The organism is Modestobacter excelsi, assembly GCF_005930495.1.
Classification (GTDB): Bacteria; Actinomycetota; Actinomycetes; order Mycobacteriales; family Geodermatophilaceae; genus Modestobacter; species Modestobacter excelsi.
In genome coordinates this window covers 1-55,299 of the sequence record NZ_SJEX01000024.1, presented here as the reverse complement: position 1 = coordinate 55,299, position 55,299 = coordinate 1, and the positions used below count along the sequence as shown (strand labels likewise).

The 55,299-nt window shown below is 72.2% G+C and carries 47 protein-coding genes and 1 pseudogene; 21 read left to right on the top strand and 27 right to left on the bottom strand.

Going from position 1 to position 55,299, the window contains the following annotated elements:
* Positions 1–127 precede the first annotated feature (127 nt).
* From FHL80_RS10540 to FHL80_RS10515, 5 genes are all read right to left on the bottom strand, one after another.
* Complete coding sequence (locus FHL80_RS10540; protein ID WP_138733375.1) at positions 128–712, bottom strand: hypothetical protein; 585 nt, start codon at positions 710–712, stop codon at positions 128–130.
* 127 nt (positions 713–839) lie between these two features.
* On the bottom strand, positions 840–1,376 hold the full coding sequence (locus FHL80_RS10535; protein ID WP_216870600.1) for a class F sortase: 537 nt from the start codon (positions 1,374–1,376) through the stop codon (positions 840–842).
* 968 nt (positions 1,377–2,344) lie between these two features.
* Complete coding sequence (locus FHL80_RS10525) at positions 2,345–2,605, bottom strand: hypothetical protein (protein ID WP_138733373.1); 261 nt, start codon at positions 2,603–2,605, stop codon at positions 2,345–2,347.
* Positions 2,606–2,687: 82 nt separating this feature from the next.
* The gene (locus FHL80_RS10520) at positions 2,688–3,398 is read right to left on the bottom strand and encodes a hypothetical protein (RefSeq protein ID WP_216870599.1); all 711 of its coding nucleotides are present in this window, start codon (positions 3,396–3,398) and stop codon (positions 2,688–2,690) included.
* Positions 3,331–4,227, bottom strand: a complete 897-nt coding sequence (locus FHL80_RS10515) for a zinc metalloprotease (protein ID WP_138733371.1) — start codon at positions 4,225–4,227, stop codon at positions 3,331–3,333. Before FHL80_RS10515 ends, FHL80_RS10520 begins: the two co-directional genes overlap by 68 nt.
* 399 nt (positions 4,228–4,626) lie before the next feature.
* Between FHL80_RS10515 and FHL80_RS10510 the strand changes: the two genes are divergently transcribed.
* From FHL80_RS10510 to FHL80_RS10500, 3 genes are all read left to right on the top strand, one after another.
* On the top strand, positions 4,627–5,367 hold the full coding sequence (locus FHL80_RS10510) for a hypothetical protein (protein WP_138733370.1): 741 nt from the start codon (positions 4,627–4,629) through the stop codon (positions 5,365–5,367).
* 215 nt (positions 5,368–5,582) lie between these two features.
* Positions 5,583–7,808 carry a hypothetical protein gene (locus FHL80_RS10505; RefSeq protein ID WP_138733369.1) on the top strand — a complete coding sequence of 742 codons (2,226 nt, stop codon included), beginning with the start codon at positions 5,583–5,585 and terminating at the stop codon, positions 7,806–7,808.
* A 6-nt stretch (positions 7,809–7,814) separates the two neighbouring features.
* Positions 7,815–8,138: a hypothetical protein gene (locus FHL80_RS10500; RefSeq protein ID WP_138733368.1), complete on the top strand. Its 324-nt coding sequence runs from the start codon at positions 7,815–7,817 to the stop codon at positions 8,136–8,138.
* A 27-nt stretch (positions 8,139–8,165) separates the two neighbouring features.
* Here the strand turns inward: FHL80_RS10500 and FHL80_RS10495 are convergent, their stop codons facing one another.
* Together FHL80_RS10495 and FHL80_RS10490 are read right to left on the bottom strand one after the other, a co-directional pair.
* On the bottom strand, positions 8,166–9,917 hold the full coding sequence (locus FHL80_RS10495; RefSeq protein WP_138733367.1) for a M20/M25/M40 family metallo-hydrolase: 1,752 nt from the start codon (positions 9,915–9,917) through the stop codon (positions 8,166–8,168).
* A gap of 59 nt (positions 9,918–9,976) precedes the next feature.
* On the bottom strand, positions 9,977–11,818 hold the full coding sequence (locus FHL80_RS10490) for a ComEC/Rec2 family competence protein (protein ID WP_138733366.1): 1,842 nt from the start codon (positions 11,816–11,818) through the stop codon (positions 9,977–9,979).
* Between FHL80_RS10490 and FHL80_RS10485 the strand changes: the two genes are divergently transcribed.
* Positions 11,750–12,940: a DUF2278 family protein gene (locus tag FHL80_RS10485; RefSeq protein ID WP_342777330.1), complete on the top strand. Its 1,191-nt coding sequence runs from the start codon at positions 11,750–11,752 to the stop codon at positions 12,938–12,940. The two genes, FHL80_RS10490 and FHL80_RS10485, sit on opposite strands and share 69 nt — an antisense overlap.
* A gap of 4 nt (positions 12,941–12,944) precedes the next feature.
* Here FHL80_RS10485 and FHL80_RS10480 read toward each other — a convergent pair whose 3' ends face one another.
* The 4 genes from FHL80_RS10480 to FHL80_RS25455 all read right to left on the bottom strand — a co-directional run bounded on the left by FHL80_RS10480 (position 12,945) and on the right by FHL80_RS25455 (position 19,143).
* Positions 12,945–15,317: an alpha-amylase family glycosyl hydrolase gene (locus FHL80_RS10480; protein WP_246078597.1), complete on the bottom strand. Its 2,373-nt coding sequence runs from the start codon at positions 15,315–15,317 to the stop codon at positions 12,945–12,947.
* A 138-nt stretch (positions 15,318–15,455) separates the two neighbouring features.
* Positions 15,456–16,097, bottom strand: coding sequence for a VTT domain-containing protein (locus FHL80_RS10475; RefSeq protein ID WP_138733364.1), 642 nt, complete (start codon positions 16,095–16,097; stop codon positions 15,456–15,458).
* The gene (locus tag FHL80_RS10470; protein WP_138733363.1) at positions 16,094–17,491 is read right to left on the bottom strand and encodes a ferritin-like domain-containing protein; all 1,398 of its coding nucleotides are present in this window, start codon (positions 17,489–17,491) and stop codon (positions 16,094–16,096) included. Before FHL80_RS10470 ends, FHL80_RS10475 begins: the two co-directional genes overlap by 4 nt.
* Positions 17,488–19,143, bottom strand: a complete 1,656-nt coding sequence (locus tag FHL80_RS25455; protein WP_216870596.1) for a hypothetical protein — start codon at positions 19,141–19,143, stop codon at positions 17,488–17,490. Before FHL80_RS25455 ends, FHL80_RS10470 begins: the two co-directional genes overlap by 4 nt.
* 295 nt (positions 19,144–19,438) lie before the next feature.
* Between FHL80_RS25455 and FHL80_RS10460 the strand changes: the two genes are divergently transcribed.
* From FHL80_RS10460 to FHL80_RS10440, 5 genes are read left to right on the top strand one after another with little or no spacing between them, the layout of a single operon-like run.
* Positions 19,439–19,960, top strand: coding sequence for a hypothetical protein (locus tag FHL80_RS10460; RefSeq protein WP_138733362.1), 522 nt, complete (start codon positions 19,439–19,441; stop codon positions 19,958–19,960).
* Between the two features lie 5 nt (positions 19,961–19,965).
* Positions 19,966–21,279: a Dyp-type peroxidase gene (locus FHL80_RS10455; protein ID WP_138733361.1), complete on the top strand. Its 1,314-nt coding sequence runs from the start codon at positions 19,966–19,968 to the stop codon at positions 21,277–21,279.
* Positions 21,280–21,300: 21 nt separating this feature from the next.
* Positions 21,301–23,064, top strand: coding sequence for a cytochrome P450 (locus tag FHL80_RS10450; protein ID WP_138733360.1), 1,764 nt, complete (start codon positions 21,301–21,303; stop codon positions 23,062–23,064).
* Positions 23,061–24,080: an NAD-dependent epimerase/dehydratase family protein gene (locus tag FHL80_RS10445; protein ID WP_216870595.1), complete on the top strand. Its 1,020-nt coding sequence runs from the start codon at positions 23,061–23,063 to the stop codon at positions 24,078–24,080. Before FHL80_RS10450 ends, FHL80_RS10445 begins: the two co-directional genes overlap by 4 nt.
* Complete coding sequence (locus tag FHL80_RS10440; protein ID WP_138733358.1) at positions 24,077–25,330, top strand: SMP-30/gluconolactonase/LRE family protein; 1,254 nt, start codon at positions 24,077–24,079, stop codon at positions 25,328–25,330. The genes FHL80_RS10445 and FHL80_RS10440 overlap by 4 nt, the downstream gene beginning before the upstream one ends.
* Before the next feature lie 53 nt (positions 25,331–25,383).
* On the opposite strand, the gene FHL80_RS10435 is transcribed toward FHL80_RS10440, so the two are convergent.
* From FHL80_RS10435 to FHL80_RS26220, 6 genes are all read right to left on the bottom strand, one after another.
* Positions 25,384–26,928 carry a T6SS phospholipase effector Tle1-like catalytic domain-containing protein gene (locus FHL80_RS10435; RefSeq protein ID WP_216870594.1) on the bottom strand — a complete coding sequence of 515 codons (1,545 nt, stop codon included), beginning with the start codon at positions 26,926–26,928 and terminating at the stop codon, positions 25,384–25,386.
* A 153-nt stretch (positions 26,929–27,081) separates the two neighbouring features.
* Positions 27,082–27,321: a hypothetical protein gene (locus tag FHL80_RS10430; protein WP_138733356.1), complete on the bottom strand. Its 240-nt coding sequence runs from the start codon at positions 27,319–27,321 to the stop codon at positions 27,082–27,084.
* A gap of 201 nt (positions 27,322–27,522) precedes the next feature.
* A complete protein-coding gene (locus FHL80_RS26225) occupies positions 27,523–27,666 on the bottom strand; it encodes a hypothetical protein (protein ID WP_246078596.1) in 144 nt (47 codons plus the stop codon).
* A 664-nt stretch (positions 27,667–28,330) separates the two neighbouring features.
* Positions 28,331–29,083: an AfsR/SARP family transcriptional regulator gene (locus FHL80_RS10420; RefSeq protein WP_138733355.1), complete on the bottom strand. Its 753-nt coding sequence runs from the start codon at positions 29,081–29,083 to the stop codon at positions 28,331–28,333.
* 219 nt (positions 29,084–29,302) lie between these two features.
* Positions 29,303–29,512 carry a hypothetical protein gene (locus FHL80_RS10415; RefSeq protein ID WP_138733354.1) on the bottom strand — a complete coding sequence of 70 codons (210 nt, stop codon included), beginning with the start codon at positions 29,510–29,512 and terminating at the stop codon, positions 29,303–29,305.
* 166 nt (positions 29,513–29,678) lie between these two features.
* On the bottom strand, positions 29,679–30,185 hold the full coding sequence (locus FHL80_RS26220) for an AfsR/SARP family transcriptional regulator (protein ID WP_246078595.1): 507 nt from the start codon (positions 30,183–30,185) through the stop codon (positions 29,679–29,681).
* An 822-nt stretch (positions 30,186–31,007) separates the two neighbouring features.
* Here FHL80_RS26220 and FHL80_RS10405 point away from each other — a divergent pair.
* Positions 31,008–31,808, top strand: a complete 801-nt coding sequence (locus tag FHL80_RS10405; RefSeq protein WP_246078594.1) for a helix-turn-helix transcriptional regulator — start codon at positions 31,008–31,010, stop codon at positions 31,806–31,808.
* Positions 31,809–32,021: 213 nt separating this feature from the next.
* Here FHL80_RS10405 and FHL80_RS10400 read toward each other — a convergent pair whose 3' ends face one another.
* Entirely contained in the window at positions 32,022–33,029 is a 1,008-nt protein-coding gene (locus FHL80_RS10400) for a polysaccharide deacetylase family protein (RefSeq protein WP_246078593.1), read from the bottom strand.
* Between the two features lie 613 nt (positions 33,030–33,642).
* Between FHL80_RS10400 and FHL80_RS10395 the strand changes: the two genes are divergently transcribed.
* Entirely contained in the window at positions 33,643–35,262 is a 1,620-nt protein-coding gene (locus tag FHL80_RS10395) for an amino acid permease (protein ID WP_138733350.1), read from the top strand.
* A 35-nt stretch (positions 35,263–35,297) separates the two neighbouring features.
* Here FHL80_RS10395 and FHL80_RS10390 read toward each other — a convergent pair whose 3' ends face one another.
* Positions 35,298–36,863, bottom strand: coding sequence for an acyl--CoA ligase family protein (locus tag FHL80_RS10390; protein WP_138733349.1), 1,566 nt, complete (start codon positions 36,861–36,863; stop codon positions 35,298–35,300).
* 206 nt (positions 36,864–37,069) lie between these two features.
* Between FHL80_RS10390 and FHL80_RS10385 the strand changes: the two genes are divergently transcribed.
* Both FHL80_RS10385 and FHL80_RS10380 read left to right on the top strand, forming a co-directional pair.
* Positions 37,070–37,429, top strand: coding sequence for a carboxymuconolactone decarboxylase family protein (locus tag FHL80_RS10385; protein WP_138733348.1), 360 nt, complete (start codon positions 37,070–37,072; stop codon positions 37,427–37,429).
* A gap of 172 nt (positions 37,430–37,601) precedes the next feature.
* Positions 37,602–38,483, top strand: coding sequence for an alpha/beta fold hydrolase (locus tag FHL80_RS10380; protein WP_138733347.1), 882 nt, complete (start codon positions 37,602–37,604; stop codon positions 38,481–38,483).
* A 37-nt stretch (positions 38,484–38,520) separates the two neighbouring features.
* On the opposite strand, the gene FHL80_RS10375 is transcribed toward FHL80_RS10380, so the two are convergent.
* From FHL80_RS10375 to FHL80_RS10355, 5 genes and pseudogenes are all read right to left on the bottom strand, one after another.
* Positions 38,521–39,345 (bottom strand): sulfite exporter TauE/SafE family protein, encoded by an 825-nt coding sequence (locus tag FHL80_RS10375; protein WP_138733346.1) that lies wholly within the window; start codon positions 39,343–39,345, stop codon positions 38,521–38,523.
* 37 nt (positions 39,346–39,382) lie between these two features.
* On the bottom strand, positions 39,383–40,960 hold the full coding sequence (locus tag FHL80_RS10370; RefSeq protein WP_246078592.1) for a phospholipase D-like domain-containing protein: 1,578 nt from the start codon (positions 40,958–40,960) through the stop codon (positions 39,383–39,385).
* A gap of 49 nt (positions 40,961–41,009) precedes the next feature.
* Positions 41,010–41,384: pseudogene (locus tag FHL80_RS27065) on the bottom strand (universal stress protein); the annotation flags it as partial.
* Between the two features lie 367 nt (positions 41,385–41,751).
* Entirely contained in the window at positions 41,752–42,822 is a 1,071-nt protein-coding gene (locus FHL80_RS10360) for a hypothetical protein (RefSeq protein WP_138733345.1), read from the bottom strand.
* Positions 42,823–43,006: 184 nt separating this feature from the next.
* On the bottom strand, positions 43,007–43,303 hold the full coding sequence (locus FHL80_RS10355) for an AMIN-like domain-containing (lipo)protein (protein ID WP_216870593.1): 297 nt from the start codon (positions 43,301–43,303) through the stop codon (positions 43,007–43,009).
* Between the two features lie 499 nt (positions 43,304–43,802).
* On the opposite strand from FHL80_RS10355, the gene FHL80_RS10350 reads away from it, so the two are divergent.
* Entirely contained in the window at positions 43,803–44,186 is a 384-nt protein-coding gene (locus FHL80_RS10350; protein ID WP_138733344.1) for a VOC family protein, read from the top strand.
* 8 nt (positions 44,187–44,194) lie between these two features.
* Here the strand turns inward: FHL80_RS10350 and FHL80_RS10345 are convergent, their stop codons facing one another.
* The gene (locus FHL80_RS10345) at positions 44,195–45,718 is read right to left on the bottom strand and encodes an FAD-dependent monooxygenase (RefSeq protein ID WP_138733343.1); all 1,524 of its coding nucleotides are present in this window, start codon (positions 45,716–45,718) and stop codon (positions 44,195–44,197) included.
* 306 nt (positions 45,719–46,024) lie between these two features.
* Between FHL80_RS10345 and FHL80_RS10340 the strand changes: the two genes are divergently transcribed.
* Positions 46,025–47,452, top strand: coding sequence for a DUF2252 domain-containing protein (locus tag FHL80_RS10340; protein ID WP_138733342.1), 1,428 nt, complete (start codon positions 46,025–46,027; stop codon positions 47,450–47,452).
* A gap of 196 nt (positions 47,453–47,648) precedes the next feature.
* Here the strand turns inward: FHL80_RS10340 and FHL80_RS10335 are convergent, their stop codons facing one another.
* Positions 47,649–48,422, bottom strand: a complete 774-nt coding sequence (locus FHL80_RS10335) for an enoyl-CoA hydratase/isomerase family protein (protein ID WP_216870592.1) — start codon at positions 48,420–48,422, stop codon at positions 47,649–47,651.
* A gap of 220 nt (positions 48,423–48,642) precedes the next feature.
* On the opposite strand from FHL80_RS10335, the gene FHL80_RS10330 reads away from it, so the two are divergent.
* A complete protein-coding gene (locus FHL80_RS10330) occupies positions 48,643–49,308 on the top strand; it encodes a transmembrane-type terpene cyclase (protein ID WP_138733340.1) in 666 nt (221 codons plus the stop codon).
* A gap of 126 nt (positions 49,309–49,434) precedes the next feature.
* Here the strand turns inward: FHL80_RS10330 and FHL80_RS25450 are convergent, their stop codons facing one another.
* Positions 49,435–49,578, bottom strand: a complete 144-nt coding sequence (locus FHL80_RS25450; protein ID WP_216870591.1) for a GlgC family sugar phosphate nucleotidyltransferase — start codon at positions 49,576–49,578, stop codon at positions 49,435–49,437.
* A 98-nt stretch (positions 49,579–49,676) separates the two neighbouring features.
* On the opposite strand from FHL80_RS25450, the gene FHL80_RS10325 reads away from it, so the two are divergent.
* The 5 genes from FHL80_RS10325 to FHL80_RS10305 all read left to right on the top strand — a co-directional run.
* Positions 49,677–50,432, top strand: coding sequence for an arginase family protein (locus FHL80_RS10325; protein WP_138733339.1), 756 nt, complete (start codon positions 49,677–49,679; stop codon positions 50,430–50,432).
* Positions 50,433–50,522: 90 nt separating this feature from the next.
* The gene (locus FHL80_RS10320; protein ID WP_138733338.1) at positions 50,523–51,281 is read left to right on the top strand and encodes an alpha/beta fold hydrolase; all 759 of its coding nucleotides are present in this window, start codon (positions 50,523–50,525) and stop codon (positions 51,279–51,281) included.
* Between the two features lie 14 nt (positions 51,282–51,295).
* Positions 51,296–52,642 (top strand): cytochrome P450, encoded by a 1,347-nt coding sequence (locus FHL80_RS10315; protein WP_138733337.1) that lies wholly within the window; start codon positions 51,296–51,298, stop codon positions 52,640–52,642.
* Positions 52,643–52,741: 99 nt separating this feature from the next.
* Positions 52,742–53,704 (top strand): MBL fold metallo-hydrolase, encoded by a 963-nt coding sequence (locus FHL80_RS10310; RefSeq protein WP_138733336.1) that lies wholly within the window; start codon positions 52,742–52,744, stop codon positions 53,702–53,704.
* Positions 53,705–53,711: 7 nt separating this feature from the next.
* Positions 53,712–55,299: FAD-dependent monooxygenase (locus FHL80_RS10305; protein WP_138733335.1), on the top strand; the 1,588-nt coding region annotated here is incomplete at its 3' end.

The following is a 55,299-nucleotide window of genomic DNA, read 5'->3' as shown; positions in this document are numbered from 1 at the left end:
CCCCTGCTCCCTCCCGTCCCGTCCCGGAAGGGGCACGCTAGGAGCGACGCGTCACTGAGGCGTCACCGCGGGATCACCTCGCCCGCCGCCCCCGCCGGCTCGGTGGGTGCTCATGAGGTCATCGTGGTCAGAGGACGACTCCCCGGTCGCAGCGACACGGATCACCGCACTGGGGGACGCGGCGGATCCGCTGGCTGTTCGTGACCACGGAGTCGCGGTGGTGCGCCCTGGCCCACCGGGACCAGAGCCCGGTGTGGTCGTAGGTGAACCTGCACTGGACCCACGCGAACGTGGCGTCGTGCGGTAGGTAGGTGACGTACCGGTGGCGGAACCGCTGCCTGGGGTTGATGTAGCTCGGGTTGGCGAAGTACCGCTTCTCGCCCCCGATCCGACTGTCGATCGTCCGGGGGCAGTTGAGCTGGTAGTTGAGGGGGGCGTCGCCGTCCACCACGCCGTCCTCCCTCGTCAGGTAGCGGATGGTCAGGATGAAGTCCTGGTAGCGGTGCCGTACGAGACTCCTGTTCTCGAGGTCGGCCGTGACCTGGATGATGTGCTGCTCCGCCTGGGTGCCGATGAACTCCAGGTCCACGTCGATGTCGGTGGCAGGCTCACCCTGACGCTGGTGCAGGAACGTGAAGTACGCCCACGCCCCCCCGATGAGCAGGAGGGCGACCCCGATGTAGGCGGGCAGGATCGTCGCGACGTCGCTCATCGCCGGTCGACCTCGGGCGAGGGCTCGCGTTCCGGGGGTTCGTGCGGTGCCATGGGACCTCCGTGATCATCAGGCCGGTCGCCTGCCGGCTCGGGCGACCGGGTGGTGACGGGCGTCCGCGCCGCGGTCAACGGGCCAACCCGGCGAAGACCACCACGTTGCTGAGGTAGCTGCGGTGGACGCGGTCGAACGACCCTCCACACGTGATCAACCTCAGGACCGGTACGTCAGCCGGGCCGTAGACCAGGTCGGTGGGGAAGGAGCTCTTCGGGTAGGTCTGCACCGACTGGACGGTGAAGACGACGGTGCGGCCGTCGGCGCGATCGATCGAGACGCTGTCGCCCGGGGCGAGGGCCGAGAGCCGGGAGAACACCGCGGGTCCCTGGTAGCTGTCCACATGCCCGAGCAGGACCGCCGGTCCCGGCTCACCCGGCGACGCGAGATGGCGGTACCAGCCCGCGGGGGCGTGCGGGTCCACCGGCGGCACCATCACCGTCCCGTCCGGGTTCAGCCCCAACGGGATCACGTCGGTGTGCACGCCTATCCGCGGGATGTCCAGGTGCGTGGGGGCCGGCGCGGGGCTGAGGGCCACCGCGGGAGGGACGTAGGATTCGTGCTCAGCCAGGCCCGTCGCGTCGGGGACCTTGATGTCCACGGAGCTCACCGGGGCGGTCCCGTCCGCAGCGGCCGACGGCGACCCCCTCGGCAGCACACAGCCGAGGGCGAGCAGGACGACACCCACCCCGCCCCAGACGACACCGATCCGTCCGGTCCGCTGCTGCCGACCGGCCGAGGGCGACGGCCGAGGTCTGCGCACGGCCGCGCCCTCAACGAGCGGGGTCACCTGATCCGCTGTCGCCCGCGGGCACGTCGTCGATCCCGTCCGGCCGCTGTCGCCGCATCGCGTACACGCCCGTGATCAACGCCACGCCGATGAGCGTGCCGCCGGCTGTCATGAACAGCACCCGCGGATCTGCTGAGTCCTCCACCGCACCTCCGACTCCGGTCTGCGGAGGACCGACCGGCGTGAGGGAGGACGAGGTCCCCGCTCCTGATGTCCCTGTGCCGCCGACAGATCCCGACGGCCCGGGAGGACCACTGGATCCGGCGGGACCGGGAGGACCGGCCGGTCCGGCCGGACCGGCCGGACCGGGGGGACCCGCCGGCCCCGGCTCCCCGGCGGGTCCCGTCACGCCGGCCGGGCCCGGGTCGCCCTTGACCCCCTTCGTACCGGCGATGGCTGGGATGATCAGCGAGAGGAGCACGGCGATGAGCGAGAGGAGCAGCGCCAGCCAGGCGACCAGACGCGTGGCCTTGCCGGACCCTCGCTCCCCGTAGCTGCCCGACTGTGCAGCGGTGTCCCCTGAATGGGTCATCGGGGTACCTCCTCAGGGATGAGCGCCGTCGAGGATGGGCGATGGTCCCGCCCCGTCCGCCGGATGCCAGCAGGAACGCCGGCACGAGACCGGACTTCGATGATGAGGAGGCAGCGTCACCACGCTGTCACCCATCGCCTGCCGGTGGCCGGCAGAGCGAGCTGCCCGGGATGCCGGTTCACGGAGCGCGGGTCCGGACCGTGGTCCATCGCTGCGGCCGGGCATGCCGACCTCGTTCTCCGAGGCCCGCGACGGGTCAGCGAGGCTTGTTCGGGACGTAGTAGGTGAGGCCGGCTGCGCCACCGAAGGCGATGAGCGCGGCGATCACCGCGGTGAGCCATTGGCCGGCGGTGATCGAGTCGAACCCGGTGTCGGTACCACCCAGCGCAGTGAGGAGCGAGGAGAGAAATGCCAGGACCGCGCTGAACAGAGCCGCCGCCCAGGCCTTTGCGGCTGTGGTCCGGGTGGACTTGGCAGGGTCGTTGGCGTTCCTCGGCAGATCAGTGGGCGCTGACATGGCTGTTCCTTCCTCGAGATCTCCCGCGTAGCGAGCACCCATGTTCGTGGAGCATCGTCACCGAGCCGTCACCGCAGCACGGTCAACTCCCGCCTTCCCTCAGCTGCGTGAACCGCTCTCGCTGATCCGGTGTGAGCAGGGCCAGGAGCCGTGCATGACCGGCGTCGTCGGCCCTCATCGCGGCGGCCTGGAGCCCGGACGAGTCGCTGGTCCGTCCTGCCCCTCGCCCCCGCACCGCGCTGACCTGGGCCAGGACGCGGGCGTTCTCCTGCTCGTTCTGCTCGGCCGCCGCCGTCACCTGCCTCCGCTGGTCCTGCGTGAGACTCAGGACGTCGGCCACGTCCTCGTCCAGCAGCGCGTCACCGCCACGGACCCGCCACGACAGGCCGCGCAGGCGTGTGGTGCGACCCGCTCCGAGGAGTCGTTCGACCGCGCTTTCGACCTCCTGCCGCGCCGGCAGCGCGGCAGGGTCGACGTGCGGTGGACGCCATTCGCCGCTCGCGTAGATGCCCCGGAGGGCCTCGCGGTAGCGCCGGTCGATCTCCGACGCCCCGGCGACCTCGTCGTCCGACATCCCCAGCAGCCGGTGCACGTCCGGGCTGACGATGAGCGTCACGAGTTCACCGGCCGCGGCGTAGCCGTCGCCCTGCACCCGCAGCGGACCCTCCTGCGGGTCATCGAGGCGCAGCTCGCCGAATCGGTAGGTCATCCCGCAACGGCTCGGATCAGAAGTCGCCGGTCTCGAAGTCGATCCCCGCCCGCGCGGCGTCGGCGGCATCGGCGTGGCCGGCACCCAGCAGGTCGGGACGGTAGATCGTGACCTGCTCCTTCATCCGCGTGACCTGACCCGAGGTGAACTCCGTCATGCCGGCGTCGTCCGTGTAGTCCATGTAGTTGGTGGTCGGGTCGGTTCCGCTGTCATTCGGGCACGTGTCGCGCGTCGGGTTCGCCGGCCCGAAGTTCGGGCTCGCCTCGAACGGCGTGTCCCCGACCTCGTCTCCGGGCGGGGTGCACCCGCCCTCGAAGGTGTGGAAGAGGCCGAGCCAGTGTCCGACCTCGTGCACGGCAGTCAGGCCGAGGTCGTACGGCGCCGAGGAACCGCCAGGGAGGCTTGAGAAGAGGACGACGACGCCGTCGAGGAGAGGGTCGCCCGCGAAGTCGCTCGGGAACGTGGCCCACCCGAGCAGGCCGGCGCCGATGCCGGCGGTGTAGAGGTTCAGCGATCGATGCTGCTCCTTGCCGAGTTCCGTCTTCGCCTTCCGCTCGGCCGGACTGCCCATGGTCATCCTGAACCAGACGGGGTCGTCCCTGCGTTCCACCGACGCCCGGTGGAAGACGATGTCGTGTGCCTTGTAGGCGTCGTTCAGGACACTGAGCTGGGCGTCGAGCTCCTGGTCGGTCACGTCGCCCGTTCCGCCGTCGTGCACCACGTTGAAGTGCACCGGGATGTCGATCTGCGTCACCCCCGCGGCATCCATGCCGTTGGCCCGGGCCGTCCGGAGGTGAGCGCGGACGCGCTCCTTCTGGAAGTCGTTGAGCTGTGGCGTCCCGCAGCGCCGCCCTTCCCGGACGAACGTCTCCTGACTGTCGAACTCACGCTCCCCGAGCACCAGCTTCGCCATCTGCCTGCCTCCGTCTGGTCGTGACGTGCCCGACGGGAGCGACGGGTTCCCACATCTGGTGGGCCCCGGGTTCCTGCGTCCTGTCCCGCCCCGTGGCGAGGGAGATGTTCCCGTGCGGCCATCACGTCGGCGTCACCCTCGCGTCACCCAGCCTCCGGTGCGGCCGGGGTCATCGGTACGTCGTCACCGCGGCGCCACGGTCGACAGGCCTCACCCACCGCGGAGGTCGACTCCTGACTTCCACGACCTCCGTCCCGTCGCTCTGCCGTTGACGGCACGGTGACCGAGCGCTGACGACCGGGCCCTAGCGTCCCGGGCAGATCGCCGGTTGAACGGGCCGTCCGGCCCATCCGGGCCCGCCTGGTCCCGGCCCGGCTCCGACGAGGCAGGGGCACCGACATGCGGCTCGACCGGGTCGAGATCAAGGTGAACTCCAGCGGCGACCAGACGGAGTCGGCCGTGGCGGAACTCGGACTGCCCCCTGTGGACGAGCCTTGGCGGATCCACTTCTGCGAGGACGTCGCCCGGGGCGTCTCGGCCGGCACCCCGTTGAGGACGGCGGGCGTGGTCCTGCGTGCCCGCCACAAGCCGGACAGCACGGACGACAGCACGATCAAGCTCCGCCCCGGTCGACGGTCCCAGCTCACCGACGACTGGCTCGCGGCCGAGAAGGGGGACGACGGGGAGGTGAAGATCGAGGCCGACTGGGCCGGTCAGCGACGAGTCCTCGCGATCTCGCACACCGCCGACCGGCCCGACGACATCGTCGCTGGTGCTGGCCGCGGACAACGGTCCGCGGCGAGCCTCTTCACGAAGGCGCAGGAGACCTTCCTGCGCGATTGTTCTCCGATCCGGGTCAACCTCCGGACCCTCACCGTGCTGCCACCCATCACGGCGACGCGATGGGACGACCTCGGGGGGACGCTGGGCGATCTCGACGTCCGGGCCGAACGGTGGACGGTCGACCACCTGGACTTCCTCGAGTTGTCGACCGTCGCGAAGCTGGACGAGGCGGAGTCGAAGCAGTCGGCGCTGAACGGGTACCTGGACGACTTCGGTGTCCCCGTCGACTCCGACCCGAGGTCCAAGACCGATCGGGTGCTCGAGCACCTGGTGAAGCGGACCCTGGCCACCGACTGAGCCGTGCCCGGAGCGTCGCGACGAGAGATCGACGTGCCGCCGTCGAGCGCCACGTCGACGTGGGCAGCAGCCGTGCGGCGTGACGTCGTGGTGACGCCGCCCGTTCATGCTGGCCGGCGTCGCACGATCGCGCGGTGGGATCGCGGCCTGCACGGCCGCTGTGACTTGTGCCGTGCGTCGACCGAGCAGCGTCGTCACATCTCAGGTGAGTGCACATGACCGCTCCTTCTGCACGCTCGTCGGCCGGCCAGGTCGCCGCCTACCGCACCGGGGGCGGCCGCCTCCCGAATCCCCAGGGGCCACCCCCTCAACTGCCGAACGGCCTCCTGTTCCTGGCGCGCGACCACCGCGCCGGCCTCGGCGATGCAAGCGACAGCGGGCCGGTGACGCCGATGCGTGCGCTGCGCGGCGGCTGCTACTACGTGCGGTACACGCCCCTGCAGGCCTCGCCGACACATCCCGGGGCGATCTACTACCTGGGCACCCTTCGCGTCCAGCAACTGGGGGGCACCGCCACCATCAGCGGCGACCTGTACCTCCGTCACCTTTCCGCCACCCCACCCGCGGGCGCGGCTGGCGAACCGAACCCGGCCGACGGCATCCCGGTGTTCCCACGCGCCGACTACCGGTACTACCTGCGCGCAGTCGAGGTGTCGGACTCCCCGGGCTCGCAGGAGAGCTTCACCCTGACGCTCGAGCTGTTCCGGTTCGACGCCGCGGTCACCGCGTGGACCAACGAGGGCGCCTCGACGGTGCAGCTCTCGTGGACGACCGCGCCACCGGGCTACCCGTCCGCCGCCGACTACCTCACCGGGGAACTGAAGAACTCGGCGGGCGCGGTGACCGGGACCCTCGCACTCGGTTGGGTCTCCCCCTTCCTCCGTCGCGCCACCCTGGAGATCGATCGCGTCCCGCAGGGCGTCGTCCCGAGGACGAACGGCTCGGACGGCTACGGCTGGAACCAGGTGTTCGAGCCACTTGGTTGGGACGTGGCCGTGATCGAGAGCGATGCAGGCATCGCGGAGAAGAGCGGCGAGTCGTGGAGCGACGCCGAGATGCATGCGGCCATGCTCGAGTACCGCGAAGCCCGGCAGGACCTGCTCGACGCGGACTGGCACTACCACCTGCTGTGCGTGCGCCGCATCGACGAGACCGAGCGCGGCATCATGTACGACAGGGCCGCCGTGGACGTCGACAGCACCGCCCGGGAAGGCGTCGGGATCGCGTGCGACTGGGTCTACGACCGGGACGAGCCGAGCTGGGGTGACCTGCGCGGGACGCGCTTCGGTGATGACGAGCCGACCTACTTCCGGACCGCCGTCCACGAGCTCGGCCACGCGATGGGGCTCTACCACAACGCTTCGGACAACGGCTTCATGAACACGACGGACGTGATCGCCCGACGTGCGCACTCGGGGCGCCCCTTCCCGCAGAACATCCGCTGGGCGTTCCACACCGACGACGAGAAACGCCTCCGGCACATGCCAGACATCTGGGTGCGTCCCGGCGGCATCCAGTTCGGCGAGGACTACTCGACCGCACCCATCGCTGCCGATGACCTGATCGAGCAGCCTGGCGGTCTGCGGCTCGAGGTGTGCCCACTCGACCCGCTCCTCCCGCTGGGCGCACCTGCTCGCGTGGACTTCCGGCTGGTCAACGAGTCGGCGGCCCCGGTGCGCGTCCCGGCGACCCTGAGCCTTCGCGGGGGGGCCGTGCGCGGCAAGGTGCTCGACCCGGCCGGAACGGTCCGGACCTTCCTCCCGCTGGTGGCGTGCGTCGACAAGCAGCCCCTGCGCCTGCTCGAGCCGGACGGGCGGGTCGCCCACTCAGCGACCATCACGCACGGTCCGCAGGGCGCGCTGTTCCCTGGCCCGGGGTTGTACCGCATCATCGTCGAGGTCCAGTGGGACGACGGAGGTGCGACACGTGGGCTCACCGGCTCAGCCTCCGTGCTCGTCGCTGGGGCGACGACGGCCGGCCAGGAGCGGGCCGCGTTCGGGATCCTCTCGACCCCCGACGCCATGCTCGCCATCGCCGCCTCGGCCGACATCGGTCACGGCGTCGAGGTGATCGAGCAAGCGGCGTCGGATCCGACGCTGGGCCCGCACTACGCGTGGCTCGCTGCCAAGCGGACACTCCGGGGTCGAGCGACGACCGGCGAACCCTACCGACGCGCGCTCGAGCGCCTGGCCGAGGGCGATGTGATCATGAGTTGCGCGGAGTCCCGCCGCGCCGTCGAGACGCTCGACGACGTCCAGGCGCAGATCACGAAGCGCGAGCAGGCGCCCCGGCGGCACACCCTGACGGCCGCGCCGGACGGCGGACCGGACGGCGGACCGGACGACGGACCGGAGGACGGAACCCTGCGGGAGCTCGTCACGACGGCTCGGCAGCGTGTCACCGAGGAGGACGGCGATGATCGGCGCACATCCGAGCGCTGATCCCCCGTGAACGGCACGGACGTCACCGTCGACGCGCTGGTGGGCCGGTGGCGCAGAGTCGACGACGGCGGGTCGACGACGCCCTACCCGCAGGAGATCGAGTTCTTCCCGGACCGCACCTATCGGGCAACGACCGAGGGCACGCGACGGCCGGTGTGGGACGAGGCGGCGTTCGACGTCCTCCCCGACGGGGCGGTGCGGATCCAGACGGCACACGACCGCAAGGTGGACTACACGGCACGCCGCTCCGGGGACCTGCTCACCCTCGCCGCAGGGGACGCCAGCGTCACCTACCGGCGCATGCCGCCCGGCCCGTCGACGAACGGTTGAGGCACCCGTTGACGCCCTGCGCTCTCGTCACCGCACGGTCACCCACTGGTCCTCGCTCAGCGCCTGCACGAGGAACGACACGTTCATCCGGAGGATCTCGAGGGCGAGGACGTGGTCGAGGAACTCGATCCGGTCCCGGTCGGTGTGGACCCTGTCGTTGGCGCCGTCGGCCCCCTCGATGGTCAGGACGGCCGGGATCCCCTGATCGAGGAACGGCACGTGATCGCTGTTGAACGGGTTGAGGCTGGTCTGGACCGCCACGTCGGTCTGCTCCTGCGCTGCAGCGGCCAGTGCGTCGATGACGTCCTGCGAGACGGCGGCCCCCTCCAGCAGCACCGTCGGCGTGTCCGTGTTGCGCCCCGCGATCATGTCCATGTTGATCACGGCTCGGATGCGGCTGCGCTCCGTCGGGTCGAGCCCAGCGACGTAGTGCAGGCTGCCGAGGAGACCCTGCTCCTCTCCTCCGAACAGGATCAGCCGCAGGTCGTGGGCGATGGCCTCCTCGGCGAGCGCCCGGCCGATCGCGAGCACCCCGGCAGCGCCTGAGGCGTTGTCGTCGGCGCCTGGCGCGGCAGCCGCAGGACCACCGGCCAGGTTCACCGAGTCGAGGTGCGCGCCGACGAGCACCAGCTGGCGGTCGCTCCCGTGGCCGACCCGGTCGGCGATGAGGTTCCGGCTGGTCCCGGCGCCCACTGGGACGGTCTGTAGTTGCGTCGCACAGCCCGACGCGGTCAGCTCGCCCCGGGCCCACTCGACGGCGGCCAGGAACTCGGGGCGCGTCGAGTGCCGGGTGCCGAAACCGACGAGCGTGGCGAGGTCCGCCTCGAACGCCGCCCGCGACAGCGCGTGCTCGCGTGTGCGCAGCCGGGCCGGCGCGGCGCCGGCGGGCCGGCCCACGGTGCGCTGCTCGAACACCGCCTCGCTGGCCGGCAACGGCCGCACACCGAAGCACCCGGTCGGCGATCCGTCGAGAGCGGCGGCCTGCTCAGGATCGAGGTCGACGACGAGGTACCGTCCCTTGTCGACGACGACGGGGACGTCGGGGTGCTCCTGCTGGAAGCAGCGCCCGATCTGGGTGACGAGGTGCAGTCGCCCTCTCGGCACGGAGGTCGACGTGGCCGTCGTCAGGCCGGTACCGGCGACGACCTCCTGCACGGGGTCGGAGGGGCCGCTCACCAGGAGCACGTCACCGAGCCTCGTCCAGGTGATCCCCACGTCGGCGGGGATCGCGTCCTCCGCACCGGGTGGGGCGGTCAGGACGGCGGTCTGCGCCGGCCCGGTGTCCTGCTCCGTGAACGCGCGCACGAGCGGGATCAGATCGGTCAACCCGTCGACCTCACCGTCCGGTTGCCCCGGCCCACGCAGGTGCACGGCCCTCAGGCCGAGACGCCGGGCAGCCAGGACGTGGCTGCGGTTCTCGGTCACGAACAGCACGTCGCGGAACTCGAGGCCAGGCACGGCCCTCGTCACCGCGGCGCGGAAGACGGCTTCGTCGGGTTTGAACACGCCGACCTCGGTCGACAGCGTGACCCGCTCCGCGACCGGCTCGAAGAACCTCCGGATGCCGAGGTCGTCGAGCAGCGCGTAGTAACGCTGCTGGATGACCGGCACCTGCGAGGGGTCGTTCGTCATGTCGAAGTCGGACACGAGGCCCAGTCGCGCGGCCGGTCGGTCGCCGTCGCGCAGTGCATCGATCGCCTCGAGCGTCTCCAGCGCCCCGGGCAGCAGGACGTCGCCGTCCTCGAGCGTCTGTCCCAGGTCGAACAAGACCAGCTTCATGACGACTCCCGGGTCGGTGGAGGCGGCGCGACCGTAGACGCTGCGGCGTCACCGCCGAGTCACCTCGGTGAGCGCAGTGGGGCCAGGCGAACCGCGTCCTGGAGGTCGACCGCCTGCCGCGGGGTGTCCCCGAAGCGCCACATCCGCATCTTGGTCCGGCGCCTCGGCGAGAGGACGATCGCAATCGTGCCGGCGGGCCGGGGGTCTCCGTCTCCACGGACGGTCGCACCCGTGTAGTGGATGCCGAGCCGGTGGTCGTCGAGCCGGGCGGTGTTCCTCGACGTGGTCCGCTGCATCGCCTCGCGGATCGCCTCGGTCGCCAACAGATGCGGGAAGTTGTACTTCCCGCCGCCGCAGACGGAGGAGACCAGGGCGACCTCGGGCTGGATCCGCTCGACGAGTTCGAGGTTGATCCCGTGCTTGGACGCGTGGTGGGACACCTTGAAGACATCCGCTGCGAGGTGGTCCAGCCCGCGTGCCGCGGCGAGCTCCTTGTACAGCGGCGTGTCGTACTGGCGTCTCAACTGGGGGAAGTCGGCGGTGACGTGCGCCCAGGAGGTGGTCTGGGCATCGGCGCCCAGGATCAGGTTCCACGGGGAGTCCAGCCGGAGGTAATGGCGGTTGCCCTCCCGGCGCTGCTCGTCGAGCTGCTGTGCCACGCGGGCGGCGGGGAACTCGACCTTGAGCGCGATCGAGGCGTCGTTGACATCGACGCCGTAGGAGTCGTAGCGGACCCGAAGGGAGACCGACGGTGCCAGGACGGTGATCTTCGCGCCACCGGTCCAGCGTGTCATCCCGCTGGTGGGCTCTGTCCGCGGGATCGCGCACTCCTCGAGCAGCGCCATCGTCTCCACGAACGTGGCGCTGGGGTGGTAGTACCCCGGTTCCCAGAAGTCGCTGATCTGCCCCGCCCGGCCGAAGCGGTCGAGGAACTGCGGCATCCCTCCGATGTGATCGTCATGAGGATGCGTCGCGACGACGACCGGGAAGACGCCGGGCGTCGTCCCGGGGTCCAGCAGGATGCCGGCGTCCGCGAGCGCCGTGACGAGGTCGACCAGTTTCCCGCTCGTGGCCACGTCGACGACTACCGCCCGACGGCCCCCCGCGCCCTCCTCGGTCGGCAGCAGGACCAGTTGCGTGTCGCCGTCACCGACGTTGAGCAGGAAGTAGACGAGCGACTCGGGCTCCGCGGTGATCTCGCGGAGGAACTCGCCGGCCGCCGTGGGCTTGAGGAGACTCCCGGGCAGCGTGCCGGGTGGTGCGGTGGCCATCGCGTCGGTGTCGGTGGCGGCGAGCACCGGCCCGTTCCACCGTCGTGCCCGGAGCCGGTGCGGTTCGACCACCTTCGGGCGGAGGATCTTGCCCTCCTGATCGCGCCGCTTCGCCTCCTCCAGGGTGACCCTCGGGGCCATCGCGGCGAAGTAGGCCAGCTTGCCGACCGTGCGCGCTTCGGCACTGAGGTCGTGGACCTCGCTCGCGATGACGTCGGTGAGCCGCAGACCTCGGTCCAGGCGGACGTCCTCCCCCGCCGCCAGCCGCCGTTCGACCTCGGGGGTGATCCGGGCAGCGAAGGCGTCGCCGACGCGGGGTTCCCGCTGCAGCCACCCGTCATACAGCACCCCGTGCAGCTCCGACCGGTGCACGACGACGTGACCGCGGTCGGCCGAGTCGTCGAAGCGCAGCCGGCCGAGCTCGTCGGCACGGGGCCAAGGGCTCACCGCCAGCGTGACGAGATTGGTCACCACCTCGTCCACGACGACGTAGGACAGCCCGGTCAATGATTCCCGGGGTACGTCGCGAAGGGCCGCGGGACGCCACGGACGCGCATCGCGGTGCGCATCCACCGATCCAGTGCTCCGCGCGTCCGGCACCTTGGACGGACCGACGTCAGTCGTGGTCATGTCTCCTCCTCCCAGCGTCGCACGGGCCGGGCGGCACAGGCCCGCCACCAGGTGTACCCGGGCCGCGTCACCGTCGCGTCACGCACAGGAGGGGCCCGCTGTCCGGGTCAGCCGGTCGGCGTGCGTACGGCGGAGCGGCTCACCGGTGGGCGTGCTCGCCGGCCGGGTGACGGACTCACGGTCGGAGGGTGGGACCGGCAGCCCGCGCTCCAGGTGCGGGTCCAGGGCGGGGACGCCACCTTCCGGCTGGCGGTGAACGTGCTGTCCCGGCAGTCCCCGTCAGAGCTGCTGTACCTCGCCGACGAGGCGTTCGCGCACCCGGTCCTCGACGCCGTCCTCCGGCTCCCCGACGTGTTCACACCGCTGCCGAACCAGCCGGGGAGTGGCGCGCTCGACTTCATCCGGGGCAACCTGTTCGACCGCACCGCGATGCACCGGATGCCGGCGACGGCGCCAGGACCGGACAACGACCTGGCCGCCGCGCTGGCCCACTTCGTGGGGCGGGCCCGCAGCGATCCCACGGCGCGGCTGTTCGCCTTCGGGGAGCGGTGGCCTCCCGAGGCCGGCACCCCGGACGCGGTCTTCGGCTTCACGCCCGGCAACGGCGTGCACGACGTGCACATGAACCAGGGGAACTCCGCCCAGTTCCGCCGGGACGACGGTGTCTGGCAGGACGGCGGCCTCATGCTGCACTTCCCCGGTGCCCAGCAGACGGTGGCCGTGTTCCTCGCCTTCCAGAGCCAGGCGTGGCACACCGACGACTCGACCGGGCATGCGCTGACCGACATGGCCGACGGGGACCACCGCGTCCGCATCGTGGCCGCGTTGGTCAACGGCCCCGGGCCGGCGCCGGAAGAGGAGACGGTCACCCTGCTGAACACGTCCGCCGTCCCCGCGGACCTCGACGGATGGGCGCTGGTCGACGTCGGCGACCACCGGATGCCGCTGAACGGGACGATGCTCGGGGCCGGCGACGCGGCCCGCATCCGGCTGACCGCGCCTGTCCAGCTCGGCAACTCGGGCGGACTGCTCACCCTGGTCGACCCGGCCGGGCTCAAGGTGGACGGCGTGGCCTACACCGCCGACCAGGCCCGGGCCGACGGGCTCACCATCGTCTTCTGAGCCGTCAGGGACGCCGCTGCAGGACCAGCAGGCCGTTGGCCGGTAGCCGCAGCCGCAACCGACCTGCAGTGACCGGCACGGCCGTGCTGAAGTTGCCGACGTCGTTGCCGCCGTAGAGGTGCGAGTCGCTGTTGAAGATCTCCTGCCACATCCCGGCCGGTAGTCGTCCGGGATCGACCTGGATGTCGTAGCCGTCGAGGAAGGGATGGTTGTTCATGCTGGCCACGACGAGGACCTCGCTCTCACCGGCCCTCCTCGTGAAGGCGATCACCCGGCTCGCGTCATCGACGTGCACGACGTCCATGTGTTGGGACCGGACCGCTGTGTTCGCTCGCCGCAGGCGGATGAGGTCCTGGTAGCAGCGGAACATCGTGGCACCGGCTGCGACTCGCTCGCCGTGCAGGTCCTCCTTGCTGTCGTCGATGTTGTCGTACCGGTAGGAGCGCTGGGCCACGACCTCTTCGCCCATGAAGAACATCGGCGTCCCGGCGGACAGCAGCGAGAGGCCGGCGACGACTCGGCAGCGCGCCTCTGCGTAGTCCCGGGTAGCACCCCACAGCGGCGCGTTCCCCACGGCCACTCTGCTGGTGCGCGCGGAGCCCCCCGCGTTGCCGGCCTCGTCGTGGGACTCTGAGTAAACGATCTTGTCGTACTGGGTGAGCCAGAGTTGTCCGGCGAAGTCCGCCACCCGGAGGGGACCGTCGCCGCCCGCGCCGGCTTCCCGCAGCAGCCGGGCCTTTCCCCCGGCCATGTCGGAGTCGCCGATGAGGTGGTGGTAGAAGTCCGCGAACCACGTCGCGTCGAACCCCAGTCCACCTACGTCGGGGCTCTGGGTGACAGCCGGCCAACCACTGTGGTCCTCGGCGATGAGCAGCACCGACGGGCGCACCATCCGGAGCGTTCGACTCCACTCGCGGAGGAGCCTCTGCCCGAACAGGTTGGCGCTGCCCACGCTCCTCTTGTCCGCCCGCCGGGCGTTGTCCTGGTGGATCGCCTGGGTCAGGTCCACCCTCAGCCCGTCGACGTGGAACTCCTCGACCAGCTGCACCGCGCTGCTGATGAACAGCCGCCGCACCGGCTCCGCCCAGTAGCGAGGCGCGTCGCCGGAGGACCCGTTCTCCAGGTAGCCGCCCCGGGGATCCGGGTAGTCGGTGCTCCGCCCCTCGTACCAGTAGTAGATGTTGTCCTCGGGCGCCGACGAGTCGTACTGCCACTCCGCCCGCCCGGCCGTCTGGTCGAAGTGGTTGTAGACGACGTCCTGGATGACGGCGACACCGCGACGATGACATTCGCGGACGAAGTGCTTGTACTTGTCCCGGCCGCCGGAGCTGGACTCGATCGCGAAGTGGTGGGTGGCGCCGTAGCCCCAGGCCAGGTCGCCGGAGAACTCCGCCAGGGGCATGACCTCGACCGCCGTCACCCCCAGCTCGGCCAGCTGGTCCAGGAGCCGCATCGCATCCGCCAGCGTGCCGGGCCCCCGGCGGGGGTAGCCGAGTGCGCCCACGTGCAGCTCGTAGATGACCAGGTCCTCGATCCGGGTCGGCACCGGTGGACCCGGCGTGAACTCGTCCCTCCAGAAGTCGTCGTCTGCGAGGAGCAATGGCGGCGCGGTCGTCGGCTCGAACTCCTCGCGGACCAGGTCTGGATCGATGACCACGCTGCAGCTGACCGTTCCGTCGAGTGTCCGGGGATCGCCGTCCCACGCGCCGCCGGCCGGGTCGGTGGCACCGCGCCCGGCCTGCCACCGGGAGTAGATGTCGGTGCGGTAGCGGACCTGGCCTTCGGCGTTCTCGATGCGGAACATGTAGGGCGCGCCCGAGAACCGGCCGAACCCCGGTTGAGGCGCGCTCTGCCAGACCCCGTCCGGCCCCGCCGAGAGCGGGAGCGTGGGCATGGCGGGGTCCGTGCCGGATCCGTCGTCCCCGATGTAGCCACGGTCGCGCCGCCCGAAGACGACGTCGACCGTGCGGGCGTTCGGCGCCCACACAGCGAAACGTGCCCCCGGGTCCCCCGCGCCGTCGTGCACGACCTTCTGGGCGCCGAGGCGCCGCCCCCAGGTCAGGTGGTACCGGGCCTCGAGCTGCCGACCCGCCTCGGGGAGGTGGACCGCGCACAGCCGCTCGTCCGGGTCGGTACCGGCACCCTCGGTCGGGACACCCCAGACGTTGGCTCCCGTCGGGCCGTCGAGACGAACGCCCCACCGGATCGTCCGCCCCGCCTCCGCGTCGTCGAACTCCGCCGTCGCGGAAAACCCCGGGCAGCCGTCGTCGGCGACGACCTCGGCCATCGGGATCTCGGTCCAACCGTTCCAGTCCCCGGTGAGCCGGGCGTTCCGGAACACCGGCCTCCTGATCCCGGTCAGGTAGCGGAAGTCCACGGTGATCAACGGGCCGTCCTCTCCGACGCGCGGGCAGACCGTGCAGGCGGATGCCTTGTCCTGGGCGGAGTCGGCGGCCCGGGCCCTCATCGGGCGCGGGACGGACCCGGATGCCCGCCGAGCCTGGCAGCCGCGCCGTCACCGTTCCGTCAACGCGGCCCGCCGACCTGCGGACGCGCGGCGATGGTCGACGGCCCAGACCGCCGATGCGGTCAGGACGAGGGCGAGCCAGATGACGATCCCGCCGCCGCCGCCGCCGGCACTGGCCCCGGCCCAGGAGAACAACGCCGCCTCGGGCAGGGACCCGGCTGTCGCGGCGACCCCGGCCCGCTGCCAGCTCATCGTCGACATCCCGGCGAGGACGGCGACGGTCTCGCTGAGGACCGGTACCGGGCGGCTCACGGTGACGGCGACGGCGCCCCAGCGGCGCAGCAGCCGGGCCGCCCGCTCTCCGTCCGGCGGCGGGGCCGAGCCCGCGAGCTGCCGCCCGATGGCGAATCCCACCAGGGCTCCGCCGACCTTGCCCACCAGTCCGAGGACCCTGCCTCCCACCAGGCCGAAGGTGCTGCCCAGCGCCACCATGACCAGGCTGGAGGGCACGGGGAGCACCGCATCACCCACGAGCATGCCCACCCCGAGCACCGCCGCGATCGGCGCGGCCGACGTCCCCAGCGACGGTGCGGTGGCTGCCCAGGGCAGGTGGAGCGCCTCGGCGAGGACGAAGCCGCCGAGGGAGATGCCGGCGACGACGGCGACGGCCGTCGCGTACCGGCGCGTCATGCGATCAGCAACGACTCGACCACGGCCCGCGCGGCGGCGTCGACGCGGGTGAGCTCGTCGAGCAGGTCCCCGGTCTCACCGGCCGCGGCGAGGTCCTCGGTCAGCCGTGCCGAGCTGTCCAGCAAGCTGAGGTGCAGCCGCCAGCGGCTGTGCTCGTCGTCGGGGATCGCGAGCGAGTACGGCAGCTCGAACGGTGGGCCCGCGCACGCCGGATCGCCGGGTGCGGGGTCGGCCTTGGCCGGTCGCGTGGTCAGCAGTCGGGCGATGCCGCGCATCCCCGACAGCCCCTCACCACGCATCTGGAGGAACGCCCAGTCCCGGAGGTGTCCGCGCGGGGTGGGCGCGCCGTCGTCGTCGACGAGCGGACCGGGCCGGGACAGCGCATGGACGAGGTCGACCAGCAGCATCCGGTACCGGACGTCGAACAGCTGGGCCCACGTCCGCGTGACGGGGTGGCTGATGCGGTTGCGCTCCACCGTCGGGTCGCCGTCGGGCTGCGGGCCGGTGGTGGGGTCGGTGGGCACGGCGCGCCCGGGCACCCAGGCAGGCACCTCGCCGTCCGAGGTCTCGGGGAACTCGCGGTAGATCCGGAGGAACTGGTGGAAGTGGGCGAGCGGCTCGCCCACCGACGGCAGCGCGGCCCCCTCGCCCTGTTCACCGACCGCCCGCAGGGCGGCGACTGCCTCGGCACGGGTGGCCACCGCCCGCACGATGAGCCGACCGAACCCGAACCAGTCCTCCGGCCGGGCCTGCCGGTCCGCTGCCGAGCCCGGGTCCAGATCTGCGTCGGTGAGCTTCGCGGGATCGGAGAAGACGTCGATCAGCGTGTCGAAGAGGACCCCGACGCGGTTGGGGCGCATCCCGCCCGTGGCGCCGGTCGCACGGGCGACGATCTCGGGGATGTCCGCCTCGTCGGGGTCGGCGGGCATCTCCGCGGCGACGTACTTGGCCAGGGACGTCCTGCTCAACGGCTCCAGGGTCAGGGGGAACGGGTACAGCACCGATCGGAAGGGGAAGTCCTCCCGCTCGAGGTTGAGGGGCCCGCCGATGAACCGCAGCAGGTTCTGCTCGGTGAGCAGGTGCCCCATCTCCTCCCGGGCGATGGCGGTGATGGTGGTGCGCCATGCCGCCGTCCGGAGCGCCGCGTCGGGCGGTACCTCCGGTCCGGCGAAGTCGGAGTCGGCCAGGGAGTAGGCGCCGTACAGGTACTGGGTCATCAAGGCGTGCTCGACCTCCGCCGCCGTGTGCAGCAGGAACACGGCCCAGTCCCACCACGTCAGCTCAGGCGGCTTCGGGATCGTCGTGGCAGTCGCGTCGGTCGCTGGATCCCGGGCGGCCGGCCCGACGTCCAGGTCGGGCACCTGGAGGAGCCGGGTCGCTCGGGCCCGGGTCACTGCTGGTCCAGCGGGACCCGGCGCAGGCCCTCCTGCGCGGCCGGCTGCGGACCCCGTTGCGGGGCCGCCGCCCGGCCTGGGGCGGCCTCGGTCGTCACGCTCGGCGGGACGGCAGGTCCGCTCGACAGCTCCGGCGCGTCGAGCGTGCCCGTCACCCGGCCGATCTGGCAGTCGGTGTCGAAGGCCAGGAAGTCGGCGGTGAAGCGGACGGCCGGCAGGTCGGCGAGGAAGGCAAGCGCCCCGTGGCGCGGCGACGCGACCACGACCTCCCGGTCGATGAGGCCGGTGTAGCGCTCCATGAACTGCAGCGGAGTGGCGATGGCGTCGAGGCCGTGGCCGGGCCGGGTGTCGGTGTGCTCCTGGATGCGACGGTCGCGGATGCGGGTGGAGCGCTCGTCGGCCGGCTGCTGCGCGACGAGCCGGGACAACTTGACCGCGATCGTGTTCCACGCGTTCTCCGCCCACGTGGCGGCGGGGATGCCGAAGTCGCCCGGACCGTCGGCCGAGGGGTCGGCATCGGTCAGGACGACCCCGTTGGCGTAGGGCGCGGTGGAGCCGGGAGGGTCGGCCGGTGAGGGTCGGGGCACTGCGGGAGCAGACGCGCCGGCGTACACGGTGCCCAGCTCGAGCCGGAACTCGGCGATCGGCTCGAAGCCGTCCGGTGCGAAGGTACGGTTCCGGCCGTCGAACACGCAGGCCGATCCCAGCCGGACCGGCAGCCCGATCACCGGGTCCCCGACGTCGAACTGCACCGTCTCGTCCCCCACCCGGGCCTCGATCGACGTGACGTCGACCCCGATGGGATCGCAGAAGGGGCGCAGGGCGACACCGTCGTGGAAGCGCACGACGCGGTCGAGCGGGGGTTCGTCGGGATGATCGGGATCGGGTCCCTGGACGGCGAAGACGCCGAAGCTCGAGTTCTCCCCCCAGGGGTGGTCGAACGGGTCGGGATCGGTCGGGAGCCGGCACTGGAAGGTCCCCCGGAACCGGACGGCCGGGCGGGCGACCGCGGTGAGCGCGATGGACGCCAGGACGGTCGTGCCCTGGACCACCTCGATCGTCGTGTCGTTGACCGCTGCGCTGGGTGAGGTGGCCGTCACGGTGACCTCGGTGGCCACCGCTGACGCGTGGACCGTGGCGGGATCGACGTGAACGCCGGCGCCGCTGCCCGACTGCACGCGGACGACGACGTCACCCTGGGAGCCGTCCACGGTCCGCAGTGTCAACCGGCCTGGGACCGGGGTGCCGGCCGCGGGGACGATGAGGAACGCGCGGCCCGACGGCGCCCCCTCGACCGACGCCTCGATCCCGCCGATCTCCCCGACCTCCTCCGGGCAGCCGTCGTCGATCCAGGTCGTGATGACGTCGATCAGCTCGCCGGCCACCGGCGGCCGGCCGGCGGGCATGCGGCGGAAGGTGGCGCCGGGGGTGCCGATGTCCTGGCCGAAGGGGTTCTCGCCGCGCAGCGCCTTCACCAGGTTGGAGCCGGCGCCGTCGCCGAGTGTGACGATCGGCAGGCCGAAGATCTTGAAGGCCATGAACTGGTCGCGTGTCTGGTTGCGCCAGAAAGCGCGGTGCGGCCCACCCACGGGGCTCCCCGCGCCGCCGACGGCGTCATCGAGGATCTGCTTGACCTGGAGAAATCTGTTCATGACGGCTGCCCTCGGGTGGTCGGTGAGCGACGCCAGCCAACGCAGCGCTCGTCACCGGGCTGTCACCGCCGAGGCACGGACGACGCTCGCCGACCTCCCCGCGTCGGCACCCGGCCCACCGACTCGACGAGGCCCAGGGAGGTGGCAGAGAGACCGTCCGGTGACGCCGCCGTGACATCGCGCTGACGGCGACTCGCGAGACTGCGCACCTGCGGTACAGCTCAGCCCCACCGTGCGCGGCACCGAGACCGCCGCGCCCATCGCGATCCCGGATGTCCACCCAGAGGAGCGTCCCGTGACGACCATCCCGCGAACGGCCGAGGACGCCGTGGCCCAAGCACCCTCGCCGCTGGCCGAGGGCACTCAGGCACTCAACGCGATCGCCCGGATCATCCCGGGACGCCGGCAGCAGTTGCAGCAGGTCCTGGCCCAGGTGGGCCGGCGGATCGCGGCCGGCGGGCCCAGCCCCTTGGACACCATCGGCACGGTGCACTTCGCCCGGTGGGTGGTCCTGCCCGACGACGCGGACGGGGGGAGCCTGCTCTTCGCGAGCAACTACGACCCTCCGTGGGACACCTACATCGAGCAGTTCGCCTCGGATGCAGCGGAGTCCTTCGACGCGATCTACTCCAACTGCGAGGGCTGGCCGGCCGGCGGCTCCACGGACATCGAGGCGTTCAAAGCCTTCATCCGGTCGCGCGAGCTCCCACCGGACGTGTACTACCGGGCCTACCCCACGGCCACCGTGCGCGACGTCAAGAGCGCGCTGCGGCTCAAGCAGGCCTGGTCGGCCCTGTTGGACACGCTCAACGAGTAGCGCCGATGCAGACGACCACCGCCCTGGACCTCGGCGACATCCAGGGACTGGTGCTGAGGGGCTACCGCATGCCCCACGCCGCGTACCTGTTCCACCGGTTCACCGACGCCCGCGCGGCACGTGCGTGGCTGGCCGGCCTGGTCGAGCCGGTCACCACCGCGCTCGAGTGGGACGCCACCCCGGCGTGGTGCGCCAACGTGGGCCTCACCTTCCCCGGCCTCGAGGCGCTCGGCTTGCCGGCGGAGTCCCTCGCCAGCTTCCCGGACGACTTCCGCCAGGGCATGGCCGCACGCGCCGCCACCGCGCTGAGGGACGTCGACGAGGACCTTCCCGACCACTGGCAGCCGGTGCCTCCCTTCGCCGACCGCGGGGTGCACGCCCTGCTCATGCTGTTCGCGCACGACGAGCAACTGCTCGACCGGCAGGTCCGCGCCTTCGGCGAGCGGGCCGCGGTCGGTGGGCTGGAGGCCGTCGGCACGGAGCGCGCCGACGCGCTCGGGGGCACGCGCGCGGGGCGGGAGCACTTCGGCTTCCGCGACGGCATCTCGCAGCCGGTGCTGAGCGGCAGCGGGTTGGCGGACACCCCGGGGCGCCAACCGGTGGCTGCGGGCGAGTTCCTGCTCGGCCACCCCGACGAGCTGGGCGCCGTACGCCTGACCACGCCCGATGAGCTCGGCCGCAACGGCACCTACGCCGTCTACCGCAAGCTGGCCCAGGACGTCCCCGCGTTCCGCGGCTTCCTCCGCGACAACGGGAGGGCGGACCCCGACCTCCTCGCCGCCAAGCTCATGGGCCGCTGGCCCAGCGGGGCACCGCTGACGCTGACCGGAGACGCCGACGACGCCGAGCTGGCGACCGACCCACAGCGGAACAACGCCTTCGACTACGCCGACGACGCGCGCGGTTACCGCTGTCCCCGGGCGGCGCACGTGCGCCGCGCGCTCCCCCGGACGGGGTCGATCGCGCAACGCCGTCACCTGCTCGTGCGCCGGGGTCTGCCGTACGGCCCGGCGCTCGAGGACGCACGACCCGACGACGGGGCGGACCGCGGGTTGATCGGCGTCTTCCTCAACGCGAGCATCGAACGCCAGTACGAGTTCGTGCAGCGGGAGTGGATCAACTCGCCGCGCTTCGACGGGCTGCGGAACGAACCGGACCCGATCGCCGGGCCGGGCGCCGGTGACTTCACCGTGCAGGGACGGCCCCTCCCGCGCCGGTACCGATCACTCCCCCGCTTCGTCACCGTGCGCGGCGGTGAGTACTTCTTCCTGCCCAGCATCACCGCTCTGCGCTTCCTGAGCGACACGTCCACATCCTGAGGTCCACGGCCGGAGGCCCCTATGACCGCGACAGCCACGACGACGGGGGTCTTCCTCGACGACGTCTCCCAGGCCGAGGCGCGGACCCCGCTGCCACCGCCACCGCCCCCGGTGCCAGACCCGGACGACCCGCGGTACGCCGGGGACCCAGCGGCCTACGAGGCGGACCGTCAGGCCGCCGTGGCCGCGGCCGCCGACTTCGCGGCGGCGGCGAGACGACGGGGGGACGCGGTCGGTCAGGTGGTCTCGACCTGGCTGGCCACGGCACCGCTGGACATGCTGCAGCAGCTGCTCGACCAACCCGCCGACACCATGCCGATCTTCCGACCGGCCATCGGGCCGGTGGTCGTCGCGCGGCACGAGCACGTGATCACCTGTCTGTCGCGCCACGACCAGTTCACCGTCGACCTGTACGCGCCTGAGATGGCCCGCGCCACCGACGACAGGACCAAGGACCCGGACGCCTTCTCCCACTTCCTGCTCGGCACCGACGACGAGGGCCTGTACCGGATCGACGACGTGATCCTGCGCCGCGCGGTGTCCCGTGCCGACGAGCAGCGGCTCACCGGCCTGGCTCGTGCAGCGGCCGAGGGCTGGGCTCGGGAGGTCGAGGCGGCCGGGCCGGGCGAGGTCGACGTCGTTCCGACCCTGGCCCGCTCCCTGCCGTTGCGCATCGTCGGCGACTACCTCGGCGTCCCTGCTCCGGGCGCCGGCGAGCCGTCGTCGCTGCCGGGGTACTGCGGTGGGGATGCCTTCCCGCTCGACGATGCGCTGCTGCGGGTCTACACGTTCCAGCGGATCGCGGAGGGCCGGGTACCCACGGCGGACGACCTCTTCGGCTGGGTCAAGGACGTGTTCCGCAACACGTTCAACAACTTCAACCCCGCCAGTCCGTCGTTCGCCGAGTTCCGCGAGCGGGGCATCGTCGCCACCGAGTACCTCACCGCCTACATCCACGCCCTCCTCGCGACGCACAAGGCGACGCTGGCCGCCGGCCAGCCGGTCCCCGACACGCTGCTCACCCGGCTGCTGCGGCTCCAGGGTGCCGCCACCGCGGAGGACGGCCTGCTCGCCCGCGACGTCGCCGCGCTCCTCGGCGCGCCCCCTCCGGAGGGTGAACTGCAGCGGCGCCTGTCCGACTCGATGATCCGGTCGAACGTCTTCGGGGTCGTGGTGGGGGCAGTGGTCAACCCGCAGGAAGCGACCTGCCGGGTGGTGGACTCGGTGCTGCGCCTGGCGAGCGGCGAGTACGGGACGCGCCCCGGGTCCAGCTACGACGACGCAGTCGGACTCGCGGCCCTGGAGCCGGGCGACCCCGGGTACGACGCGGGTCTCCGCAGGCTGCGCTCGTACGCGCTCGAGGGCCTGCGACTGCGGCCGCAGGGAGAGGTGCTGCTCAGGGTGTGCTCGGTCGAGGGCGTGGAACTCGGCGGCGTCCCGATCCGCCGGGGCACCCCGGTCTTCGTCGGATACGCGGGGGCGATGCGTGACCCGCGGGTCACGCCTGACCCCCTCGTCTTCGACGTGACCCGCGACGAGCTCCTCGATGACCACCCGCAGATGACCGAGCGGGCCGACGAAACCCCGCAGAGCCGGTTGTACCTGCAGCACGGCTACGGGCGGCACAAGTGCCTCGGCCGCTACGCGTCAGAGATCACGCTGCAGGAGTCTCTCCGGGGCCTGCTGCGCCTGGGGAGGCTGGAACGGCGGAGCGAACTCGAGCTCGACGAGCAGAACCTGTACGCCCGCAGTCTGCGGATCGCTGTCGGCGGGACGGCGCGGTGAGCGGCGTGCTGGTCACCGGTGCGACGGGGTTCCTCGGCTCCGCCGTCGTCCGGCGGCTCAACGAGCGCGGTGTCCGGCCGCGCGTCCTGGAGCTGCGGGACAGCGACCCGGTGTTGCTGGGTCAGCTGGACGTCGAGGTGGCCGACGGAGACCTGGAGGACCCGCTGTCGCTGACTGCCGCGTGCGCCGGCATCGACACGGTGCTGCACGCCGACTTCGAGGTCCGGATGGGCGGTGGCCCCCGCACGGTCGCGGAGATGCGGCGGGTCAACGTCCTCGGATCGGAGCGCCTGCTCGGGGCAGCCGCTGCGGCGGGGGTGCAGACCGCGGTCGTCATCAGCAGCGCCCTCGCCGTGGGCGTGAACAACCGGGCCGAGCCGCTCGATGAGTCGGCGGACCCGGCCGCGCACGTCCTGGACCTGCCCTACGCCGTGCTGCGCCGCGAGGCCGAGCGGGCCTCGCTAGCCCTTGCCCGCCCGGGCTTCGCCGTGATGGCGGTCTGCCCGTCCTTCACCCTCGGGCCGGAGGACCCGGTCGGAGCGCCGGCCAACAAGCTCCTCTCCGCGGTGATCGCCGGCCGGATGAGGGCGGCGGTCCCGGTCGGGTTCGGGTGCCTCGACGTCCGGGACTTCGCCGACGGGATGCTGTTGGCCGCTGAGCGTGGGCAGTCCGGCCGGCGATACCTGCTCAGCGGGGAGAACGTCACCAGCGGCGGGTTCCTGGAGCAGGCTGCCGCGATCGCCGGCGTTCCCGCGCCGCGGTTCCAGCTGCCGCCGGCCCTGCTGCACGCGGCGGTGGCGGTCGTGGGCCTGGCGAGCAGGCTGCGCCGACGTGAGCCACCGGTCACCCGCGACGTCCTGCAGATCATCGGGCGCTACGCCTGGTACGACACCGCCCGGGCCCGCGCCGAGCTGGGGTGGAGCCCGCGTCCGCTGGCCCGGACGCTCGAGGACACCGTCGCCTGGCTACGGGCCACCGGCGGCCCGCGTCGTACCGGGCGGGAGGCCCGGTCGTGATCCGCGTCGGGCTGGCGCTGCTGGCGGGGATCGTGTGGTGGAAGCGGTCGGCACCCCGCCCGGAGATCAGCCTCGGCGGCCCGCTGGTCATCGACGAGTCCACCGCGGCGGTGATCGCCGGAGTGGACCACTCTGCCGACTTCGCCGAGGGCCTGCAGCGGTTCCCGTCGGACCTGCCGGGTATCGACGACCTGGTGCTCGTCGACGGTGGCGCCACCGCGCTCGTCACAGCCACCGACCGGCGGATCTGGACCGTGGACGCCCGGACCCATGCCGCGGAGCCGTTCGTCGAGCTGCCGCTGATGGCGTACGGGCTGCACGCGGCGCCCCACGACCCCGACCAGGTCTACTTCTGCGGATCCGGGTCCTACGGGGCGGGGAACGGCGTCGCCGCCGCCCCGGGGCTGTACCGGCTCACCCGGCACGACCGCGCCATCGAGCCGCTGGTGCTCGAGGTCCCGGTCGACGATCCCCGACCGCGCTCGCCGGTGGTGTACGCCGACGACGACCCGTCCGCGCCGGAAGCCGGCCCCGGGACCAGCGGACCCCGCCGTCGCCTGGCCGTGTGCGACAACCTGGACGTCAGCGAGGACGGCCGACGGATCTACCTGTCGGAGCCCTTCGACTACCCCGGCGCCTCCCCGGACGACGCCGTCGACGAGGCCATCGCGCTGTCCCCCAACGGCCGGCTGTGGCGTCACGACCTGGACACCGGCACCACCCGGCTGATCGCGGCCGGGTTCTACTTCATCAACGCGGTGCTCATCGATCCCCACCCTGGGCGGCCCCGCGAGGAGTCCGTCCTCGTCAGCCAGACCTCCATGTTCCGCCTGACCCGCTTCCACCTGGGCGGTCCCGGTGCCGGGACTGCCGACGTGGTGCTCGACGGGATCACCGGCATGGCCGACGGGATGGACCGCGACGCCGACGGGCGGATCTGGGTGGCCCTGTTCGCCGAGCGTGGCCGCCTCCTCACCTGGTTGCACGCCCATCCCCGGGTCAAGCCCCTGGTCATGCGGCTGCCCGCCCGGCTGCTGCTGCGGCAGGCCGGCCGCACCGGCGTCCTCGTCGTCAGTCCCGACGGGAGCACGCCGCTGTGGTCGGCCATGTACGGAGGGCCGGAGCTGGTGTCGGTGGCCTCCGCGGTTCCCGCCCCCGGTGGCATCTACCTGGCCAACGAGAGCCTGACCCCGGGGCGGGAGGCAGCGCCCGGCGTGGTCCGGCTGAGGTGGTCGGCCGGACTGCCCTGATCCGTGCCGGAGCGGCCGGGCCGTGCAGGGGGACGGGCGTCGCCCCGCGGTGATCACGCACGGGTGACCGTGAGCCGCACGCTGCCGGAGTTGTTGCCGTAGAAGCCCCAGGCGTCGTTGGCGAAGGCGTAGAGGTAGCCCGGCCGGGTCACCTCGTGCTCGACGCCCGCGCCGATCGGCAGCTGCTCGTGCGGTCGCGCCTGCTGCGGCGGGAGAGCCGGGACCTCGTTCGCAACCACACCCACGAGCGACATCCAGGGCCGGGTCGACTCCCTGGGCGCTCCGTAGAAGTCGGCGGCGCGGTTCCCGCTCAGCCATCGGTACAGGCTCTCGGCTCCTCCGACCAGCGTGCCGGCGAGCTGCCCGAGTGCGCGCCAGTGCAGCAGCTGGCCACCCGTGGCGCCCGCCGGACCGGTCTGGAACGTGCCGCTGCGCCACCGGCCCTCCGCGGTGAACCGGTACCGGTCCGCCTCGACGTACAGCCCGGTGGCGTTCCAGGGCTCGGCCGCGGAGACGTCCACCGACCCGGACCCCCCGGGCGCCAGCCGGCGCGTGGGCCGGTAGGGACCGCCGGGCAGCTGCCGGTCACGTTGCCGGCGGTAGGCGGACTCGTGGATCGAGGGATCGGTCGGGTCCGCCGGATCGAGCAGCGGAACCGCGCGGGGACGCGGCTGGAACAGCGCGTCGGCCACCGCCCCGGCCGGCCCGGGCACGCTACGGGCATCTCCGTGGATGCGGTCGGACGGGTTCGGGCGGACGTCGTCGATGCCGACCTTCGAGAAGCCCAGCCCGACCGCGGCGGTCGCCTCCTGCGCCATCCACACGAGGGCTCCCTCGGAGAGCCCCGTCTCACGGTGGCCACCTCCGACGTCACCGTGGTCCCCGGGGAACCAGACCTGCCGGATGTCCTGACCGGGCGCCGGACCGGCCCAGAGCGTGGGTGTGAAGGGCCCACGGAACTCGTCGAGCGCGATGGCGTGACGCGCGTGCGGGACGTGGGGGTTCAGCGTGACGTCGTGGAACTCGTAGCGACGGGGTGAGTCGAGCAGGTTCACGAGGCCGAGGTGGTCGGGGATGCCGAGGGACCCCACGGTGTCCCACACCCCGATGAACGAGACGGGGATCTCGGCCTCGTCGGCCGCATCGAAGCGGAACCGCGCTCCCCGGCGCCAGTCCGGCCGCGCCTCGTCCCGCGCTCGGTACTTCTCGTCGTACACCCGCTGGACGAGCGTGCGCGCCTCCTTCGCGGGCAGGTCGGAGAGGTCCAGGAGGCCGCAGGCGCTGATGAGCCCCAGCAGACTGCGCACCGTGTACGCCCCACGGCTGAAGCCGAACAGCGAGATGCGGTCGCCTTCCTGGTAGGCCGTCGCCGTCCAGATGTAGGCCTCGATGACCTTGCCGGAGAGGCCCTCCCCCGCCACGCCGCCGGTCACCTGCGCCAGGAGCGAGCCGTCGGTACCGACACCCGTGAAGTACCGACACACCTGTTCCGTGCCGTCGGCACCGGCGGGCGCCAGCGCGTCCGCCAGCCGGCGCACGTTCGTCCGGTTGCGGGCTGTCTGCCAGGTCCCGTCACAGCAGACGACGAGGTGACGCATCACAGGCTCCTCTCGAGGGGGTCGTGGACCGTCGCGACCGACGAGTGCCGTCGCCCGGCGCACGACGCCGTCGGACCGTAGGGCCGCGACCGTCACTCCGCTGTCACCCGGACATCACCTTCCGGACGGGGAGGCCCGCGACCGTCCGGGTGCTCACTGGCTGAGCCGACGGCCGAGCCGGTGACCCGCGAACGCGGTGGGCTGCTGGATGGGCGGTGCCCTCGCCGCTGCGGAGGTGCTCTCGGGCAGGACCACCCAGCGGAGGAGCACGACGACGCCCTCGATCATGATCGAGGCTCCGTGCTCCCCTGCGGGCTCGGCCACCGCGTCGCCGTGAACGGGGTGGACCGGCCCCTTCGCGGCGATGTGGCCGGAGGCGAGGTCGTCGTTCACGGTGCCGGTGAGGGTTGCGCCGTTCGCGCCGGCCAGGTCCAGCCGACCCTCGGCGACGGGGCACGGGACCGTCCGCGACGGGTCCCGCAACCGGGACGGGGATTCCCGCCCGGAGCGCGCGCCACGCGGCATCCCCCTCGGGCACCCACCGGTGTCGTGGACGCGGCAGGTCTCGCTGCCGCGGAGGCGATCGCACGGGGCTCACTCGTCGCCGTCGATCGAGTGGGGAGTGTCCCGCAGGAAGTCGTCCAGCCAGGCACGAACCGCCTCGACGACGTCCCGCGGTGAGGCGGCCAGGCCCACGGTGACCAGCTCCTCAGCTGGACTGCCGGGGGAGGTTCCCATGCTGGTCAACCGTCCGCGGAAGGAACGGGTGCTGTCCTCTCGCCAGACCCGGAGGAGCAGGACGGCACTGCGGTCGCCGTCCACGGGCACCGTCCAGCCGGGTTGCCTCCACCACCCGCCGGGCAGGCGGCTCTTCGTCCACGAGCGGTCATCTCCGTGAGGCAACATCCTTGCTCCTGACACCGCGGGAGGTGCTCACGCGACGGGGGCGCAACCGTCGAGGGGAGGACTCGGCCGTCCCGTGCGGTCCGACGTCCCCGTCCCCCACGCCGGTCAGAGGCACATCAGGACCCAGCGGGGAGCCAGGTGCTGCTCGTCCGCCGCTTTCTGGCGTGCTGGCACACCCGCCCTGCTCACGGACGCGCCTTGGTCCCGACGACGGCAGCCTCGCCCTCGCCCGTCACGGGACCGTCACCCCGGGCACCACGAGGTGCCGAGACCTCCCTGACCGTGGGCCGGACCTGGTCACCGCCGAGGTCGTGCAGGTGCAGGCTGGCTGCGCGTGGTCACCCCGTCCCTCGCTCGGGGCCGCGCCCACCGGCGGGTCGACTCATGAACGGCGTCCGCCTCGGCCCCAGCGCGCGATCCCCCGGGCTCCAGGTCGGATCAGACGCCGGCGTCGCACAGCTCTGCCCACCGTCTCCGGCCGGGAGGAAGTGCGCGCTCAGTCGGGCACGGGGCGTCTCGGCCCCAGGGCCCCGAGGTGCGCACGGGACATCAGTTCCTCCATGTGCTCGGTGGGGGCGACGCCCAGTTCGTGGGCGAGCAGGTCCCGGAAGCACTGGTATGCGCGCACGGCCTCCGCGGCATTGCCCTCGGCCAGGTGCACCCGGATGAGGGCGCGATGGGCACTCTCCCGCAGCGGCTCGGCGTGCACCGCGGCGCAGGCCGCCTGGACCGCTTCGCCGTGACGCCCGGCGCGTGCGAGCTTGTCCGCCAGCATCTCCAGGGCGTGCAGCCGCAACTGGCGGAGCCGCTCGCGTTCCAGCAGCACCCAGTCGTCGTACCAACCAGGCAGCAGTTCAGCGGCGAGCGCTGACCGTGGGGCCATCGTGCCATCGACGTCGGCAGTCGGGTCCAGGGCCCGCTGGGCCCACTCCTTGAAGTCCCAGACGTCGACCCGTACGCCGTTGGCGAGCCCAAGAGCGCCGCCGGAGGCGCTGACCAGCCCCGGAACGACCTTCTGCACACGCCACAACGCCGACCTCAGGCTGCCGTGTGCGTGGTCCTCGGGTACGTCTGGCCACAGCTCACCCGCCACCGCCGCGCGGGTGGGGCGACCGCACAGACCCAGGTGGGCGATCAGGCGCTGCGCGCCCTGAGGAAGACCCTCGACAGCCGTGTAGACACCGCCACGACCGCGCTCGAGGGAGAACCCGTCGAGCAGTTCGACGCGGGCTTCAGCGGAACCGTCCACGAGATGTCCCCCCTGAGGGGCGCCCGACTGGTCGGCGACGAGACGCCGTAGGGGTGGGTCGCCGGTTCCGATACTGGCGAGTCTCGGTGCTGGCTGTCAATCACCCGACCCACCGCTCGGACACTTCCGCTCCGCCCCGGCCGGGACACGTGGAGCATCACGCCACCCGAGGACCAGCCAGGATCGCGGCCGGCGGGGAGTTTCCGCCAGCTCACCGAGTCAGTCCGTCGAGGTCCCTCGCCGGAGGTACTCGTCGAGCCAGGAACTGACCGCCGCGAGCACCTCGTCCGGCGACGAGGCCAACGCAACCGTCCGGTCGCTCCCCTCGCTCGAGCCGACCGCCATCAAGCGGGCACGGAACTGGTCGGACCCCTCCTCGATCCACACACGCAGGAGAAGTGCTGCGCTTCGGTCGTCGGCCACGGCCACCCTTCACTCCAGTCATCACGCAGCGTAGGGGCTGCGCATGGGTCGACGTCCACAAGCAGGCCGTCGATCGTGGAGATCATGGTCCCCGTGACAGTGCGTGAGCGCACTCCCTCGTTCGGATGACATCCGACGTCGTTGCCGGGGCGCTGAACCGGCTCGCGCGTCGTCAGAGCACGCGCACTGCAGACATCGTCGACCGGCACGGGACGGCGACCGTGGGTGCGGCCTCCATGGCCGAGGAGCAGCGGCGCGGTGGGATGCCCTGGACGAGCCGGGTCATCTGCGGAGTGGGGAGCACGCCCAGCTCGCTCTCCACCATGCACCGGAACAGCTCGTAGGCGCGGGCTGCCTCGACCAGGTTCCCTTCGGCCAGGTGGACCCGCACGATGGTCCGGTGAGCGCTCTCCCGGAGCGGCTCGGCACGAACCGCCGCGTAGGCAGCCTGGAGTGCCTCCCAGTGGCGGCCGTGGACGGCCAGTCTCGCAGCGGTCGCCTCCAGCGCGTGCAGCCGGAGCTGGTGCAGCCGCTCACGCTCGAAGAGCACCCAGTCGTCGTACCAGCCGGGCAGCAGGTCGCCCCCGAGCGCGGCGGCCGGCACCGCGATCTCGTCGTCTCCCGGTGAGGCGATCGCCCGCTGCGCCCAGTCGCTCAGTTCCCGTACGTCGACTCGCACACTCTGCGCCAGACGGAGGACTTCGCCGGAAACCTCGATGACGCCCGGCGCAGCCTTGTGCAGTCGCCAGAGAGCCGACCGCAGGCTCCCGTGCGCACGGCACTCGGAGACGTCAGGCCACAGTCGGCCGGCCGTCGCCGTCCGGCTCGCTCTCCCGGACAGACACAGGTGCGCGACCAGCCGCTGCACGCCAGGTGGGAGGCCGCCGCTGGACGAACACTGGTCGACGCCGTGGACGTCGAGCCGGAAGCCGTCCAGCAGCGTGACCCGGGTGGGCGATGCAGCATCCACGTGACTCGTCCTTCCTCTCTGGAAGGAGCAATGGCGATGGGACGGCGTCCGGGCGGACATCCCAGCCCGTTGCCGTCGGGAGTCTCGGGAGGACCAGCCGCACTCAGTCGTCGGCTGACCGACGTCCCGCCGAGGCCCGGCGAGGCCCGGCGAGGCCCGGCGACGGCTTGTACACCCGATCCGCCGGTGGTGCGTCAACGTCTGTGTACGCGAAAACCCGACATGATCCCCCCAGACGTCGCGTGAGCTGCGAGAACATCAACCGTAGGCAGACCCGAGCAGCCGAGGAAGTACGCAGAAGTGCGTACTCGCAGCATGTCTTCCCAGGGCTCGACAACGCCCCTGCGGGGCCGAGATGTGCTGGGGTTGGTACTCCTGGTGTCCTCAGCCGCGAACGCCTTCACCAAGGCGCAGCGGCTGGTTACCGTGAGGTGTGTGGCGCCCGCTGTCACCTGTTCCGCAGCGTGGTTGGAGCTCGTCGGGGACATCCTGACGAGGCCCGCCGGCGCGCGGCCGTTCCCCCATGATCGCGTGGCCGACCTCCTGCTGCAGTCCTTCCACGCCGCCTGCTGCTCGCGGAACGTCGTGGATCGCAGGTGGGTGGACCACGTCGCCGGGTGCTGGCCCGTCGACTACCTGCCGGCAGCACCGCCGTCCGGGCGCCTCGTCGACGCGACGACACAACCGCTGCTGCGCTGGTACTCGGTCACCCGCAGCACGGCACCGCAGATCCTCGGCCGGGTACCCAGCGCCATCGCTCGACCGGAGATGGTCGAGGAGTGGACGGCCTTTGCCCGTCCGTTCGGGATCACCCACCAGCTGGCCCTGCCGCTGGTGATGGAGGAGGGAGTCGAGGCCTACGTCCTCAGCCGCCCCGATGACGACTACGACGACGCCGACGCGGACCTCGCCGCCCTGGTCCTCCCGGCGCTCAGTGCGCTGTTCCGCCAGCGGGTCGTGCTCGAGACCGTGTCTGCGGCGCGGTACGACCCCGTGCGCAGCTTCGGCCTGACCGAGCGCGAGCTGGCCGTTCTCGCTCTGCTCGGGGACGGGCTCACCGCCGTCGCGATGGCTCGCCGACTGCGAACTTCTCCGCGGACGGTGCACAAGCACCTCGAGCGTCTCTACCGCAAGCTCGGCGTGCGCGACCGGCTGATGGCGGTCCAGCGAGCTCGTGAGGCGGGCATCCTCGCAGCACCTCGCGAACGTGATGACCGGTTGACCACGCGGTCGGGCACGCGGCCGGGACGCCGAACTCCCTCAACGCGCACGGCGAGCCGCTCACCCATCGCGCTGGACGACGACCCGGTACCCGACAGACCGCACACCTGACGCTCGAGGCAAGGCCGTCACCTGTCCATCCCTCGTACGTCAGGGAACAGCCCGATCTCCGCGCCGAGCAGCTCGGTGACGGCGGCCTCCAGCTCCACGGCGTCGACCGCGTCGCGGTCGTCGACGAGGTGCCCCAGCAGCGCGACCCGGATCAGCCGTCGAGCAGCGGCGAAGCGGCCGCCGGCCCGGCCCGATCGCTCGGTCTGGCTCGGGTCAGGCGAGGAAGGACTGCCAGCCAGTGGCCGGGGCCGTGCCCACCGGCAGGGTCCGGAGCCGGTCCAGAACGGTGGGGTCCTGCACGTCCAACCACGCCACCAGCTGACGGAAGGACACCAGCTGCACCTCGGGCTGGCCGGCGATGGCCCGCAGTGCGTCCTCCACTGCGTCCATGTAGATCCCGCCGTTCCACTGCTCGAAGTGGTTGCCGACGAAGTAGGGCGCTCGATTGGTGGTGTACGCACGCTCGAAACCGGCCATGTACGCCTTGCGCGCCTGCTCGCGCCAGGTGCCGTACTGGGCCGGGTCGGCGTGCTGGTCACCGTCGGTCTGCTTGTACATGAAGTTGTAGTCCATCGCCAACGCGTGATCGCTCTTGGCGGGATCCGTCGTCTCGAAGGGCACCGCCGGCAGGGGGAAGTCCCACAGCCCGAGTTCCTTGCCCGGCCACACCTGCTCACCGCCCGGCCCGCTCGCGTCGTACTCCCAGCCCAGCGCCGCAGCCGCCGGAAGCAGACCCCGCTGACCCTCCAGGCACGGGGTGCGGCCGCCGATCAGCTCGACGTCGTAGTCGAACGGCAGCGGTGGCAGGTCGCTGCGGCCGGTGGTCGTCTTCCAGGTCTGCACGAACAGCTTCGCCTGGGCGATCTCGCTGGCCCAGTCCTCCGGGGACCAGAGCCGGACACCGTCCGCGCCGCAGAAGTGACCGTTGAAGTGGGTGCCGATCTCGTGCCCGTCCAACCAGGCCAGGCGGACCTCCGCCACGGTGTCCAGCACCTGCTGGGTGGACAGGAAGCCGATGTCGGAGGATCCGACCGGATGCCGCGGTGGGGCGTACTGCATCCGCTGGTCGGCCGGCAGCGCGTACAGACCGCTGAGGAAGAAGGTCATCGTCGCGCCGATCTCCCGCGCCAGCGTCCGGAACCGGGGGAACAGGCCGGTCGACAAGTTGGCCGCGCCGTCCCAGGAGAACACCACGAACTGGGGCGGACGCTCACCGGGCATCAGCCTCCGCGGCACCGGCTGATGAGGCTGCGGGCCGGTGTCGGCCGTCGACCCATCGCCGATCAGCCGCACCTCGGGTGTCGGGACCGGCCCCGGGTCAGGAGGTGGAGCAGCCGACGAGGTCGCTGACACGGACGCCCCCTGCGTCGGCGCCGCGGACGACCGGACAGCAGCGCCGCCGCCGGCGACGGCGAGCGCGGATGCCCCCGCCCAGCCGAGCAGTGCCCGTCGACTCAGCTCCCGCACGACTCATCACCGGTGGCGCCCACGCGTTCCCCGTCCCCCGGGCCCCTGTGCTGAGCACCCGCTGTCGTGGTGGTGGTCCGACGCACGGTAGCGGCCGGGACGGGGCACCGGAACCTCGTCGACCTCGCCGACCAGGACGAGTGCAGAGCCTCCCCACCGGCGGCTCTCCGACGACGCGCGTGCCGGCTGAGGCCACCAGCCGAAGGCCCGTCCCGGCGTCGGAGTCGGTGTCGGAGTCGGAGTCGTCAACCCAGCCGGGGACCCATGTCCGCAGCGCCGCTCCGGCAAATCTGGACCGTCGCTGGTTGGGCACCGCAACGAGGGGTAGGTGGCGGCCTCAACGACGGCGCACGTGCGGGGGAGACCGATGACCCAGACCGATGGCACGCCTGAGTCACTGAACGCGGAGCAGGCCGGCTACAAAAACAACCTGAACCGCCGGCACGTGCAGATGATCGCCATCGGTGGTGCGATCGGCACGGGCCTGTTCCTGGGGTCGGCTTCCCGGTTGCACAACACCGGTCCGGCGCTCCTGATCAGCTACGCATTCGTCGGGGTGATCGCCTACCTGCTGATGCGTGCGCTGGGCGAGCTGGTGCTGCACCGCGCGACGTCCGGCGCGTTCGTGTCCTACATGCGGGAGTTCTACGGCGAGCGCGCCGCGTTCGTCACCGGCTGGATGTACTGGCTGAACTGGGCGCTCACCGGGATCGCCGAGCTCTCCGCGGTGGGCCTCTACGTGCAGTACTGGTTCCCGGACATGCCCACCTGGGCCACGGTGCTGATCGCGCTCGCGGTCGTGCTCACGATCAACCTGCTGTCGGCCCGGGCGTTCGGCGAGTTCGAGTTCTGGGCGTCCATCGCCAAGGTCGGTGCCATCGTCATCTTCCTGCTGGTCGGGATCGTGGTCGTGGCCTTCCACGTGCACATCGGCGACCACCAGGCGGGGCTGTCGAACCTGTGGAGCAACCCGGGAGGGTTCTGGCCGTCCTCAGGTGACTTCGCCTGGTACGGCCCGATCCTGGTCATGTCCGGAGTCGTCTTCGCCTACGCCGCGATCGAGATGGTGGGCGTGGCAGCCGGTGAGATGGAGGACGCCCAGCGCGAGGTGCCCAAGGCGGTCAACGCGGTCATCTTCCGGATCGGCGTCTTCTACTGCGGCTCCATCCTGCTGCTCGTCGCGATGCTCCCCACGAGCGAGTACGAGGCCGGCACGAGCCCCTTCGTCACGGTGTTCGACCGGATGGGCATCAGCTGGATGGGCAACCTGATCCAGGCGGTGCTGATCGTGGCTGCGCTGTCCAGCCTCAATTCCGGTCTCTACTCGACCGGCCGCGTGCTGCGCAGCCTCGGCATGTCCAAGCAGGCGCCCGCCTTCACCCTGAAGATGAGCGGTTCCGGGGTCCCCTGGGCCGGGATCGTCGCGACCTCGGTGGTCTTCGTCTTCGGGGCCGTCCTGAACGCGCTCGTCCCCAACGCGTTCGAGATCGCGTTGGAAGCAGCTGCCCTGGGCGTCGTCTTCACCTGGGCCACGATCTTCCTGTGCCAGCTCCGGCTGCGGATGCTGTCCAACCGTGGGGTGGTCCCGCCGAGCCCCTTCCAGATGCCCGGGCACCCCTACACCAGCATCATCGGCCTCGTCTTCCTGTTCTCCATCATCATCGGGCTGGTGATCACCGGCTGGCAGTCGTCCCCGCACTTCTGGGAGAAGACGACCTTCCTCGTGGTGGTGTTCGGCATCCCGGTGATAGCACTGGCGCTCCTCGCGGGGTGGATGGTGGTCCGGCCGAAGGTGATCGAGAACACCGGCGGCCGGACCAAGGCGGTGTGGTCCAAGGACGGCCCGACGTATCCCCCGCCGGAGCGGAGCGACGATGAGCTCTACGGCGACCAGAACGCCGTCTTCGGCGTGAGGGTGTCCTCGCGTCGGCGCGCCAACGGGTCCACCGCGTCCGGCCTGCGGAAGCAGGCGGACTCCGACCGCTGACCGCATGTCCTGGTTGCCCACCGGGCGGCGGGTCGCTAACCGTCGACGCGGCCTCGGAGGACGTTCTTCTGGACCTTGCCGGTGGAGGTCTTGGGGAGCTCTCCGTAGACGAAGCGCTTCGGGACCTTGAAGCCGGCCAGCCGCGAACGGACGAACGTCGCGAGCTGCCCGTCGTCGACGTCGGCCTCGGGCCGCAGCGTCACGTACGCGACCGGGACCTCTCCCCACTTCTCGTGCGGTTCCCCCACCACCGCGGACTCCAGCACCGCGGGATGGGCGTCGATCGCCCGCTCGACCTCGACCGAGGAGATGTTCTCCCCTCCGGAGATGATGATGTCCTTGCTGCGGTCGCGGATCTCGAGGTAGCCGTCGGGATGGACGACCCCCAGGTCGCCCGTGCGGAACCAGGCCGCACCGTCACCGGTCCCGGCCAGGGTCGCGGCGGCCGTGGCGTCGTCGTCGAGGTAGTAGCCGCGCATGACGTCGTTCCCCCGCGCGACGATCTCGCCGATGGTCTCCCCGTCGGCGGGGACGTCAGCGCCGTCCTCGGTGACCACCCGGAGCGCGTCGGCGACGACGTTGCCGGTCCCCTGGCGGGCCTTGAGCTCCGCCTGCCTCTCGGGTGCCGCATCGTCCCACTCGGGATGCCACTGGTTGATCGCCAACGGCCCGTAGGTCTCGGTCAGCCCGTAGAGGTGGGTGACGTCCATGTTGAGTCCCGACATCCGAGCCAGCAGCGTCGGCGTCGGCGGCGCACCCCCCGTCTGGACGTGTACTGGCCGGTCCAGCGGGCCCTGCTCGGCCTCGGGAGCGTTGGCGATCATCGTGAGCACGGTCGGCGCCGCGCTGAAGTGCGTGATGCCCTCCGTCCGGAGCAGCCGCCAGATCTCCTGCGCATCGACCTTGGGCAGGCAGACGTGGGCCGCCCCGGCCGCCGACACCGCCCAGGGGAAGCACCATCCGTCGCAGTGGAACATCGGCAGGGTCCACAGGTAGCGGCTCGACGGCCCGAGCCCGGTGTGCATCGCCATGGCCAACGACTGCAGGTAGGCGCCGCGGTGGTGGTACATCACCCCCTTCGGTCGGCCGGTCGTCCCCGACGTGTAGTTCAGCGCCAGCAGGCCGCGCTCGTCCTCGCACGGGCGGGCGAGCGGTTCGGCGTCGCCGAGCAGCTGTTCGTACCCATCGGCGTCACCGCCGGCGATCACCAGCGGGATCCCGACGGCGGATGCGACCTCCGCGGCGATCCCGGCGAGCTGGCCGTCGGCGACCATGAGCCGCGCCCCGCAGTGCCGCAGGATGTACTGCAGCTCCTCGGCCGAGAGCCGGACGTTGAGCGGGACGAGGACCGCGCCCGCCCACGGGACGCCGTTGTGCAGCTCCAGCATCGTCGAGCTGTTGCTGCAGAGGGCGGCGACCCGGTCACCGGGGAAGATCCCCCGCGGTCCGAGCGCGCCGGCCAGGCGGCGCGAGCGGTCGGCGAACTCCCGGTAGGTGAACCGGTTGTCGCCGTCGATCACGGCCGTGCGGTCGGGGAACACCCGCGCCGAACGCTCCAGGAAGGCCGTCGGCGTGAGCTGGCTGAAGGTGAAGGCGGCCATGGACGTGTCCTCCACTGCGCAGGGAGCTGGACGGGGTGCCTACCCCGGACCTCGTCCCCCCAACGCATCGGACACCCGGATCCAACGGGACCCGGGCCGGGTCCCGTGGTCCGGGGCCGAGCGTGGCCGCAACCGTGCGCCGCCGGTGGTGGACCCGACGACCGGGTCACCGCGCCCTGCGCCCGGGCCGGTGGGACCATTCCGCCATGGGTGATGCCCGCGCCGTCCAGGACGCGCTACGCGAACCGGCCCGCGCACTGCGTCGAGCGATCCCGGACGTCTACGACGGGTACCGCCGGATGCACACCGCCGCATACGCCGCCGGTGCGCTCGACCAGAAGACCAAGGAACTGATCGCGTTGGCCATCGCGGTCAGCAAGGAGTGCGACGGCTGCATCGTGTCGCATGCACGTGGCGCCGTCCGCACCGGCGCCACCGAGTCGGAGGTCGCCGAGGCGCTCGGCGTCGCCATCGCGATGAACGGCGGACCGGGCACCGTGTACGGGCCGCGCGCGTTCGCGGCCTTCCAGGAACTCGCGGAGGAGGCAGACCCGCAACAGGGGTGACCCGCGGTGGTCACCCCGCACGCCCGCAAACGACCTCGCGGGGACCGGTGAGGTGGCGGTCACGGTCGATGGCCCCTGAGATGAGCAGGTGCCCCTCTTCCGTCGCTCTGCTCGCCCCACTGCCGCCGGGTCACCCGCGCCCGCATCGCGGACGGTCCGCACCGACGACGGCGTGGACCTCCACGTCGAGGTGGACGGCACCCCGGACGCCCCGCTCACCGTGCTGCTGACCCACGGCTTCACCGCGCGCCTGGGCGAGTGGGACGGCCAGCGAGCGGCGCTGCGCGGGCGATCGCGGCTGGTCCTGTGGGACCACCGCGGCCACGGCCGGTCGGCCCGAGGCGACCTGCGGACAGCGACGATCGACCGGACCGGCCGGGATCTCGGCGAGGTCCTGGCCGCCACCACGCCCTCCGGCCCGGTCGTCCTGGCCGGGCACTCCATGGGCGGCATGAGCGTGCTGGCGCTGGCCCGCCAGCGCCCGGAGCTGTTCGGCACCCGGGTCGTCGGCGTCTTCCTCCTCGCGACCTCGGCCGATGGGGTGGTCCCGGGCGGGGTGGTCGGCCGGCTGTTCGGGCTGGTGCGGCGGCTCGGCCTGCTGGCCGTCTACCTGTGGTGGCTGCAGCTGATCGCCCCGCTCCTGGAGCGGTTCCGCCGGCGGGGCACCGCACTGGGCCGGTGGTACACCCGGCACTACCTCTTCGGCCGGGACGACGCCGACCCGGCCCTGGTGCGCAGGGTCCAGGACATGCTGGAGGAGACTCCGCTGACGGTGACGACGGCCTTCTACGCCACCATCCTCGACGACGACGAGACGGCCGCGCTCGAGGTGCTCCGGCGCGTGCCGGTCACGGTGGTCGTCGGCACCCACGACCGGCTCACCCCCGCCGCGCACAGCCGGCGGATCGCCGAGGTGCTCGGGTCCGGCGCTGAACTGGTCGTCGTGCCCGGCGCGGGGCACAGCGTCAACCTCACCCGACCCGAGGTCGTCGACGGTGCGCTCATGGCCCTGCTGGACCGGGTGGAGGAGCGACTGCCGCGGGCCACCGGCTGACCGGCCGCACCGGTCGCATCGGCCGGCGTGGCGGCCCTCACCAGAGGAGCGGACGCAGGTTCTCCGTCCACACGTCCCAGCCGACCCGGCCGATCAGCGCTGTCACGACCACGAGGAAGACGACCCGGATGAAGCGGCTGCCTCGGGCGGTCGCCGCCCGGGCGCCCAGGTAGCCGCCCAGCATGTTGGCGGCGCCCAGGAAGAGTCCCAGCCCCCAGAAGACCGCGCCGTACGGGACGAAGAAGTGCAGCGCCCCCAGGTTGGTGGCGACGTTGACGATCTTCGCCTTGGCGCTGGCGTTGAGGAAGTCGTAGCCCAGGAGCGACACGAGGGCGAAGACGAGGAAAGACCCGGTACCCGGGCCGAGGACCCCGTCGTAGAAGCCGATGCCGGCGCCCACCGCCCCGGCGACGCCGTGGTGGCGCCGCCCGCTGTGGCGCAGTGCGGTCACCTCGCCGAGCGCCGGACGCAGCACGGTGAACGCGGCGATGGCGATCAGGGCGACGACGATGACCGGCTTGAACACGCTGGCCGGCAGGGCCGCCGCGACGGAGGCCCCGGCGAAGCTGCCCACCAGGGCCACCGCGGCCATCGGCAGAGCAGTCCGCAGATCGGGGTGGACGCGGCGGTGGTAGGTGACGGCGCTGGTGGTGGTGCCGGAGATCGAGGCCAGCTTGTTCGTCGCCAGGGCCTGGACAGGGCTGATCCCGGGGACGAGCAGCAGCGCGGGCAGTTGCAGGAGACCGCCGCCACCGACGACGGCGTCGATCCACCCGGCCGCGAGCGCAGCGACCAGGACGAGGACGAGCAGCCCAGGGGTCAGTCCCTCCGGGAGCAGGTCGGCCGGCAACGCAGAGGTCATCCGGTCACGACCTGCTGTCCCGTCGGAGGCGGCGGACTCAGGAGCGCACCCGGTTCGGCGCGCGCCGCCGGCGGGCGAAGAACCGCTCGACCCGGCGCCACTGGTTCGGCGTCTTCTCCGGGTCCATCAGCTCGGACTCGGCGAGCAACCGGTCGGCGGGACCGAGGTCGGGGGGCTCGAACGGCACGAGCGAGCGGCCGGTCGGCCGGCGCAGCCGCTCGATGCCCCGCACCAGCGAGCCGGTGTCGGCGATGGCGGCAGCGACGTCCTCCGGCGTGCAGCCGAGGTGCTCGGCGAGCAGGCGGTCACGGACGCCGACGATGGTCGCAGCGAGCCGATCCGCCCCGGGCCGTCCCTCGACCGCCTCGACCGCCAGGTCGAGCTCGGTGTCCAGGCCCATCGAGCGGTTGTTCACGTTGCTCGATCCCAACCGCAGCAGGCGGTCGTCGACCACGGTCACCTTCGCGTGCACGTAGATGTGCTCGCGCTGCTCCGTCACCGGCGTGTAGAGCCGGAACCGGTCGTGGACGTCGGCGTCGCGGACGATCTCCAGCACCCGGGCGCGCGCGGTGCCCATCGCCTTCTCCGAGAGCCAGCCGTCGGCGGTCCACGGGTTGATGACGACGACGTCGGGGCCGTCCGGCTCGCGGAGCCGCTCGGCGATCGCCTCGGCGATCCGGCGGCTGGCGAAGTACTGGCTCTCCACGTAGATCGAGCGGCTGGCCGCGGCGATCGCGGCCAGCCACAGCAGCTCGACCTCGTGGACCAGGGTCGTGCCGCCGTGGGCGGGACGGGTGCGGGAGATCGCGACGTCGACGTCGGTGAGCAGCGGGTCGACGGCCTCGGGCCAGCACTCGCGCGACTCGGGGAGCGGCTCGAGCCGCTCCCCGGTGCCGCTCTCCCACCGCTCGCGGGCGAGCTCGGCGATCGCGCGAGCGGCCGGCCCCGTCACCATGCTCGTCGCGTCGTGCCACGGCCCCGTCAGCCGACCCTCGATGCGCCCGGCGGCCGGCCGACGTCGGTGCGGGTTCCCGTCGGCGTGGTCGGAGGTGTCCCAGCGGTCGGCGGTGACGTCGATCCCGCCGGCGAAGGCGAGGCAGTCGTCGATCACCACGATCTTCTGGTGGTGCGCACCGCCGACCGGGTGGTGGGTGTCCACGGTGAAGGTGAGCCGGTCGGGAGTGCGCCGGTCGAGCAGCACGATGGGCGCCAGGCCCCGGCCGAGCGCGCGCAGCATGCCGAGGTCCCACTGGAGGACGCCGACGACCAGCCGCGGGTTCTCCTCCACTGCCCTCTCCAGGACGGCGCCGAGCCGGTCGTCCTCTGCTGGGCCGCCGCCGAGCGGGTCGAGCCGGATCCGCGGGTCGAAGTCCCAGCCGATGAACAGCACCCTCCGCTCGGCGCTGAGCACCGCACGCTTCAGGGCGGCGAAGTAGCCGGCCGCGTCGACGAAGACGGCGAAGCGGGTGGCCCGCTCGATCCGCCAGCACGTCTCGCCGGGGACCAGCAGCGGCGCGCCCCGTTCTGGTCGCACGTCGTCGCGGGCGTCCTGCGGTGCCGGCACAGCGTCACCGGGATCGGCGTCGGGTCCGGTCGTCGCCTCGCCGTCGATCACCTCGGCAGTGTGCCCGTCGACGCCGACGGAACCAACGACCGACTCTCCCTCAGCACGGCCTGGCCTGGCTGGTTCTCGCCGACCCGTCGGTCGAGTCCCTCCTCACGGCTCCGCAGGCAGCACTGGGCACTCCACGGGCAGCACCCGGGAGAAGGCCGGGCGGCTGTCCAGGGGGCGCGCGCCTGCGATCAGCCGTCAGGCTGTGGGCTCGTGTCGCCTGAGCGGAAAGGTCGGCACACCAACACGGGACACGGCGCGGAGGCTGCACGCACGAGGCGGTGGGGCCCAGCAGGATGGTCGCGGGGAGCCCGCGGCTGCCGTACGCCAGCGTGATGAGGTCGGCGCCGACCTCCTGGGCCGCCCGGATGACCTCCGCGGCGGGCGAGCCGCGGCGCACCTGCTCGTGGATGGTCGGGCCCCGCCGTCGAACAGTGCGACAACCAGGTCGATGGCGGCCGCGGCCTCCTCCTGGAAGCGGAAGTTGGTCGGCTCGACATTGCGGCGCTCGGGCGACCCGTCCACCGCGCCGCGCTGCTGGACGACCACCGCCGCGCGCGCGAGGCGACGCTCCTCGCGCTGCTCGGCTGGAAGCGGCAGCAGACCGCCGAGGTCGTCAGCACAGCGCGAGCCTGCTCCTGCGTGGCGTTCCGGACGGCCCGGTCACCCTCGCCCACCGACGGTGTCCTCCTGCTCTCCCCCGCGTCCCTCCTCAACGACTGGGTGGTCCTCAATGCCTGCGCCTGGCTCCCTCACTCACGACGAGCTCGCGGTGGTGCCGGCCGACACGAGCGTCAAGGTCCCAGCTTCCGGGCCGTGAACAGGCTGCCGTTGTGCGTGAAGGTGAGGTCGGTCAGGTCCAGGTCGGGCGCTGCACCGCGCGTGTCACCGACGGCGATGACGCCCACCTGGCTGCCGTCCGGCAGGACGGCCCAGCCGATCCGGGCCTGGGTGCCGTTCACCTGGATCCTCGCCTCGTACACCCCGGCGGGCCCAGTGGCCACCGTGGCGGTGAACGGTGTGTCGAACGTGGGGGTCCGGAGTTCGCCGGAGATGGCGCCGTCCCCGAGATCACCCGTCAGGCGCGCCCCGCTCGGCGAGCTCAGGTCCAGCCGGCCGTCGACGACGGACCCCTGCAACCAGGACTCGAACTGCCGCCCGTCGCAGACGTAAGCCATGGCCCGGTCCGCGTCGATGACGATGGCCAGGCTTGCACCACCGTCCTGCGTCCCACCTCCGAAGACGCCCTGCGTGGCGTCCGCGGGTGGCCGGGGAGTGGGCGTAGCCGCGGTCGGAGCGGGCGACGGCGCCGGTGTGGGCGTCGGGCCCTCCGATGCAATCGGCGGAGCGCCCGCGTTCTCGCCGCCCGGCTCGGCAGCCACGCCGCCTCGGATCAGTCCCACGAAGGTGACAGCCAGCAGGAGCGCTGCCAGGACGACGACCGTCAGCTGCAGCGCCAGGCGGGGCTCGCGGCGTTCGGAGGGCGACGTCGTCCCACCCTGCGCCTCCGGGACGAAGGGTATGCCGGCCAGGACGTCCCGGTACTCCTGGGCAGCCTCCTGCATGGCGAGCCCGCCGTACTCCAGCCGCGCCTGCAACCCGGCGAGCATCACGCCTGCCGCCTCTGCGGCGCCCACCCGCGCTCTCAGGTCACTCGTCTTCTCCAGGTGGGCCGACACGGCCGCCGTCATCGACACCACGAGCGCGGCGAAGCACAGCCCCTGCCACACCGTCCGCGATGCGTCGAGCGACAGCCCCTGCTGGACCCTTTCCGCGAAGGTGGGGCCGCCCAGGGCAGGGCCCGCGGTCAGCGCGGCGACGACGGCACTGCTGACGATGCTCACGGTCGACAGCCGCCTGCTCACCGGAGCCTTCCTCCGGACGTAGGCCTCGATGCCGACTCGTCTGGCCCGGATCGTGTCGAGCAGTCCTGCTCTCGGGTCGGGCGCCTCCGTGGGTTCCACGGTGATCACCTGTCCTCGGCCACTCGTGGTCGGGGATGGCGCGGCTTCACTGGCGCCATGGCCTGCGTCCCTCGTCGTGGCTCCTTCACAGGCCCTGGGCGCGCACCATCGCCGCGCGGGTGATCGGACCGACGATGCCGTCGACGGCCACTCCACCGCGGAGCGGGACGGGATTGCCCGAGCCGTCCTGCAGCAGGTGCCTCACGTACTGGACCAGGTTGCCCGGAACAGGCTCCTCAAAGTCGAGCACCAGGCGGTCGAAGTCCTTGTTGCGGCCCGCCCGGACGCCGACGAGCTGGGCTTGGCCGATCGGCCCCTGCGCGTCGATGACCGGGCCCGGCGTCAGGCTGGCCGACACTGCCTCCCCCACGAGCTGCGTCATGACCGCAGCCAACGCCAGGGACCGTCACCGGGCCGTCACCCCGAGGTCACCGAAGCGCGCAGACACCGCGGGCGCACAGCCCGTCCTCGGCCCTGGGACGTGCTCCCGACCCAGGCACGTGCCACCCGACGCAGGACGAGATGTGTCCCGAGGTGCCTGTCCCGACCGGAGCTCGCCCCGGCCCTCCCCCGCTGCCTGCTCGCCATGAGCGACGCGCAGGTGCTGGCCACGGCGGCGAGCCCGCCCGGCGGCGTCACCGCCACCATCACGCCTGCGACATCTGTGGTCCTGCGTTCCTCGTCGGTGGAGGCGTGTCCGGAGGTACCGTGTCGTCCCTCGGACACACACTCACCCCGGTGCTCCTGCAGGTCAGGAGCTCGGGGTGGTCTCGTTCCGGCCCCGCGACAGAGCCTCGTGACACCGCTCTGATCGGTCGAGGCCCCACCAGTTGCCGCGGTGATCAGCCACCACGGACAGCAGGTCGGTGGAGGATGCCGGGATGGAGGTGTTGAGCAGCCGCGTCCTGCTGCGCCCGACGGACCCGGCGCGGTCACATGCCTTCTACGGCGACGTCCTCGGCTTGGCCGTCCACCGGGAGTTCGGCCCACCGGAGCACCGCGGCGTCGTCTACTTCCTGGGCAACGGCCTGCTCGAGGTCTCGGGTCATGCCGACCAGCCACCTGTCGGGCTCGGCCTCTGGCTCCAGGTGCGGGATGTTGCCGGTGAGCACGAGCGGCTGGCCGGCGCTGGGGTCTCCGTCACCCGACCGCCTCGACGGGAGCCCTGGGGACTGGTGGAGATGTGGATCGACGATCCCGACGGCGTGCGGATCGCCCTGGTGGAGATCCCCGAGGACCACCCGCTCCGCCGCGACCAGCGCTGAGCCCGGGATCAGTCGGCGGGCTCGCCGAACCAACGGGTGAGGTGGGCGTCCAGGTCGTGCTGGTCGTCGCCGATCCAGGCGACGTGACCGTCGGGGCGGAGCAGGACGCACGGGACGTCCAGTGCCGCCGTGGGATCCGGGAGGTGGTCGACCCGGTCGGACCAGCCGCCGACGGTCAGGCGTTCGGTGCGGTCCAGCAGCAGGCCGCGGCCGCGGTGCAGCAGACCGTAGAGGTGGCCCTGTGCCACGTCGATGTCGCGCAGGCGGCGGCCGAGCAGGTCGGGACCCTCGCCGACGTCGTAGCGGATGCCGATCGCCGTGATCTTCTCGATCAGCCGGCGGTTCACCTCGTCGATGTCCATCAGCTCGGTGAGCAGCCTGCGCACGGCCTGCGGGCCCGGTCCGGTGGACAGCAGCTCCATCTGGGCGCGGGTGTTGTCCAGCACGTCCTCGGCGACCGGACGACGTTCGGCCTCGTAGGTGTCCAGCAGTCGTCCCGGCGCCCAGCCGCGGACCTGTGCGGCGAGCTTCCAGCCGAGGTTGACCGCGTCCTGGACGCCCAGGTTGAGCCCCTGCCCGCCGGTGGGTGGGTGGACGTGTGCCGCGTCGCCGGCCAGCAGCACCCGCCCGACCCGGTACCGTTCGGCCAGCCGGGTGGCATCCCCGAAGCGGGACATCCACCGCGGGGAGTGCACGCCGAAGTCGGTCCCGGCGAGGGCGCGCAACTGTCCCCTGAAGTCCTCGAGGGTGGGCGGTTCGGCACGGTCGCTGACTCCCGCGGCGGGGACCACCACGTGGTGGACCCCGTCGCCGACAACCCTGAGCCACAGTCGCCTGTCCCCGATCCTGGTCACCGTGGCGGCGATCTCCTCCGGCGGCGCAGCTGCCTCCATCTCGCCCATCAGCGTCTCGCTCCGTGCGGGCTCGCCCGGGAAGCCGACGCCGAGTGCCTTGCGCACCGTGCTGCGCCCGCCGTCACAGCCGACGAGATGGCGCGCCCGCAGCTGTTCCCCGTCGGCCAGCTCGACGGTCACCCCCTCGTCGTCCTGCTCGAGACCGGCCACCGCACGACCGCGCCGGACCTGCGCACCGAGTGCGACCGCATGTTCCTCGAGCAGGTGGACGAGGACGGGCTGCGGGATGCCGAGCAGGTAGGCGTACGCGGAGTCCAGGCCCTCGGGGACGGGCGCAGGGATGCCGGCGAAGAAGCCGCCGGCCGGACGGCGCCGGCCGTGTTCGAGGATGCGCTCCAGCAGTCCACGCATCGCCATCAGCTCGATGCTGCGGATGTGCAGTCCGACGATGCGGACGAACGGCGCGGGCTCGGTCTCCCGCTCCAGGACGAGCACCCGCACGTCGTGCAGCCGCAGTTCGGCGGCCAGCACCAGACCGGTCGGCCCGCACCCGGCGATGATCACGTCGAACCCGAGGGGTACGCGACCGGAGCCGGGGACCGGCGAGGGAGTTCGGGCGAGGTCGCCGTGGACCAGGTCGTTCGACGACGGCTCGGCGGTGGACTGCGGTGAGTGCATCGGTGTGCCTCTCGGGAGTGCCTCGGTGGGGAGGCGCTCCCGGCGACACCTACGTCGATCGCCCGACCGTGACGGCACGAGGGAGCACCCACATCGCTACTGCGTCCATGGGTCTCACCTCCTCGGGTGGTGTCACGATCACCGGCAAGCTACGAGCCGGAGCTGCATCAGGTCCAGCCCTTTTCCTCCAGGTGCTCGGCGTCCCGCGGGCCCTCGGCAGCACGGGCGCCCGACCTGAGGGGACGCCGCTCCACACCGGCCGTGCCAGGATCGACGGCGAGCACATGGGGCTGCCGGGAGGTCACGATGACGCACGTCCGCCCGCACGGCGGCGCCCCGACGGTGCTGGCCACCGTCGACGGCCAGGCCTACGGCTCCCTGCGCTCGCCGAGCACCCCTCGGGCGGAGCGGTACGCCCTCGGCCGCGGCCTGCGGAAGCAGGTGCCGCGATCGTCGCTGTCGGAGTGGAGCGCGCCGGACGACCGACGCGACGTGCTGGACCTGCTCGAGGAATCGCACGAGGGCCGGATCAGCTGGCTCGTGCCGGTGCGGATCGGGCGGATGACGGCCTCGCCGTACGGGTTCCTGCGCGGCGCCGCCGTGGTGATGGCCGAGGACTTCGCGAGGCTGCCGGCCACGGGCATCACCCCGGTGATCTGCGGCGACGCGCACGTGGGCAACATCGGCTTCTACGGCTCCCCGGAGCAGGAGCTCGTGCTCGACCTCAACGACTTCGACGAGGCGCACCCGGGCAGCTGGGAGTGGGACCTGCGCCGCCTGGTCGCGAGCGTCTGGGTCGCGGGCCGGCAGAACTCCATGAGCGAGGACTCCTGCGCCGATGCCGTGATCTCCTGCGTGGCCTCCTACCGCGAGCAGTTGTGGGAGCTGTCGGACCAGCCGCTGCTCTGGCGCTCGTTCCAGCGTCTGGACCTCGACCGGCTCCACACGGCGGCGTCCGACGAGGCGCTGCGCCAGGAGCTGGACCGGGCCGCGAAGAAGGCGCGGTCCCGGACGAGCGACCGGGCACTCCCCCGCTTCACCGAGCAGCACGAGGGACGCCGGCGCATCGTCGAGGAGCCGCCGCTGATCACCCGGGTGGGGGCCGCCGAGGCCGACGAGCTGGCCGAGGCCCTGGACGGCTACCTGGCGACGCTGGCCCCGCACTGGCGCCGGATCCTCGGCGGCTACACGATCGTCGACATCGCCCACAAGGTGGTCGGCGTGGGCAGCGTCGGGCTGCGGGCGTACGTCGTCCTGTGCGAGGGGTCCGACCCCGAGGACGTGCTGTTCCTCCAGCTCAAGCAGGCCAGGCGTTCCGTCGTCGCCCCGTTCGTCCACGGCGACTCCGCGTGGCACGCCCACCAGGGCGAGCGGGTGGTGGAGTACCAGCAGGCCCTGCAGACCGTGAGCGACCCGCTGCTCGGCTGGGCCAGCGTGGGAGAACGGCAGTACTACGTGCGCCAGTTCCGCAACATGAAGGGCAGCGTCGCACTGGATGCGATCGACCCGCGCGCCCTGGCCGACTACGCAGGGATCTGCGGCCAGTTGCTGGCCAAGGGCCACGCGCGCACCAGCGGCGCCTCGATGATCGCCGGCTACCTGGGCAGGTCCGACAAGGTCGACCGCGCCCTCTGCTCGTTCGCCCGGGTGTACGCCGACCAGACCGAACGGGACCACCAGCGCCTCGTCGATGCGGTGGCGCGCGGCGCCGTCCCCTGCGAGCCGGGTGTGTGAGGTGGCCCGCCCGCCGCCCGAGCCGCGCAGCGCCTGGGCGATCCCCACGGCGACGACCGCGCCGCCGAGCGGGGCCGAGCAGCCTCCCCACGCCGGGGCGACGTCGGACGGCGTCGGACGGCGTCGTGCCGGTCACCCTGCCGATCACCGGCGCCCGAGCCGGTCGCGGGGCCTCGTCCCCGTCACGGCGTCCCGGTCAGTCCGACCAGACCGGTGGACGCCTGCCGAGGAAGGCGTCCACCCCCTCGTGGAAGTCCGGCGTCGCCCCCAGCGCCACCGCCTCCGACCCCTCTATGGCCAGGCCCTCGTCGAAGGTGAGGTCGCCGCCCTCGGTGACGCAGCGCCGGATCGCCGCCAGCGCCCGCGCCGGCTTCCGGGCCAGCCCCTCGGCGTAGCCCTGCACGACGTCGCGGAGCTGCTCAGGAGCCACCACCACGTCGACGAGGCCGATGGCGTGGGCCTCCTCGGCGCTCAGCAGGGTGCCGTCGTAGAGGAAGCGCAGCGCCCGCGGCCGGCCCAGCAGGCGGGCCAGCGCCTGCGTCGCGCCGACCGGGGGGATGAACCCGATGTCTATCTCCGGCTGCCCGAGCCGGGCAGTGGACGCCGCGAAGCGGACGTCGCAGTGCAACGCCATCTCCAGGCCACCGCCGACCGCGGTGCCGTGGACGGCCGCCAGGAGCGGTTTCCGCGACGCGCGCATCCTCCGGACCAGGTCGTGGCACACCTCGACCCAGCGACGCATGCCCTCGTCGTCCATGCCGGCGAAGACCCGGAGGTCGGCGCCCACGCTGAAGTGGTCGGCCAGAGCACTGCCGAACACCACCACTCGGACAGCCGGGTCGGCGAGCTGGTGCTCCAGGGCTTCGGGGACCTCCCGGAGCATCTCCCAGTGGAAGGCGTTGACCGGTGGGCGGTGGTACTCGATCCACCCGACACGGTCGCGGACCGTGACGCGCAGGAAGTCGGCCATCCGCCCTCCCCTCACACCGTCGCTGAGCCTAGGTGCTCGGCTCGCCATGACGGCGTCCTCGTGCGCCCTCATCGAGGCGGTACGGCGAGGGTCAGCTCGCCACCGGTCGGCAGCGCGACGGGCACAGCCCTGTGCGCGCACGTAGGGCGCCCGTACCGCCCCCGGACGGGCCGGTGCGGAGCTGTCGTGCCGACGCTCCCTCGAGAGCCTCGGAGAACGGATGATCACGTTCCTCACCGCGGTCAGCGGCATCGCCTGGACCATCGTCTACGTCGCGGTCATCAGGATCGGCTTCACGCAGCAGACCTACGCACTGCCGGTGATGGCGCTCGCCCTGAACATCGCCTGGGAGTCCATCTACTCGGTGTGGGGCATCTCCACCGATCCCGGCCTCCAGGCCGGCGTCAACGTGGTGTGGGCGTTGGCAGACCTCGTGATCGTCCACACCTTTCTCCGGTTCGGACGCCGGGAGCTGCCGCCGTTCGTCACGAGGGGGATGTTCTGCTGCTGGGCGGTCGGCGTCTTCGCCACGGCCTACGTCGTGCAGTGGGCCTTCGTCGTGGAGTTCGGCTACGCCCAGGCCGCGCGCTACACCGCCTTCCTGCAGAACCTGCTGATGTCCGTCCTGTTCATCGCCATGTTCGTGGGACGACGCGGCCCACGAGGTCAGTCGATGACGATCGCGATCGCGAAGTGGCTCGGGACACTCGCTCCCACCATCGTCTTCGGGGTCTACGAGCACTCCGCCTTCATCCTGCCCCTCGGAGCCCTCTGCTCCGTCGTCGACCTCGCCTACATCGCGCTGCTCGCGCAGGCCCGGCGCGACCCGGCACGCTTCGGGGCCGGCGTGCCGCGGGAGCTCGTCCACGCCGACCGGCCGCAGTAGGACCGGGCGAGCCTGAGCGGAGCAGTCCTGGACCGAGCAGCTGCGGTGCAGCCTGGTGCTCGAGTGGGTCTCGGGCACCCTCCGGGCCGACGCTCCGGAGGGCCGATGCCCCCCGTCGGCGGCCGCTCAGGGCACGACCTGCTGGGCCTTGCCGATGACGACGATCTCGTTGTCGGACACCGTGTACAACTCGCGGTCACGGTCGATGTCCACCCCGACCTGCGCGCCTGCGGGGACGACGACGTCCTTGTCCCGGATCGCGTTGCGCACCACCGTGTTCCTGCCGACCTGCAGGCCCTGCTGAGCACCGAGGCGTCGACCTGGGCGCCTACCGGATCGCCGCCCTGGGCGCGGGCAGCGCGATCGCCATGACCGAGGCCGTGGTGAACGGCACGGTCGACAACGGGTACGCCCTGGTCAACCCGGCCGGCCACCACGCGCTGCCGGAGACCGGCCTCGGCTTCTGCATCTTCAACAACGTGGCTGTCGCCGTCCGGCACGCCCAGGCCGAGCTGGGCATCGAGCGGATCGCCATCGTCGACTGGGACGTCCACCACGGGAACGGCGCGCAGGCGATCTTCGGCGAGGACCCGTCGGTGCTCACCGTCTCGCTGCACCAGGACCGCTGCTTCCCGCCGAACTCGGGGCTGGTCACCGACCGCGGCACCGGCGCCGGGCACGGCTACAACATCAACATCCCGATGCCGGTGGGCACCCGCGACGGCGGCTACCAGTACGCCGCACAGACGGTGATCGGCCCGGCGCTGGAGGCCTTCGCACCGGAGCTGGTCCTGGTCGCCTCCGGGTTCGACCCCAACGCGATGGACCCGCTGGCCCGTCAGCTGGTCACCACCCGGGGGTTCATCACGCTGACCGAGACGGTGATGGCCGCGGCCGACCGCTCGGCGCAGGGCCGCCTGGTGCTCGTGCAGGAGGGCGGCTACAGCCCGGTGTACGTGCCGTTCTGCGGCCTGGCGACCATAGAGACCCTGGCCGGCGTGCACGTCCTGGACGACGCCATCCTGCCCGTCGTCGGCGGGATGGGCGGTCACGACCTCGAGCCGCACCAGAAGGCGCTGGTCGACCTGGTCGCGGAGCACGTCACCGACGTCCACCACCCCTGACCCGACGCTGCCCCGGCACCCCGGTCGGGATGCCGGGGCAGCGATCGGGAACGGCCTTGTCGCCCATCGGGCGGCGCGCCAGACTGCGGCATGGTCAGCGCTCCCCTGGTGGTCGGTTCCGGCCCGGTCAAGGTCCTCGCCCTGCACGGGTGGTTCGGCTCGGCCACCGGGTGGGGGTCGTTGCCGGAGCTCGTCCACGGCGACCGGTACAGCTACCTGTTCGTCGACTACCGGGGCTACGGCGCGCGGCGGGGCGAGAGCGGTGAGTTCACCCTCGCCGAGATCTCCGCGGACGCCCTGGCCGCGGTCGACTCCCTCGGCTGGTCGACCTTCGCCGTCCTGGGGCACTCGATGGGCGGCAGCGCGATGCAGCGGGTGCTGCTGGACGCCGGCGACCGGGTCACCGGGCTGATCGGGGTCAGCCCGGTGCCGTCCACCGGCGTCCCGTTCGACGAGCAGGGGGCGCAGCTGTTCGGCGGCGCGGCCGCCCACCGCGAGAACCGCTACGCGATCATCGACCTGACCACCGGGAACCGGCTCAGCCGCACCTGGGTGGACCGGATGGTGCAGTTCTCCCTCGACCAGTCCGACGAGGCGGCCTTCGGCGCCTACCTGGACGCCTGGGCGGGGACCGACTTCTCCGCCGAGGTGCAGGACCACCCCGTCCCGGTGCGGGTGGTCGTGGGCGAGCACGACCCGGCCCTGGGGGCCGCGGTGATGGAGCAGACGTTCCTGGCGCAGTACCCGAACGCCTCGCTGGAGGTGCTGCGCAACGCCGGGCACTACGCCATGTACGAGACACCGGTGGCGCTGCTGACGACCGTCGAGGGCTTCCTCGACGAGCTGTGAGGGCGACGGACGCCATGACCGCCACCGAGGTCCGCGCCGCGGACACCCTGGCCGTGGTCGACCCGGCCACCTACGAGAGCGGCCCCCCGCTGGAGGCGCTGCGCCGGCTGCGCGCCGAGGGTCCCGTCGTCTGGGTCGACGAGCCCGCGCTGCACGGCTTCCCGGCCGGCCCCGGCTTCTGGCTGGTGCTGCGGCACGTGGAGGTCGAGCGGGTGCTGCGCGACCCGGCCACCTTCTCCTCGTGGCTGGGCGCCACCCAGGTCCGCGACGCCGCTGACCTGGACTGGGTGCGCCGGATGATGCTCAACATGGACCCGCCGGACCACTCCCGGCTGCGCCGGCTGCTGTCCCGGTCCTTCACGCCCCGGGCGGTGGCCGCGCTGACCGCCGCCATCGAGACGACGGCGGCCGGGCTCGTGGACCGGATGATCGACGGGGACGCCGAGGGACGCTGCGACTTCGCCAAGGACGTCGCCGCGGACCTACCGCTGATCACCCTCGCCGACGTGCTCGGCGTGCCGGCGGAGGACCGCTGGCTGATGTTCGACTGGTCGAACCGGGTGATCGGCTGGCAGGACCCGGACTACGCGTCGTCCGCCGCCTTCGACGGTGGCGGCGGCACCGCGCTGGCCCGGCAGGCGGTCGCGCTGCGCCCGGCGCCGGACGGCGACGGCCGGATGCCCGACCCGCGCACCCGCGCCGGGATGCCCGACCTCTACGGCTACGCGCGGCTGCTGGCCGAGGAGAAGCGCCGGGCGCCGGGTCGGGACGTGATGTCGGTGCTGCTCGCCCAGACCGACGAGGACGGCGGCCGGGTCAGCGACGCGGAGTTCGAGAACATGTTCTGGCTGTTCGCGGTCGCCGGCAACGAGACGCTGCGCAACGGCCTGCCCGGCGGGCTGATCGCCCTGCTGACCCACCCGGCGGAGCTGGCCGCGGTCCGCGCCGACCCCGACCTCCTGCCCGGCGCCGTGGAGGAGATGCTGCGCTGGTGGACGCCGGTGATGGTGTTCCGCCGGACGGCGACCCGGGACGTCGACCTGGCCGGTACCCGGGTGCGGGCCGGGGACAAGGTGGCCGTCTCCTTCACCTCGGCCAACCGGGACGAGCGGGTGTTCTCCGACCCGGACCGGTTCGACGTCCGGCGTGCGCCCAACCCGCAGCTCTCCTTCGGGCACGGACCGCACTTCTGCCTCGGCGCGCAGCTGGCCCGGGTGCAGATGCGGGCACTGTTCGGTGCACTGCTCCGGCGCACGGACACCCTCGGGCCGGACGGCCCCCCGGCCCTGCTCCGGTCGAACTTCCAGCGCGGGGTGAAGCGGCTGCCGATCCGGTGGACGGCCGCCAGCGGTCGTCCCTGAGGCTCGGGCGCTTGTGGTCCCCGCCACCAGCGCCGTACTCTGTACCGGTAAATGAGCGAGGCGTTCGATATCCGAGCGACCCTCTGAGCGGGAGCCCCCATGGCAGCCAAGCCCTTCGCGTCCTCCGCCGATCTCGGGGTCAAGGAGCAGACCCTCGAGGTCCTGGCCGACGGCGTGTACGCACTCACCGCGGAAGGCGACCCGAACCTCGGTGCCATCGAGGGGGAGGACTTCCTCGTCTGCTTCGAGGCCCTCGCCACCCCGGTCGCCGCCCGCCGCTGGCTGGCCAAGCTCCGCGAGCACACCGACAAGCCGGTCCGCTACCTGGTGCTCAGCCACTACCACGCCGTCCGCGTGCTGGGCGCCAGCGCCTTCGACGCCGAGGTCATCGTCAGCTCCGAGCAGACCAAGCACCTCATCGAGGAGCGCGGCCAGCAGGACTGGGAGAGCGAGTTCGGCCGCATGCCGCGGCTGTTCGAGGAGCCGGAGTCCATCCCCGGGCTCACCTGGCCGACCCTGACCTTCCGCGACAAGCTGACCCTCGAGCTCGGCGGCGACCGGGGCGAGCTGGTGCTGGAGTTCCTCGGCCGCGGCCACACCGAGGGCGACATCGTCGCCTGGCTGCCCCAGCAGGAGATCCTCTTCGCCGGTGACCTGGTGGAGTCCCAGGCGGCCCTCTACACCGGCGACGCGTTCCACTTCGACTGGGCCGCCGGCACCCTGGACCGGGTCAAGGCCCTGGGCGCCCGGCAGCTGGTCGGCGGCCGCGGCAGGATCGCCCGCGGCCGGGACGAGGTCGACGCCGCGGTCGAGCAGACCCGCGACTTCCTGCTCACCATGCAGCGCACGGTCGGCGAGGCACACCGGTCCGGCGGCTCGCTGAAGGACGCCTTCACCGCCACCCACGAGGCGCTGGCCCCCCAGTACGGCTCGTGGCCGATCTTCGAGCACTGCCTGCCCTTCGACGTCCAGCGCATCTGGGACGAGTTCGACGGCATCGATCGCCCGGTGATCTGGACCGCCGAGCGGGACCGCCAGGTCTGGGACGAGCTGCAGGGCTGACCCGGCGATGACCACTCCGGAGAGCCCGCCGCCGGTCGTCGTCATCGGCTGCGGCCCCGTCGGGCAGACGACCGCCCTGCTGCTGGCCCGCTGGGGGCTCCGGGTCGTCGTGCTCGACGGCCGCCCGGAGCGCGACCTGGTCGGCAGCAAGGCGATCTGCCAGCAGCGCGACGTCCTCGACGTCTGGGACTCCGTCGGCGTGGGTGCCGAGATCGCCCGCCGCGGCGTCACCTGGACGACGGCCCGCACGTTCCACCGCGACGCCGAGCTGTTCAGCTTCCAGTTCGCCGACCGCGGGCAGTCGCCCTTCCCGCCCTTCGTCAACGTCTCCCAGTGCCTCACCGAGGAGCTGCTGGACGACGCGATCGAGGGTCAGCCGCTGATCGACGTCCGCTGGGGCCACCAGGTCACCGGCATCGACCAGGACGACGCCGCGGTCTCCGTGACCTGTGCCAACGGCGTGGCCGTCACGGGCAGCTACGCCGTGGCCTGCGCCGGCCCGCGCGCCGACGTCGTCCGGGCGTCGCTGGGGCTGACCTTCGAGGGACGGACCTTCGGCGACCAGTTCCTCATCTGCGACATCCGGACCGACCTGCCCGGCTGGGAGACCGAACGGCGGTTCTACTTCGACCCGGTGTGGAACCCCGGCCGGCAGGTGCTCATCCACCCCTGCCCCGACTCGACCTTCCGGATCGACTGGCAGGTCCCGCCGGACTTCGACCTGGCCGCCGAGGAGGCCTCGGGCGGGCTGGACCTCCGGATCCGGCAGGTCGTCGGCGACCGGCCGTACGAGATCGTGTGGAAGTCCGTCTACCGGTTCCACTCCCGGGTGGTGGACCGGATGCGGGTGGGTCGGGTGCTGGTCGCCGGCGACGCCGCGCACCTGGTGTCCCCGTTCGGTGCCCGGGGTCTGAACTCCGGGGTGCTGGACGCGGAGAACGCGGCCTGGAAGCTCGCCTTCGTGCTGCACGGGTGGGCGCCGGAGGCGCTGCTGGACAGCTACTCCGACGAGCGGCACGCCGCGGCCGTGGAGAACCTCGAGGTCACCGGCGCGACGATGCGGTTCCTGGTGCCGGGCAGCCCCGCCGAGGCCCAGCACCGGCTCGCGGTGCTGGAACGGGCGGCGACCGACCCGGCCGCCCGGGCGCAGGTCGACTCCGGCCGGCTGGCCGAGCCCTTCTGGTACGTCGACTCCCCGCTCACCACCCCGGACGAGCGGCGGCCCTTCCCCGGCCGGCCGGCGCGCGGCGACGTGCCGGTGCCCGCGCCGGGTGTGCTGGCGCCCGACGCCCCGGTCGCCGTCCCCGGACGCCCGGAGGTCACCCGGCTCCGCCAGCTCGCCCGGGAGGGCGTGACCGTCCTCGTGGGCGACGATGCGGCACTCCCCGAGCGGCTCCCTGACGACCTACCGGTGGCCGTGCACCGGATCAGCGACCTCGACGGCTCCTCGACCCTGCGCACAGCGCTCGGCGCACGCCCCGACGAGATCTGGGTGCTGCGGCCGGACGCGCACGTCGCCGGGGTGCTGACGCGCGCCGCGGACGTCGCCCCGGCGGTGGCCCGACTGCTCGCCCGCTCTGTCCCCACCCCCGTCC

What these genes read in the sequence shown, in the direction of transcription:
- FHL80_RS10400 (WP_246078593.1), bottom strand. Translation starts at nt 33,029, where the DNA reads ATGCCCGGTGAGCGTCCGCCCCAGTTCGTGGTGTTCTCCTGGGACGGC.
- FHL80_RS10390 (WP_138733349.1), bottom strand. Translation starts at nt 36,863, where the DNA reads ATGGCCGCCTTCACCTTCAGCCAGCTCACGCCGACGGCCTTCCTGGAG.
- FHL80_RS25455 (WP_216870596.1), bottom strand. Translation starts at nt 19,143, where the DNA reads ATGAACAGATTTCTCCAGGTCAAGCAGATCCTCGATGACGCCGTCGGC.
- FHL80_RS10350 (WP_138733344.1), top strand. Translation starts at nt 43,803, where the DNA reads ATGGAGGTGTTGAGCAGCCGCGTCCTGCTGCGCCCGACGGACCCGGCG.
- FHL80_RS10385 (WP_138733348.1), top strand. Translation starts at nt 37,070, where the DNA reads ATGGGTGATGCCCGCGCCGTCCAGGACGCGCTACGCGAACCGGCCCGC.
- FHL80_RS10475 (WP_138733364.1), bottom strand. Translation starts at nt 16,097, where the DNA reads ATGACGCGCCGGTACGCGACGGCCGTCGCCGTCGTCGCCGGCATCTCC.
- FHL80_RS10355 (WP_216870593.1), bottom strand. Translation starts at nt 43,303, where the DNA reads ATGACGCAGCTCGTGGGGGAGGCAGTGTCGGCCAGCCTGACGCCGGGC.
- FHL80_RS10320 (WP_138733338.1), top strand. Translation starts at nt 50,523, where the DNA reads ATGGTCAGCGCTCCCCTGGTGGTCGGTTCCGGCCCGGTCAAGGTCCTC.
- FHL80_RS26225 (WP_246078596.1), bottom strand. Translation starts at nt 27,666, where the DNA reads ATGGGAACCTCCCCCGGCAGTCCAGCTGAGGAGCTGGTCACCGTGGGC.
- FHL80_RS10495 (WP_138733367.1), bottom strand. Translation starts at nt 9,917, where the DNA reads ATGAAGCTGGTCTTGTTCGACCTGGGACAGACGCTCGAGGACGGCGAC.
- FHL80_RS10325 (WP_138733339.1), top strand. Translation starts at nt 49,677, where the DNA reads ATGACCGAGGCCGTGGTGAACGGCACGGTCGACAACGGGTACGCCCTG.
- FHL80_RS10525 (WP_138733373.1), bottom strand. Translation starts at nt 2,605, where the DNA reads ATGTCAGCGCCCACTGATCTGCCGAGGAACGCCAACGACCCTGCCAAG.
- FHL80_RS10395 (WP_138733350.1), top strand. Translation starts at nt 33,643, where the DNA reads ATGACCCAGACCGATGGCACGCCTGAGTCACTGAACGCGGAGCAGGCC.
- FHL80_RS10330 (WP_138733340.1), top strand. Translation starts at nt 48,643, where the DNA reads ATGATCACGTTCCTCACCGCGGTCAGCGGCATCGCCTGGACCATCGTC.
- FHL80_RS10340 (WP_138733342.1), top strand. Translation starts at nt 46,025, where the DNA reads ATGACGCACGTCCGCCCGCACGGCGGCGCCCCGACGGTGCTGGCCACC.
- FHL80_RS10335 (WP_216870592.1), bottom strand. Translation starts at nt 48,422, where the DNA reads ATGGCCGACTTCCTGCGCGTCACGGTCCGCGACCGTGTCGGGTGGATC.
- FHL80_RS10450 (WP_138733360.1), top strand. Translation starts at nt 21,301, where the DNA reads ATGACCGCGACAGCCACGACGACGGGGGTCTTCCTCGACGACGTCTCC.
- FHL80_RS10345 (WP_138733343.1), bottom strand. Translation starts at nt 45,718, where the DNA reads ATGCACTCACCGCAGTCCACCGCCGAGCCGTCGTCGAACGACCTGGTC.
- FHL80_RS10455 (WP_138733361.1), top strand. Translation starts at nt 19,966, where the DNA reads ATGCAGACGACCACCGCCCTGGACCTCGGCGACATCCAGGGACTGGTG.
- FHL80_RS10510 (WP_138733370.1), top strand. Translation starts at nt 4,627, where the DNA reads ATGCGGCTCGACCGGGTCGAGATCAAGGTGAACTCCAGCGGCGACCAG.
- FHL80_RS10310 (WP_138733336.1), top strand. Translation starts at nt 52,742, where the DNA reads ATGGCAGCCAAGCCCTTCGCGTCCTCCGCCGATCTCGGGGTCAAGGAG.
- FHL80_RS10505 (WP_138733369.1), top strand. Translation starts at nt 5,583, where the DNA reads ATGACCGCTCCTTCTGCACGCTCGTCGGCCGGCCAGGTCGCCGCCTAC.
- FHL80_RS10375 (WP_138733346.1), bottom strand. Translation starts at nt 39,345, where the DNA reads ATGACCTCTGCGTTGCCGGCCGACCTGCTCCCGGAGGGACTGACCCCT.
- FHL80_RS10435 (WP_216870594.1), bottom strand. Translation starts at nt 26,928, where the DNA reads ATGCGTCACCTCGTCGTCTGCTGTGACGGGACCTGGCAGACAGCCCGC.
- FHL80_RS10515 (WP_138733371.1), bottom strand. Translation starts at nt 4,227, where the DNA reads ATGGCGAAGCTGGTGCTCGGGGAGCGTGAGTTCGACAGTCAGGAGACG.
- FHL80_RS10540 (WP_138733375.1), bottom strand. Translation starts at nt 712, where the DNA reads ATGAGCGACGTCGCGACGATCCTGCCCGCCTACATCGGGGTCGCCCTC.
- FHL80_RS10315 (WP_138733337.1), top strand. Translation starts at nt 51,296, where the DNA reads ATGACCGCCACCGAGGTCCGCGCCGCGGACACCCTGGCCGTGGTCGAC.
- FHL80_RS10490 (WP_138733366.1), bottom strand. Translation starts at nt 11,818, where the DNA reads ATGACCACGACTGACGTCGGTCCGTCCAAGGTGCCGGACGCGCGGAGC.